The following is a 57,671-nucleotide window of genomic DNA, read 5'->3' as shown; positions in this document are numbered from 1 at the left end:
CCTCGCGGTCTCCGTGGCACTTGGTCTGGGACTTAGCGCCATCCTTCCGGAAAACTGGATTCGCTTTTTCGGGCTTATTCCCTTGGCCATTGGCCTCTGGGCGGCCTGGGAGGCTTTTCGCGGGGAAGACGACGATGACGTTTCTGGAAAGAAGCTCAGTATCGCTGCGGTAGCCGGGGTCACCTTTGCCAATGGCGGCGATAATATCGGTGTGTACTTGCCGGTATTTACCACGTCTTCGCCCGCAGATATCGCGGTGTACTGCGTCGTATTCCTCGTCTTGGTCGCAGGCCTTGTAGCGGCGGCGAAATTTGTGGCCACACGGCCAGCCGTAGCAGAAGCACTAGAGAAGTGGGAGAGCGTTTTATTCCCCACGGTGCTTATACTGCTTGGTCTCGCCATCCTATTTGCGGTGTAGGCGAGGCACACAGAAAATCCCACGGCCGTGAAGTAAATCCATAGCCGTGGGATAATTTGTCGGGCTAACAGGATTTGAACCTGCGACCCCTACACCCCCAGTGTAGTGCGCTACCAAACTGCGCCATAGCCCGGCGTCGCATTATTTGTTGCGACTGCCCTAGATTACATCAGGATAATTCCACAGTGAAATCTAGGCCGTGACCTGCATTAAAGCTCGCCAGTGGAATAGACCCATGCGCCATTAAGGCGCCGGAAAGACGATCGCTCCCGCTGGGAGCCCACTGCCTCGCCCTTGTAGAAGGCCTCAAATTCCACGATGCCTTCATCGTCTACAAGACCACCGCCTTCGGTATCGAGGATATCGAGGCGGTAGAACCGGATGGGGGAGTCAGCCAAGTCCAATGAGCTCGGCCGAGTCACCGGATCCCAGGTGCGCAGGAGGTAGTCCTCATCGCCGCTGACGAAGGCGCTAAAGCGTGACCGCATGAGAGCCTCGGCCGTGGGAGCTTTGGCACCGGCATGGTACTTGCCGCAGCATTCGCCAAAGCTCAGCCCGCTCGTGCAGGGGCAGCGGCGGGAATCGGCGATGGGATTGAGGGCCACCATTAGTTGGAGTCCACGATATCGGTGATGGTGGCGCCGGCGGCCATGCGCTCGACATCGGTATCACGCGCGGCTGCGCGCAGTGCATCGATATCGGAATCGCTCAAGGAGCCTTTTAGTTCGATGCGGCGCTCGAAGGAGGTGGTACCGGTCTGGGTGATGGATACGTGGACATCGTCAAGCGCAAGCTTCTTGCCGGCCTCCTTGATGGCCTGGGTGGAGGCAGCTGCCAAGGCCGACATGAGCAGGCCGGTTGCGGTAAAGCCCTTGCCCTTGCCGCCTTCCTTTTTGGTGCGGTCCGCGGTCACGGAGTGATCATTGTGGCGCACCACGACGCCGAACTTGGTGCCGGTAGCGGGACGGGCAACGGCGGCGTCGGTGCCCACTTCCTCGGGCTCATAGTCGGGAACAATAAATTGCTGGGACCAGGCACCGATCAGATCAGCGGCGCGGGCTGCGGTTCCCTGCTTGGTGAGCAGGTGATCGGCCTTATCCAGCGAAACGAGGGATTTGGGGTAGCGGGTCATGCGGAAGATATTTTGCGCATTGTCGATGCCCACCGTCTGATCGATGGGGGAATGCAGGGACAAGAGGGGCTTGCGCAACCGCGGTAGGTATTCTTCCGGATTGGTTTCTGCCAGATCCTCCAGGAATTTACGCGAAATGGTCAGGGCCCTGCCTCCCAAGACGACCTCGACCTCGCCATTAGCGTCTACCTCGCCGATCTTATCCGCGTAGTGCAGCACGGAGTGCGCGGGATCGAAGGGGGCGCCGATGGTGGCCACGGCGCGAATCTTTTTCATTGCCGTGGCGGCCTTGAGCACCGCTGCGCCGCCCAAGGAGTGACCAATGAGCATCTGTGGTGCGGAATAGTGTTCTTCTAGCCAGTCCGCGGCGGCGCGGATATCGTCGACATTCTGGTTAAAGGTGGTGTCCGCGAACTCGCCTTCTGATTGCCCCAAACCGGGAAAATCAAAGCGCAAGGTGGCGATACCGAATTCCGTTAATTGCTTCGAGGTGCGGGCCGCGCCAGGGGTATGGCGCGAGCCGGCAAAGCAATGCGCGAAGACGGCGAAGGCGAGAGGGGGAGCATCAGGAAAGTCGATGGTTCCTGCCATCTCGGTTCCTCGGCTGGACGGCAGCTTAACATTGACGGATTGCATGGCACCTACAATAACGGCCCCATAAGTTCCAAGCCAGATGAGGTTGACTAGAGTCGTAGGCAGCCAGCCCCTAAAGGAGGAATTGTCGTGGGAGCATTCGATTGGTTCTGGAAAGCGATGGGCTCGCAAAGCGAGCGAAACGATAAGAAATCCAAGGCCATCGTGGATGAAGCTCGCTCCGCCGCGGACAAATTCGCGCAGAGCGACGATGCTGCCGTGGCCCAAGCCGCCCGCGATGCGGTGCGCGGCGGCGAGGTCGCAGACAAGGCCCAATTCCTGGGTGCCCTTGCCGTAGCGTGTGAACGCACCCTGGGCCTGCACCCATTCACCGTGCAATCGCAGGCGGTACTGCGACTGCTTACCGGCGATGTCATTCAAATGGCTACCGGTGAGGGCAAAACTCTCGTTGGCGCGATGGCCGCAACGGGTTTTGCGCTCACTGGAAAGCGCGTCCACGTCGTGACGGTCAATGATTATCTGGCCAGCCGCGATGCCGAATGGATGCGGCCTGTCGTGGAATTTTTTGGGCTGCAGGTAGCCTCCGTGACTGAGGGTATGAGCGCGGATGAGCGCCGCGCGGCCTATGCGCAGAATATTATTTATGCCCCGGTCAATGAATTGGGCTTTGACCTATTGCGCGATAACCAGATCACCGAACGCGCACAGACGGTGCAGGCTCCTGGCGACGTCGCCTTGGTGGACGAGGCCGATTCCGTCCTAGTGGATGAGGCCCTTGTACCGCTGGTGCTGGCCGGAAATCGCCCCGGTGAGGCTCCCACGGGACAAATTACCAATGTGGTCTCCCGCCTCCGAGAGAACCACGAGTACGTCATCTCAGATGACGGGCGCACGGTGCAGCTTACCGATGTAGGCGCAGCCCGCGTAGAGCGAGAGCTCGGCATCGATTCCCTTTATTCCGAGGACAATATCGGCACCGTCCTCGTCAAGGTTAACTTGGCGCTGCACGCAAAGGCGCTGTTGATACGCGATATTCACTACATCGTGGTGGACGGCAAGCTGCAGCTTATCGATGCCTCCCGTGGTCGCGTCGCCGATCTGCAACGCTGGCCCGACGGGCTGCAGGCAGCGGTAGAGGCCAAAGAGGGCTTGGAAGTCTCTGAGGGCGGGCGCATCCTCGATACGATTACACTGCAAGAACTCATGCGACGGTACCCGCTGGTCTGTGGAATGACGGGTACTGCGGTAGAGGCCACCGACCAGCTGCGCCAATTTTATGACCTGCACGTTTCCGTTATCGATCGGAATAAGCCACTGCAGCGCTTCGATGAACAAGATCGCATTTTTGCCACCATAGGGGAGAAGTCAGCGGCCATCGTCGAAGAAATTGCCCACCTGCACGAAGCCGGTCAACCAGTACTTGTGGGAACCCAAGACGTGGCGGAATCAGAAAATTTAGCTGAGGCCTTGCGCGATCGCGATATTGAAGTCAACGTGCTTAACGCCAAAAATGACCGCGAAGAGGCACAGATTGTCGCCGAAGCCGGCGATATTGGGCGGGTAACCGTCTCCACACAAATGGCCGGCCGCGGTACGGACATCAAGCTCGGCGGCGCCGATGAGGCCGACCACGATGAGGTGGCTGAGCGCGGCGGCCTTGCCGTGATCGGAACCTCTCGGCACCGCACCGCGCGGCTCGATAATCAGCTGCGCGGGCGTGCAGGGCGCCAAGGAGACCCAGGCTTGGCGCTATTTTTCGTCTCGCTGGAAGACGACGTGGTGCAACAAGGCGGAGCTGGGGAAAAGGTCAGCGCGCAACCTGGCCCTAGCGGGCTCATCGAATCCAAACGGGTGCAGGACTTTGTAGCCCATTGTCAGCGGGTAACAGAGGGTCAATTGCTAGAAATTCACGCGCAAACCTGGAAGTATAACCAGCTCTTGGCGGACCAGCGCATCATCATCGATAAGCGCCGTGCAGCACTATTGGATACAGACCAAGCGTGGCAGGAACTAGCTGAGCGCGCCCCAGAGCGGGCCAACGAGCTTGCGGAACTCCCGGAGTCGGTGCGAATTCAGGCGGCGCGGGAAATCATGCTGTATCACCTCGACATGGGCTGGGCCGATCACCTCGAGCTGCTCGATGATGTGCGCGAATCCATTCACCTGCGCGCCATCGCGCGCGAGACCCCAATTGACGAATATCACCGCATCGCGGTGCGCGAATTTAAGGACTTGGCGCAGCGGGCGGTGGATCAGGCCGTAGAGACCTTCAGACAGGTGCCTATTGACGCCGAGGGGGCACACCTTGCAGACTCTGGGTTGAACCGTCCAAGCGCAACGTGGACCTATATGGTCTCTGATAACCCCCTTGCGGGGCAGGGAAATTCCGTGTTGAGCGGCATCGGAAATATTTTTCGGTGAAATAATTGCCCACTGAGAGATCAAAGACTCGGTAGAGTCGCTATTATTGGTATAAGTAACTCAAAACTAATCCCCGGAGGTAACAATGAGCGAGAACACCGGAACCCCGGAACCACAGGTGGAGACCACCTCTGTATTCCGCGCTGACCTGCTCAAGGAAATGGAAAATGGCACCAAGGGAACCGAGACCTCTGCGGTAGGTACGGAAAACTTGGAGGACGGCCAGGCGTTGCTTGTGGTCAAGCGCGGCTCCAATGCCGGTGCCCGCTTCCTGCTGGACCAGGACACCACCACGGCAGGGCGCCACCCAGAGGCAGATATCTTCCTGGATGATGTCACCGTCTCCCGCCGCCACGCTGAGTTCCGCAAGAATGATGACGGCCAATTCGAGGTAGTAGACGTGGGATCCCTGAACGGCACCTACGTCAACCGCGAGCCGCGTAACTCGCAGGTGCTCGAGGTTGGAGATGAGATTCAGATCGGTAAATTCCGCCTCGTCTTCATTACCAAGCAGGACTAAAACCGCAGCAGACAAACCGTTTTGCCGTCCTTGGTTAAAGCGGTTTAGTCTCCTTTTTATATCCAACGACTACTGAGACACTTTTAAAGAGATAGACACAGTGAGCGCAGCAGAATCCGCGGCGGCATCAGCTCGCCGCAAGAGCCCGAACACGAAGAAGGCTAAGACCATGTCCATTGGCGTGGTCTTAGAAACGCTGAATCAGCAATTTCCTGATGTCACTGTGTCTAAAATCCGCTTCCTCGAATCAGAGGGGCTGATTTCTCCCCAGCGCACCGCCTCCGGCTACCGCCGGTTCACGCAGGAAGACGTGGATAGGCTGCGCTACATCTTGACCACACAGCGGGATAACTACACCCCGCTCAAGGTCATTCGCGAGCAGCTGGAAGCAATGGATTCCGGCCAGGTCACCGCCATTGTTTCTGCTGGCAATGCGGAGACCTTGCTGTCTCCACAGCAGTTCAAAGCACCCGCGGTAACACGCCTGACCGATGCAGAGGTAGCACAGCAGGCCGGAGCAACCGAGGCGGATATTGCCACCTTTATCAAGGACAAGCTGATTAAGCCGGATGCCGCGGGATTTTTCAATACCGACGACGTGGCCATTGCTTCTGCCGCGGTAGCGTTGCAGGCCTTCGGCTTTAGCGCTAGCCAGCTGAAGTCCCTGCGCAATAGCGCACGCCGCCAAGCAGATTTGATTTCGCAGGTTGCGGCCCCCGTGGCGCACTCGAATTCCGATACCGCGCACCAGCAGGCAGAGGAACTTTCCCAGCAGATGACGGCGCTGGTCGTTTCTTTGCACGCCACCCTGGTAAAGACGGATTTGCGCCACGAATTTAACGCCTAACTCACCATGGCAGCCTCCCTTGTGGGAGAGTGGTAGCTATGAGTGATGTAACCCTTGAATTTCACGGCATTCACCAGCTTGGGCCAGAAGATGATGTCTGCGCGCTGCTGCGGTGGCCCGAAGAGAATCGCCTCATTCCCGTCTGGCTTTCAGCCGTAGACGGAATCCAATTGGCCGCTGTTTTTGCTGACCAGCGCCCGAACCGCCCCACGACCCACGATCTTCTCTGTGAGGTTCTAGAGGCTGCAGGTGGCGTCGACGCCATCGAGATTGTCAACCACCATCAAGGCACCTTCATGGTGGATATTCAGACCGCGCAAGGTGAAGTTTTTGATGCGCGTGTAAGCGATGCCTTGGCGGTAGCCGAGTACTTTAAGGTGCCCATCGTTGCCGAATCTGCGCTCTTGGCGCAGGTATCCGTCTTCGCCAGCGAGGAGGACATTAAGGAATACTTCGACCTTGAGCTTCCTACCCCCACGCAGGACGGGCGAGATAGCGATGACACTTCCGCTGGGGAAAGCACCTCTGCATCTGGAAACGCGCAGGCCGATGCCGATTTCGAAGAGATGATGCGCAGCCTTGGCATGGATGAATCCGATTTCCACACGGGGGAAGAAGACGAAAAAAATTAATGACACGCGTGTGACTAATGGTGACAATGTGGTTTTTAAAGTCTAAAGTTGTACTCGAAGGTTAAGCAGCCACCGCTTGACGGGGGTGTGCGCTTGGCATTTAATTGATCTTTAGAGCTTCCAACAAACCCCATTGGAGTAATTACGTGAGCATCACCGAGGACACTCAGTCCGAGTCCCAGTACGTCCAAGAATCCCTCTTTGATGTGGGACCGGACGAAGAAGTGGGGTACCGCGTGCCCATCGCCTGCCAGGTTGCTGGCATCACCTATCGCCAGTTGGACTACTGGGCACGCACCAACTTGGTCAACCCCTCCATTCGCACCGCCCGCGGCTCGGGTTCACAGCGCCTTTATTCTTTCAAGGACGTCTTGGTCCTCAAGATTGTCAAGCGCCTGCTCGACACCGGCATTTCCCTGCAGAATATCCGTTTGGCCGTGGAATCGTTGCATGACCGCGGCGTTAACGATTTGGCTGAGCTCACCCTCGTCTCTGATGGCACTACCGTGTACGAGTGCCGCTCCAATGATGAGGTCATTGACCTTCTCGCCGGCGGGCAGGGTGTCTTCGGCATCGCAGTGCCGGGAATCTTGAAGGAACTGTCCGGCACGATTACGTCCTTCCCCGCAGAGCGCATCGAGGAATTGCCCGATGACAACGTGGTTGGCTTGGATGAGCTCGCCGCTCGCCGCAACCGCAAGAGTTCCTAAGTCCTCTTAATAAGTTCTCCCTCCAGACCCCAGCTCACGGGGGTGGAGGGAGAACTTTTTTGTTTAAACCCCAGCGGCCTTATCCATCGCGGCGTTGAGGTCCTCCTGCGTACCCGCATCGACGCTAGTGAAGTTGTCAGCGGCGTTCTTTAGCTGTTCATCGATAGCCCCTGGGCCCACGTGGACGACGGATAGCTCTACGTTGTCTGACTTCGCGCCGTCAAGAGCGGCGGCAAACTGGGCATCGTCCATATCGAGCTCGGTGCCCGTTGTCACGAGGAGCACCCGTGCCTTCCGGTTGGTACCGGCGGCCTGATCCGCAGCGGTGTTCAGCGCGGCAATTGTGGCGCTGCGCGATTGCGGCACCCCACCGGTGCCGAATGCCGCGAGTGTCTTCGGCACCGCAGGGCCATTGCCGAATCCGAGGTTATCGCGGTACCCCACCGACGCGGCCTCCGAAATGGGGGACGAATAGTTCCACAAGGCTACCTGGCTATTGTTGTCACTCAATTTTTCCGCGGTGCCAGATAGCGCCTGTTGCGTTGCATCAAACATCGCGGTCATATTCGCAGAAGTATCAACGAGCAGGAGAGTATTGGGGGCCATCTCCACGGTGGAAGAGGAAGCCGAGCCCGAAGCCTCTTCGCCGTCGTCCGGCGTACTCGGAGCGGAGGAGGAGACTCCTGGGCTGCTTTCCACAGGGGATTGGGACGCGGTTTCTGCGGCCGTAGGCTCTCCAGAGTCATCCCCAGCGCGCAACAGGAAAATCAACGGTGCGATGACGGCAAGGATTGCGATGATGATAACCGCGATAACCCAGCCAGCTAGTGCGAATCTGTTTTCCCCGTTTGAGTGCCGTGCCATGTAGTGCCTTTCTCCAAAACTCCCGAGCCAGCGCATGATGCGTTTAATCTAGTGTAACTGGCAATAAGCCCTTTCCATTACTGCGACAAGCCGCTCGCGCAGCGGTTGCGCTCGCTGCGCGAGGCCCCGTTGACGGTTGACATACGTCGCCTTGCCCTCTGGTGTTTCAATAGGAACTACCCCAAGGCCCCAATTACGGCAATCGTACGGGGAGGCCTCCATGTCAAGGATGCGGGCATCGATAGCCAGATCCAGGCAATCGAGGAAGAGATCGCCTGGGACCAAGGGCCCCAGCTTCCACGCCCATTTATAAAGGTCCATGGTCACGTGCACGCAGCCTGCTTGGTCATTGGCAGGTTGATCCTCACGGTGGAGCACCGTCAGATTGAGCGGGCGCGCCGGCAGAGTAAAGAAACGGAACGCATCATAATGCGAGCACTTTAGGGAATGAGTATCAACGACGCGGTTGGTTCCTTCTGCGCCTAAGCGCAGCGGGAGATCATGGCGTGGGGAATCGGTGTGGTAAACCATCGCCCATTCATGCAGACCAAAGCAATCAAAGTGCACCGGGTTGGTGGCAGAGCGCCGCAGCAGATCCAAAATATAGTCAACGGAACTTCCGCGCCGTTGCATATAGGACTCCACGTCCACGGTGATGCCGTCCGCAGTCTCGTGGTAATCGCGCCAGCTAGCCTGCGGCGCGTCACCCTCGAGCGCCGTGTCAATGCCCGGGTGCCAGCGCTTTAGGTGCGACGGGCGGACAGGGTAATACTCAAAGAGGAAATCAAATACGGGATGATAGCTGCCCGGATGGCGAAACCTCTCCAGTCGGTCCGCCGCCCGCCGTTCGTGCTCATCCATGCGGGCGGTCCAGTCAGTGGTAGATAAAACCTGCACGGGCGTCTCCTCCTTTCTATTGCGCTAGCGCTTAGCGACGCCGCCCCTTACCCCTCCTGGCTCCACCAACCTGCCGCTTTTGTTGGCGTGGGGATTGTTTCTTTTGTTGCTGGCCCGCGCCGTTAGACCCGTCTTGGCCCGGCGGTGGAAGGGCCGGTCCGTGCGGCTTGCGGGCGCCGGTGACCGTGCGCAGCTCAGGAGCACCGGCCGGATTTTCGCGGTGGGAAATATCGTGTTCGGTAGCGCTCACACCGGCCTTCTTGATGAGGGCAGCTACCTCTGAGCGCTGTTCATCAGTGACCAAAGTAACCACCGTGCCTGTTGCGCCGCCGCGCGCAGTACGCCCTGCGCGGTGGAGGTAGGCCTTGTGTTCTGCAGGCGGATCCACGTGGACGACGAGTGAAACGTCTGCAATATCGATGCCGCGCGCCGCGATATCGGTGGCAACGAGGACTGGAATGGAGCCATCGGCAAAGCCAGAAATGGCGCGGGTGCGCGCGCCCTGGCCCTTATCCCCGTGCAGTGGATAGGCGTTAATGCCGGCACGCCGAAGCTTTTTCACCTGCCTATCCACGCCGTGCTTGGTACGCATGAACATGATGGTCTTGCCTGCGCGCGCGGCGATGCGCATGACCACCTCGTTGCGGGCGGGGCGATCACCCAGGAAAAACAGGTGGTGCGACATCGAATCCACCGCTGCGGCGACGGGAGCCGTGGAGTGGATCACGGGATCGTGCAGGAATTGCTCGACCAGCTTATTAACATCCCCATCGAGGGTCGCAGAAAAAAGCAGCCGCTGACCGGTGGGTGGGGTGTAGTTTAAAAGCTTGCGCACCTGGGGAAGAAACCCCATATCGGCCATCTGGTCTGCCTCGTCCAAGGTAGTGATCTGTACCTTGTCAAAGGACAACTTGCCTTGTGCGATGAGATCCTGAGCGCGACCAGGTGTGGCGACCAAGAGGTCCACTGGACGCGCCAGAGAGCGAATGTGGTGGTTGATATTGACGCCGCCGACCACCGCGAGAACGCGCAGCCCTAATGCGGCGGCGGGTTCATCGAGGCGTTGCTGGATCTGCGTCGCTAACTCGCGGGTGGGGGCGAGCACGACCGCGCGGGGCTGGCCCGGGGTAGAGGCGCCCGAGCCAACCAATCGGGCCAATGTGGGAAGCCCAAAGGTAAAGGTCTTTCCGGAACCGGTAGGCCCACGGCCAAGTACGTCTTTGCCTGCGAGTACATCCGGGATAGCTGCGGCTTGGATGGGAAATGCTTCCGTGATTCCTTGGTTGTGTAGAACGTGAACCACGCGCTGAGGTAAGCCGAGTTCGGCAAAAGTAGTCATCGTTGGGCAATTCTAACCGGTGGGTGCGTAAAATCCTGCATCGGGCAACGCACGATTGGTGGACCACCGTACAAGTGAGAAATCCCATAGCAAAAATAGGGTCCTGTTTTAGGTATTTCACTGGTTATTACCTAACGTGGAAGGTGGTGCTGGGAAGCACGCAAGATTTATTCCTCCACTCACAGGCCCCTTCCAGGGCCATTACGAACTGTTAAGGAGTCGTCTCCATGGCTCAAGCACAAGCAACCGCAGCCAGTTCTTCTTCCCACTCCTCGCCACAGGAATCAACTGAGCCCACGAAGAAGGAGAGGTATCACCTTGACGCCGTGTGGTTCGCGCTGGCCTTCGTGGCCTTAGCGGCCGTCTTAGTTATCCCGATCCCGGGACTCGACTGGCCTGCCAAAGTGGCTCTGGGCATGCTGGCCTTCGCGGTGATCATGTGGGTGACCGAGGCCGTGAGCTATCCGGTAAGTGCCCTGCTGATCGTCGGCCTTATCTCGCTGCTTTTGGGGCTTGGGCCGGATCCAGAATCCGATGGCATCTACGGCACCTCCAATGCCCTCAAGGTCGCGATGACAGGATTTTCCTCCTCCGCGGTAGCACTTGTGGCCGCGGCACTGATCTTGGCCGGAGCGATGCAGGCTACGGGCTTGCATAAGCGGATTGCCTTGTACGTGTTGAAGATCGCGGGGGAGAAGACCTCCCACATCGTTATCGGCGCCATTGCGATTGCCATCATCTTGGCCTTCTTCGTTCCCTCTGCCACCGCGCGTGCGGGCGCCGTAGTGCCCATCTTGCTCGGTATGGTAGCCGCCTTCGGCTTGTCCTATGAGTCGAAGCTGGGCGCCTTGCTCGTCATTACCGCAGCGCAGGCCGTATCGATCTGGAACGTGGGCATCAAGACCGCCGCCGCACAAAACCTCGTGGCGGTGGGATTTATCGAGGATCAAATGGGGCAGTCGGTCTCGTGGGGCCAATGGTTCATTTGGGCCGCGCCGTGGTCCATCCTGATGTCCATTGCGTTGTATTTCATCATGCGCGCCGTCATCAAACCGGAAACGGAACGCATTGAGGGAGGAAAGGAGCTCATCGCCAAGCAGCTAGAGGACCTCGGGCCCACCTCACCGGAAGAGAAAAGGCTCATCGGATTTTCCCTTCTCCTGCTCTTCTTCTGGGCCACGGAGGGACTGCTGCACCCGATTAGCTCGGCCGTCATTACTGCGGTGGCCGTTGCCCTGATGCTGTTACCGAAGATCGGCGTGTTTACCTGGCCAGAAGCGCAAATATCCGTGAGCTGGGGTACCCTCATCGTCTTTGCCATTGGCATTTCCCTCGGCTCGTTCCTGCTGGATACGGGCGCTGCCACGTGGTTATCAGAAAAGACCTTTGGGCTTATGGGGCTGGATTCGCTGCCGATTCTGGCAACTATTGCATTGGTATCGCTATTTAATATCCTGATCCACTTGGGCTTTGCCTCTGCTACCTCGCTGGCCTCCGCGCTCATCCCGGTCTTTATCGCCTTGGCCGCCACACTGGATGTGCCCAACGGCGGCATCGGCTTCGTGGTCATCCAGCAGTTCGTCATCTGCTTCGGGTTCTTGCTGCCCGTCTCCGCGCCGCAAAATATGCTGGCCTATGGCACCGGCGCCTTTAGCACCAAGCAATTCCTTCGCTCTGGTATCCCGCTGACCATCGTCGGATACCTGCTCATCCTGCTGCTCTCTGCCACCTATTGGGCGTGGCTCGGCTTGGTCTAACACCAGGTACTAAAAAGGGAGGGCCTGCACGGTGCAGGTCCTCCCTTTTTATATGCAGCGCTTAATCCGTCTGCGTCAGGCTGCGATCACCGGACCACTCGACGTGGAAGGTGCCGGGCTTATCGGTGCGCTTGAAGGTGTGCGCACCAAAGAAGTCGCGCTGGCCCTGGATAAGGGCGGCGGGCAGGCGGGTGGCGCGCAGGCTGTCGTAGTATGACAGCGAGGAGGCAAAGACCGGAGCCGGCAGGCCCATCTGGGTTGCAGCGACGACGACGCGGCGCCACGGTTCGATGAGGTCTTCCAGCTCACCCTTGAAGTAGGGATCCAGGATGAGGGCGGGAAGCTCTGGATTGGTATCAAATGCCTCGCGGATGCGGTCCAAGAACTTAGCGCGGATGATGCAGCCGCCGCGCCAGATGGTTGCTAGGTCGCGCGGATCGACATCCCAACCGAATTCGGTGGAACCAGCCTTGATCTCATCGAAGCCCTGGGAGTAGGCGATGAGCTTGGCGGCATACAACGCACGGCGAACGTCTTCGATGAAGGCATCCTTGTCGATGTCGAAGTCCGCGTTCGTGCCTGCTGGAAGCTGTCCCTCCTGCGCGGCGGCGCGCTGCTGGCTCCAAGAAGACAGTGCGCGGGCAAAGACGGACTCGGCGATACCAGTAATTGGCACGCCCAATTCCAAGCCATTGATGGCAGTCCAGCGGCCGGTACCTTTCTGGCCGGCGGCGTCCAAGATGACATCGACAAGCGGGGCGCCCGTGTCCGGATCCTTCTGGGCCAGTACCTCGGCGGTGATCTCAATGAGGTAGGAGTCCAGGTCGCCGGAGTTCCATTCCTTGAAAATCTCCGCAATCTCGGCAGGCTCCATGCCAGCGCCGTAGCGCAGCAGCTGGTAGGCCTCGCCGATGACCTGCATATCGGCGTACTCGATGCCGTTGTGGACCATTTTGACGAAGTGGCCGGCGCCATCCGGGCCGATGTGGGTCACGCACGGGGTGCCATCGACCTCCGCGGCGATGGACTCCAGGATGGGGCCGAGGGTCTCCCAGGACTCAGCCGGACCACCAGGCATGATGGATGGGCCGTTCAAGGCGCCTTCTTCGCCGCCGGAAATGCCAGCGCCCACGAAGTGCTTACCGCGCTCGGCCACTTCCTTTTCGCGGCGAATGGTATCCGTAAACAGCGCATTGCCGCCATCGATGATGATATCGCCGTCATCCATGGCATCGGCAAGCTGGTCAATGACCGCATCGGTGGCCTTGCCCGCCTGCACCATGATGATGGCCTTGCGGGGGCGCTCCAAGGAAGCCACGAAATCCGCGATGGACTCGGAAGGAATAAAGTTTCCTTCGTCGCCGTGGGCCTCAATGAGGGCGTGGGTCTTTTCTGGGCTGCGATTATAGACGGCGACGGTATTGCCATTGCGGGCAAAGTTGCGGGCTAGATTGGAGCCCATTACCGCTAGGCCGACAACACCAATGTGCGCGAGTTCGTTCTTTTCAGTCATGGTGCCTATCCTACGTCACCGCCGCGCTTTCGCCGCGCTGGCGGTTAAGCTTGAAGGCTATGTCAGATACCCAGATACTCAATGACTTGCTTCATACCGCGCATACGCGCCTGCTCAACGAGGAGGAACTGGAGAAACTAAATTCGGTCAACGGCGGGCTTGCCGAGTTCATCGGCCTTACCTTCGACCGCGTTGGCCCAACCGAGGCCCGCGCGCGCCTTACCGTGACTTCTCAGCATCACCAGCCGTGGGGCGTGGCTAATGGCGGGCTATATTGCACCATCGCGGAAACTGTCGCCTCCATTGCCAGCGTCGCGGCTGCCGATGCCCCGGCGATGGGGGTCAATAACTCCACGGACTTCATCAAGGCGACAGGTGAGGGCGAGCTTGAAGCGGTGGCCACCCCCATTCAATTGGGCACGCGCACCCACGTGTGGAGCGTAGAGATGCGCCAAGGAGACACCCTCATTGCACGCACCACGCTGCGCACCATGATTATGGATAAGCGCAGCTAGAGCCAGTGGTTCTTCCGGAACCACGCCCACAGGCCGCCAACGACAGCGACCATGATGATGATTGCCATGGGATAGCCAAAGGCCCAGTGAAGCTCCGGCATGATATCGAAGTTCATGCCGTAAATACCGGCGACGAGGGTCGGCGCGGCCCACATACCTACGACGGCCGAGATCGTGCGCATATCCGAGTTTTGCTGCATGGTGACCTTGGCCACCGAGGCATCAATAAGCGAGGTCAGGCGTTCATCGAAGCTGGCGACCAAGTCATTGACCACGAGCTCGTGGTCATAGACATCGCGCAGGTAGGACCGGATCTGCTTAGAGATGAGATCCTTGTGATCCGAGACCATCGCCTTTAGCGCCGCAGACAGCGGATAAATGGCGTGCTTCATCTCCAAGACTTCGCGCTTGAACATATAAATGCGGTCGACGTCGAATTTGAGGTTCGGGGTAAAGATTTCCTCTTCGAGTTCATCGACTTCATCGCTAATCAGGCGGGCGACCTCGGAGTAGCGGTCCACCATCATGTCCAGGATCTTCCAGGCCATGGCGACGGGGCCGAGCTCCACCAGGTCCTGCTCGTCTTCGACCGTGTAGGCCAGATTGGGCAGCTTCGCACCGTGGCGAACGGTAATGATGAAGTTAGAGCCCATAATCATCTGGATTTCGCCCGTGGAAATAATCTGGCGCTTATCTTTCACCTCATCGTGGTCGCGGTAATTCACCGAGCGGGCCACCACAAAGAGCTGGTCATCGTAGCGCTCCAGCTTCGGGCGCTGGTGGGCCATGACGGCGTCTTCCACGATGAGCTCGTGGATGCCAAATTGCGAAGCGATCTTCGTCATCTGGGATTCATAGGGCTCATGCAGGCCCACCCAGACGAACCCGCGGCCGTATTCCGCCACGGTTTCCAAGGCGGAATGCGCGGAATACTCGCCGGGCAGGGCCTCACCATCGACGAAGACGCGGCAGTGCTCAATGGCGCGCTCCGCGGGAACCGGCGGGAAGGAGGGCTGGCTAGGAGGCGTGGATTTCTTTCGGCCTCTAAAGGGCGTGGGTACGGACGGCATCGTTTCAGCCTCCTTTGCACGGTAGTGCGGATAGTAACGCAATCAAGTAGTAAAACGGGCCACGTTTTACGCAGCGGGTAAAGCTTACACCGACGGTGGGTAATATAATCGAATCTATGCCAACGTGGAAAGAAGTTACCGAAGCCAATCCCGCCCACTCCCATAATTTCGCCCGCAAATGGAAGATGCTTGAGGCGCAGGGCAAAGACATTCATGGGGAGGCCCGGCTTGTCGATGCCATGGTGGAACGCAATTCCACCATCCTCGACGCCGGCTGTGGAACCGGCCGCGTCGGCGGGGAATTGCTGCGCCGCGGACACAGCGTGGTGGGCATTGACGTGGATCCCATTTTGATCGAACACGCCGAACATGACTTCCCCGACGGCGAGTGGTTCGTCGGGGACCTGTGCACGGAAGAGGTTCCTGAAGGCCCCTTTGACTTGGCTGTTTCCGCAGGAAACGTCATGGGCTTTTTGGCCGTGGATGGCCGCGAGGAAGCCCTGCGGAATATTTTTAACTCGCTGACCCCCGGCGGGCGCTTCGTCACCGGCTTTGGGGAAGGCCGCGGATGGGACTTCCAGGACTTCCTCGATATGGCGCAGAAGGTGGGCTACCGCGTTGACTTCACGTTTTCTTCCTGGGACATGAAGCTATTTTCGGAGCATTCCACCTTTTTGGTCGCCGTGCTATCCCGCCCGGGTGCGGACCTCTTGGCCTAAGGCCTTAAAAGCGCCGGTCCGCTTGGTCGAAGAAATCGACCTCGTGGATGCTGGCGCTGATAAAGGCGCGCTCGGCACGGGTCCGAGTGGCCTCATCCGCCTTTTCTAAAGTTTCCTCCACAATCTTGATGCTCTCGCGCACCCCGGCGAGGAAATCTTCCCCGCCGTACACCTCCAACCACGCATGGTAGGGGTGATCGGGCGAATCGAACTCCGCCAAGTGCAGACCCACCTCTGCATACAGCCAGTAGCAGGGAAGTACCGCCGCGATGCCAACCGCATAATCATCCGTGTGCGTGCTGCGGATGAGAAAATCCGTATAGGCACTGGTTACCCGCGACGGCGCCGTAGTAGCCGAATCCTTCAGCCACCCGCGGTGCAGTTCAGCTTCCTCCGCGAGGCACTCGTAAGCGCCCTGCGCCCAGTGCAATTGCTGCGCGGTATCGGGCGCCTGACTGGCGAGGCGGGCCAGGGCCTTCGAGTAGGACGCCAGGTATTGCGAATCCTGATCGAGGTAGAAGCTGAAAGCATCGTTGGCAAGTGCCCCGGACCCCAGCTTCTGAATAAAGGGTAGTGCCTTTACCTGCTCCCAGTGCTCCGCCGCGATATTCCACAGGCGCTGCGTGTACGGGCCAGCGGCCGCTACTCGCGGCTGATCGGCATTTTCTACCTCTTCCAATGGCCCGGACAAGTGAGGAAGCGGTACCGAGGACGCAGCCCGCATCAAGCGCTGCGGGCGGTGCAGGTGGTCTACCGGCCCGCTGCCTTTGCCGACGGCCAGCGCATCCGCATTAGCAATCGCCTCGTGCAGCCAGTCCGTGGACCACTCTAGGGCGGTGGCGACTTCATCGCCTGCGCCAAGCCGCGTTGCTAGGGCAGAGGAGAGGGAGCAGCCCGTGCCGTGGGTATTCTTGGTCTGCACTCGAGCCGATTCCACGCGGTGAACCTTGCCATCGGCAGTGACCACGGCGTTATCGGCAATCGCCGAGTCAAGGTGCCCGCCCTTGACGATGACCGCCGTATCCGCCTCAGCGGCCCACGTCTTAGCCACCTCGATGGCACGGTCCAAGTCCGTAGCTTCCTCCGTCTGCGTCAGGACGGCCAGCTCCTTGAGGTTGGGCGTGATGACATCAGCGCGGGAACACAGCTCGCGCACCGCCTTTTCCGCCGCGGGGTCCAAGAGGCGGTCGCCACTGGTGGCCACCATGACCGGGTCCAAGACCACGGGGACGGACGGGTCGATCTGGTCGAGGAACGTGGATACGAGGTCGGTGATGGGGGCATCGGCAAGCATGCCGATCTTGATGGCATCGATGTTTACGTCTTCGCGGACGGAATCCAGCTGCTCTTGGAGGAAATCCAGCGGCGGGACGTGGACGCTGCGCACGCCCTGGGTATTTTGGGCCACCAGCGCGGTGACCACGCTCATTCCATACCCGCCCGCGGCGGCGATGGACTTCAAATCGGCCTGGATACCGGCTCCGCCTGTGGGATCGGTTCCAGCAATCGAGAGAATACGGGGGTAGGTTCCTTTAGCCACAGTAGGCCTCCTTTAGGTTGTGTGCTGCCGCTGCCGGGTCATCGGCAGCCATAATGTCGCTGACCACGCAGATCCCTGCGAAGTCGCTTGCAGAAAGTTCGTGGGCATTGTGTGCCTTGATGCCGCCGATGGCGACGGACTCGATGCCGCGTTCGCGCGCCGCGGTGGCAAGGCGCCTGGCAGCCTCGGCACCGATTCCCGCTGGCGCATTCTTCTTGGTCGCCGTCGAGTGGACCGGGCCGATGCCAATGACATCGGGGGCATCCTGCGGGTCAATGGCGTCCAACTCTTCCCGCGTGCCCACCGAAAGCCCGATGAGCTTATCGGGGCCAAGCAACTCTCGTGCTTGGTGTAGATCCATATCGTTTTGGCCAATGTGCAGGTGACAGCCCACCTTGGCCGCTACCTCGACACGGTCATTGATAAAAAGCGGTACGTCGCCCAAGACCTCCAGAAGGTCGCGGGCGGTAGCCTCGACCTCCTCGTCGCTGGCTTCTTTATCGCGCAATTGCACGACGGTAGCCCCGCCGCGTACCGCCTCTTGCACGATGGGAACGACCTTGTCCCGCCCGCCGGCGAGCTCAGGATCGGTGATGAGATACAGTGTCCAATCGATGCTCATGACAGCTCCGCAATGTCGGCGACCTCGGAGGCAGAGATGCGCTCCTCGATTGCATCGGTGGACAGCCCATACAGCGCATCGAGCCAGGCAACCGCAAAGGAGCCGGGCGCCGTGGATTTCTCCGCGGCAACGCTGCCTGCGGCCCCCACATGCGCATGCGCTGCGATGATCGCTGTGAATGGATCCTCCCACGCTGCCAGGTAAGCCGCGCAGATGGCGCCCAGCGAACAACCCGTGCCGATGACGTTTTGCAGCATCGGGTGTCCAGACTCGAGGCTTACCGCACGCGGCGTTTCGCCTGCCTGCACGATGAGATCCGTGGGACCAGACACGGCAATTACGGCTCCAGTATCGCGGGACAGTTTGAGCGCTGGTTCCAGAGCCGCCTCCACGCCATCGGTGGACTCCACGCCGCGCCCGCCGGCTCCGGTTCCGACCAAGGCTATGATCTCGGAAGCATTACCGCGAATCGCCGTCGGGCGCTGCGGCAGGACTTCGTGCATGAACTCGGTGCGCTTGTGCAGACCACCCGCGCCAACGGGATCGAGGACCCACGGGTTTCCAGCCGCGGTCGCACCGGCGATTGCCTCTCGCATGCCGCCGTATTGCTCGGAATTCGGGGTTCCACAATTGATAAGCACGCCGCTGGCTATCTTCGCAAAATCTTGCGACTCATCTGGAGTATCTACCATTGCTGGGCTGGCGCCGATGGCCAATAGCGCATTGGCAGAAATATTGCTGACGACCTTATTGGTCAAACACTGAATAAGTGGGGCGGTATCGCGCACCGCATCGTGGGCACGGAGAAATGAACAATCCACAACAATCCCTTCGCTAGTTCTAACTGAGAGCAGGTTCAATGGGTGTATCTCAGCCACTGCGTGGCACCCCATGTTGTAATGCCCAAGCCTAACAAAAATGGGAAAATAGGGACGAAAACCACAAAAGCCGCCGCCCACAGCCCCATAGCGGGGTAGTAGGACAGCGGCTGGTGCCGAGGAGGATTTAGTTCTTTTCTTCTTCCGCCTCATCGATAAGGTTGCGGGCGATGCGCTGCTGGGTAGTAATCTCCAGGTTGCCGCGGTTGCGGGAGAGAATATTAGCCGCCCAGTTGACCAATACAGCCAAGCGGCTGCGTAGACCAACGACGTAGGTCAGGTGCAAGGCCAGCCATGCCAACCAGCCTGGGAAGCCGGAGAATTCGGTCTTGCCCAGCTTCACAACGGCATTGAAGCGGGTCACGATGGCCATCGAGCCCTTGTCGAAGTACTCGAAAGGTTCCTTTTCATCGGCCGTGGACTCCTCGTCCACCTTGGTCTCGATGAGCTTGGCGACGTGCTCGCCACCCTGAATTGCCACCTGTGCCAAGCCCGGCAGGCGGTTCAGGGACATCATGTCACCGATGATGTAGACGTTGTTGAAGTCACCAACGGTCATGTCATCGTTGACGGAAACGCGGCCCGCGCGGTCAGCCTCGACTCCGGCCTGGTCAGCGACCATCTTGCCCAGTGGGGAAGCGGAAACACCAGCGGACCAGATCTTGGTCGCGCCCTCGAGGGTGACCTCTTCCTCGGTCTTCATGTTCTTGTAGGTCACGGAGTCTTCGTTGACGTTGGTCACCATGGCGTTCAGGCGAACGTTGACGCCTTCCTTCTCTAAAGTGCGCTGAGCACGGCGGCCGAGGCGCTTGCCAAACGGCGGGAGCACTTGCGGCGCACCGTCGAGCAGGTAAATCTTTGCGGCGGAGGTGCCGTAGGTGGAGTAGACATCGCTAAGCGTGCGGTTAGCCAACTCAGCGATCTGGCCGGTGAGCTCCACACCGGTCGGGCCGGCACCGACGATGATGAAGGTCAGGAGGCGCTCGCGCTCAGCGGGGTCATCGGTAAGCTCAGCTTTTTCGAAGGCGGAAATGATGCGGGAACGCAGCTCCAGGGCATCATCCAAGGTCTTCATGCCAGGGGCAAACTCCGCGAAGTGGTCATTGCCAAAGTACGACTGGCTGGAGCCAGCAGCGACCACGAGGGAGTCATAGGAGTAGGTGCGCGAAAAGTCATCGAGCTCGGCGGTAACCGTCTGGTCCTCCAGGTTAATGTCGGTCACGTTGCCGTTGACAAAGTCCACATTATCCTGGTTGCGCAGCAGCTGGCGGGTCGAGGGGGCAACCTCACCAGCGGAAATCATGCCGGTAGCCACCTGGTAGAGCATTGGCTGGAACAGGTGGTGGTTCTTCTTATCGATGAGGGTGATCTCAACATCGGCGTTCTTCAACTTCTTCACAGTGTTAAGACCGCCGAATCCACCGCCAACCACGACGACGTGGTGACGGCTTCCGTTTGGACGATAAGGGGTATCAGTCATGGAATTAATGCGACCTTCCTCGAGAAAGCTTATTTAAGTACCCGTATAGTGTAAACGCTCGTTACATAACGTGCATACTTGATACCCATTTACATGCGTTTCAGGTTTCCTTTCATGCGGAGCGCCTTAACCGAAACCGCTCAGAATCTAGCTAAAATAAGCGCAACCGTGACCCTTGCACCCAGGAGCGCTCCCCAAACCATGAGTTTTTCCACCCCCGAGCATCTACGCTCCATCGACGCGGAGGCATGGCCCAATATTGCGACCGTGCCATCGCAGCGCTGGGCGGCGCTAAAATCCCGTCGGGCCGAGGCAGAATTCGCCAAGGCCTGCGATAATGCCGGCTTGGAACTGGAACTCGATGCTGCTGGCGGCCCCGATTTGAAGGTAGGCCACGATGCATTATTCGAGCGAATCGCCGCCACCGGATGGTTAGGCTTCGCCGAAAGCTATATGGCAGGCGAGTGGACCGTCTCATCCTCCACCCAATTAGTGAAAGTTTTAGGCAAACTCCTGCAGGTGGGGTATCTTCCCAAACCGCAAGGGGTAAGCGTGCGCGATTCTGAGCCAGGGGAGCTGCCTCTCGACCTAGTGCGCCTCTATGCTGGCGATGGTCTAAGCCACGTTGGTGGGATCTTCTCCAGCGGCGTGCCGACGACGATCCGGGAAACGGTCGAAAGCTTTAGTCCAAAGGCCGGCGGCAGGGAACCGAAGAGCCACTTTGTCGATGTCACCACGGTGAGCGAACCCACCAACGTAGACCGGGATGACTTGGGCGAGGCGCAGCGTAGGGCGGCGGATTGGCTTCTCGATGCCACCCGCACCGGCGCCGGCACCCACCTTCTGGTCTATCCCGCGGCCGGAATGCAGGCTGCGATCCGCGCTACCAAACGCCGCGCCACTGTCGATGTCCTGACCAGCGATGTTGAACAAATCACCCAGATGCGCGAGGCGCTTGTCTTCGCCGGAACGGAGGACTCTATCCACGTAGAGCGGATTCCGGATTCTGTTCCGAGCCCGAAGCAATGGCGCGGGCACTACGATGCGATCATCAGCGTGGAAAAGTTCGAGCAATTAAGCCCGCGAGAGCGCAAGGCCTATATCCGAGTCCTCGACCGATTCCTTACCGCAAACGGTCGGGCGGCTTTTCAATCGATCGTGGCCACCGAGTCCATGTCGGAGGCTGCCCGAGCATCCTTGCAGGCCATGCGGGCCTATATCTGGCCAGGACTCGACTATCCGCTGACTATGGACGTGCACCGGCTCGTAGATAAGAACTCTCACCTGCGCATCGTGTCCGAAACGCACGTGGGCAGCCACTATATTGAATCCCTGCGCCAGCAGCGATCCTTTTTTGATGGGCACCTTCGCGAGGCCGCCGCTGCCGGCTTTGATCCGGTTTTCCGCAGGTTATGGACCTTCCAATTCGCACTTCGCGAGGCGCTCATGACCCTCGGAATGATCGATTCCGTCCAATTCGGCCTGACCCACCGCAATCGCGGCGGGCGCCGTTAGGCTTTCTAGTGCTTTTAGTGCGGAAGCTCGTCGAATTCGTCTAGCAAATCGACGCTCGGGACGAAAAAGTTCGTTCCAGTCAGGGCGGTGGAGAAGTCCAGGATTCGGTCATAATTGCCTTCGGGATCGCCGATGAACATATTGCGCAAACGCTCGTTGATATCTTCTGGGTCCTTGGCATATCCGATGAAGTAAGTACCCATCTCACCTGCGGCAAAGGAACCAAAGACCATGTTCTCGCGGTAGATATCTTCCTCGAGGTCATTGAGAGCGACGTGGGAATTTGATGGCTGTGCATCCTCATCGAGCTCCACGTCATCGGCCTTGGTGCGCCCGATAACGCGTTCTTGCTCTTCGGTGCTGATGCCGCTCCACTTATCTAGGTCATGCGTGTATTTTTGCACAGTGACGTAGGAGCCGCGGGGATAATCGGCGTCATCGGCAAGCAGCACTGTCTCTAGGGCTTCCTCGGGGAGGGGATTAGCGGTGCCGTCCACAAAGCCCAGGAGATCGCGCTGGTCCAGGTACTTGAAGCCCTGGGTCTCATCGATGACGGTGGCGGCATCGCCCAGCTGACGCAAGACCTGGCGCGCCATCTCGTGGCAGAGGTCATAAGTATTCGCGCGGAAATGCAGCAGGATATCGCCGGGCGTGGAAGGCGCCTTGTACGCGCCCTCGAGCGGCTCGAACTCCTTGAGCTTGTCCGGCCGGGGAGCGCTGGTGAGGCGTGGCCACATGGACGCACCGATGCCAACGACCGTATACAGCTCGCCCTCATTGTGGCGGAAATTGACGGACTTGAAGGTATCGCCAAATCCGGAGAGCATGTCCCGAGTGGCTTGCTCGCCGCCTTCCGCAATGTCCAAGACCAGGAACAGGGCGGCGCGGGAAGGCTTAGTGACAACGCGTTGAATAGTCATGAGTTCCAGCATATGTGTTGGCTTTCGGCGGTGCACGTTTGGTGTCGTGTGCCGGCGTGGCTTGCTGGCATGGCCTGCTGGCGTGATGCGATGGCATGGCGTGATGCGTTTTTGCAAATAGTGAGCCGATTTGGGCGTTTCGAAGGGCACTCTTTGTAAATTTGGAACAAACTGCGCCCGGAGTGGCTTTGCCATTCTTGGATGAAAGGCCTTGGCACGATGGGAGGGGCGTTCATGGATCTAAAATGACATAATGTACATTATCGGACAATAATGGAGATATGGAGGTTAAGTTGAGGGTGGTTTGAGCATAATCCCTTAGGCTCGTGGATTCGGTCCGGGGCTTGGCTAGCCCACCTGTTGGCGCGCGCTAAGACCTTGAGAGACTCGAAGGTTCTGTGGCCAAGTTGGCCCGGCTCCTCAGCGGCCAGAGTTTGAATCACTTGAAGTGAGCCGTGCTTGAGAATTCGTTTCGGCGAGGCTCGTGTGGGGTGCCTGACAAGCGGCACGCCACAACCTCGGACGGATCGGACATCCGATTGGGCGCAGATTCGCTTCAGGCGGGCCTTTCCTGCCATTGGGCCCAGATGGGCTTATACCCCGGCATTTAGTCACAGTGACGTTAAAACAAGAGGAACATTATTGGTTTTTGTAGGCGCTCCACAGCTGCCAGATGGTTAATACGGCTAGCAATGCTGCAAACGCCGTGACTAGCCACATCTGTTGAACCGCGACGAAAATCGAGAAAGCTATGACGACTACGAGGCGGAACCACAGTACGGAAATTAAACGTCGAGAATTCACGGTCTAGTCCTTATTCAAGGAGATGCGCAGGTTGATCTCGCCGTCCTCGGCAACCTTTGCCGCCAGCATGTCTGGCGTCTCCACGTTGTAGTCCAGGCGGTTGATCGGAACGTCTCCGCCAATGACGATATCGTCACCGTCGCGCAGGACATCGAACTCGTGGGTGATTTCCTGCGTTTTATCCTTGATCGTGAGGTCACCAGTGAGCTTAACGGAGCCGATGGTGCCGTCTTCGGGGACATCGGCAAGCGAGGCGGGCTTAGTAAGTGTGAAGGAAGACTCTGGGAAGTCTGAAGTCTTAAAGAGCTTGGACTTCATGTTTTGGTCGCGGACCTTCTTGTCCGTGGTGAGGGCATCCATATTGACCGTAATGGTGGCGGATTCCAGCGTGGAATCGGAAATCTCCGCCTGTCCAGTAACCTCTGTGGTCGATCCAGAGGTGGACGTCCTTTCCGCCGGTAGAACCTCGTCGAAGGTAAAGCCCACCGAAGTGTGGTTATCGGCGCGGCCCTTGGCCACGGACCAGGAACCGTCGAGCGGAGTCGAGGCTGCCTTGGCGCCATCGGCAGTCACGGGCTCCGTCTTGACGCCGCCGCTTTTGAAAAGCGAGTACACAATCGGGCCGATAGCTACGGCGGTAAGCACGAGGATTAAAACCACGAAGATGGAAACGACGAGTTTCCGGTTATAAAAAAGCTTTTTCATCTACTATCGAAGTCCTTCTAAACGCCGAGCCAGCGAAATAAGCTCCTCACACAGACTGGAAAGCTCTTCCGCGCTCGCGCCTTCTTCTGCGGCGGTTTGAATGTCTTCTGCGGAACACCGCAATTCAAAAAGGCCGTCGCGCAAACCTTGCACTTTATCTGGGCTTAAGATTACTGCATCGGCAGGAATATCCGTGCCACTAACATTGTTTCTTTGTTCATAAGCACGCTGTTTGCACGAGGCGCTGCAAAACTTACGTGGTCGTCCCCTACCGCCTTGGTCAATATCCTTTCCACACCATTGGCAGGAACCGACATTGCTTTCACGACTAGCTGTACGGATCACTAGATACACTTTAGTCCATTAAACGGCGGGCTGGGAACAATACCGCGTGGGTGTTCGTTATAATAAATAGCTCTTAGGCGAAACTATCGCCGTCAATCAGGGATCTCTTTGAAAAGGATGATGTTGCATGGCAGATCGCGTACTCCGTGGCAGCCGTATGGGTGCAGTCAGCTACGAAACTGACCGCGACCACGACCTCGCACCGCGCCAGATGGTGAAATACCGCACGGACGATGGTGAAATTTATGAGGTGCCCTTTGCACATGAGGCAGAAATCCCTGAAGAATGGATGTGCAAGAATGGCAAGCTGGGCCACCTCGTAGAGGGCGAAGGCGTGGAAGCTAAGCCCATCAAGCCACCTCGCACCCACTGGGATATGCTGCGGGAGCGCCGTTCCATCGAGGAACTCGATGAGCTTTTGGAAGAGCGCATTAACCACCTGCGCTCCCGCCGTCGGACCGCTGCTCGCCTCCTCAGGGAGCAAGAACAGCAGAAGAAGTCTTAAAAGGCTCAAGCGGAATTAATTTAAGCCCGTACCCTGGCTGCCATATTGGCACGGGGTACGGGCTTTTTAGCTGCCTAGGTTATTTCTTCTTGGTCAGCTGGCCCACCTGGTGCTTGACCAAGTATCCCAGCTCATTGGCCAAATTGGTGGCCCAGCCCACACCGTTGCGCGCCTTCTGGCCAGCATTGTGAACGGAGCCGTGTTTGACCTCGTGGTCCGCCAGCTTGGACATCTCGCCGGCAAAATCTTTCACCTGCTCCGCGCGGTGGGCCACGCCCCACTTGGTTACCTCGAAGAGAGAGTCCTTGACAAAGGAACCATCCAGCTTGGACTCGCCGTACTCGCGCTCGGTGAAGGTGATGGGTACCTCGCGGATATCGTATCCAGCCTTGACTGCGCGGAAGGCCAAGTCCACCTGGAAGATGTAACCGGCCTTAGACAGCTCATCAAAGTCAATGTCTTCCAAGAGTTCGCGGCGGAAGGCGCGGTAGCCGGCGGTCATATCGGACAGGTCGGTACCGAGCGCGAAAGAGATGTAGAGGTTGCCCAAGCGGGACAGGTACTCGCGGGATGCCGGCCAATTGACGGTCTCGCCGCCCGGCACGTAGCGGGAACCGATAACGAGGTCCGCGCCCTTGTCAATCTCTTCCAGCAGCAGGTGCAGCTGTTCTGGGGCGTGGGAGCCATCAGCATCCATTTCACAAAGGACCTGGTAGTCGCGCTCCAGTCCCCATTCAAAGCCTGCGATATAGGCGCCCAAAAGGCCGCCCTTGCCCTCGCGGTGCAGCACGTGAATGTGGTCATCTTCTGCTGCGAAAGCATCGGCCTTCTCGCCGGTGCCGTCGGGGGAATTATCATCCACAACGAGGATGTGAACCTCTGGCAGCGCCTCGCGGACGCGGCCGGTAATCAGGGGAAGGTTTTCAATCTCGTTATACGTTGGGATGATAACCAGCGTCGCAGAATCAAGAGTGCTCACAGTAATTAATGCTCCTACTTTTCTTTAGCGCCGACACCGCGAGGTGTACGACCCAATCGGTTGGTACGCACGGCAACGAGTGCGCAGACGGTACCAATAATAACCATCAGCCACTGCATGAGCGAACCGTAGCGCACCGAAAATGTTTCACCGGTTTTTAGAGGCAGGCTTTCTACCAGTGTCGCGGGCTCAAATAGCTCCGTGGATTGGCTCACGCTACCATCTGGGTGCACGAGTGCGGAGACTCCAGAGGTGGCTGCAACCACGACGGCGCGGTCGGTTTCGAGCGCCCGCAGCCTGCTCATGGCCAGCTGCTGGTACGTCATATCGGAAAAGCCGAACGTGGCGTTATTGGTTGGCGTCGTAAGAATCTGCGCACCGTTTTTGATGGATTCGTGGAAGGCATTATCGAAGGAGACCTCGTAGCAGGTCGCCACACCTACCGCGACGGAATTCATGGAGACCACACCGGGCCCGTCCCCTGCCTTGAAATCACCAGCAAGGTCAACGTAGTCCGAGAAATGCGCGAAGAAGTCCCGCATGGGCATGGTCTCACCGAACGGTTGCAGGTACTTCTTATGGTGGTGATCGCCCACACCGTGGCTGGGGGTAAAGACTTGCATGGTATTGCGCGCGCCCACCTCATCGCGGGTGGCGGTACCGACCAACACGGGAGCGTCGATGGCATCGACGGCACCGCTAATGGCCTGGGCTGCTTCGCCGTCGCGGAAAGGATCGATATCGGAAGAATTTTCCGGCCAGATCACCAGATCAATATCGTCTTCGCGGCGCGCGAGTTTCTCTGTTTCCTGGACGTGGTTATTCAGGACCGCGCGACGCTGCCCAGCGAAGTCCAAACCGCTGCGCGGCACGTTTCCTTGGATGGCCGCCACGTTGGTATCTCCCACTTTGGTGTCTGCGGGATCGATGCCGCGCTCGGCCGCGGGTCCCGCAATGAGTGGGAGAATAAGGGCGGCGCCAGCAGCGATCTTTACCCGCCCACCGCGCAGCAATAAGCCGGCAAGGCCGCAAGCACACAATGCCGTTGCCACCGTAATCAGTGAGGTCCCGCCCCACGGCGCGAGATTGGCTAAGGGCCCTTCAATTTGTCCCCACGCCAGTTTGACCCAAGGGAAGCCGCCGAAGGGAACCGAGGAACGCAGGACCTCTACGGCGAGGTACACGAAGGGAAAGACCAGGAATCCGTATCGCCACCGCGCCACAGCGGCCCCGAATGTCCCTAAAAGGATGGCATAGACCGAAAGCCAGATAGCAAGCGCCGCATAGGGCATGGTCCCCACCAACTCGCCAATCCAGGGCAGGCTCAGTAGGTACAGAATCAGCCCGTGTGTCACCGCCAACAGGGCGCCTAAGGAACCGCGCACCTGCCGGTCACGCCACGGCATCAGGCTCACATACAGCAGGGCGATGCCAATAATCGCGCCCCACCACCAGCCGCGCGGCTCAACAGCGGTAAAGGTCAGCGCACCAGAGATGCCCGCTATGACCAAGCGGGCGAAAAATATGGCCACTTATTTTCCATCCTGCGAATTATCATCGCCGCGGGGACCGAAGTCATCAGGATCTAGGTTCTCGGACCAGTTGCGCAGCTCTTCCTCGTCGATTACCTCGTGGGAGTCGCTCTGACCAGACGATTCCCCAAAGGATCCAAAATTGCCATAGCTATCGTGCTGCTGTGCCATGGGCGATGCCTCGTAGATGCGCACACCCATCTTCTCTACCTTGCGGTAGATGGATACGGCCATAAACTTTCGAAAGAGCGACCGCGTTGGGGCGAAGATGAGCAGGATCCCCATAAAACTAGTCAAAAATCCGGGCAGGGACAGCAGCATGCCACCGGCCAGGGTGAGGCCCACATTCCCGGCGGTTTTGCCCATATCGTTATCGCGGACGTAGTAGGTCCCGTCACCGGCCTGCTCTACTTGTTTACCCATCAACCGGCGCACCTCGATGCCGGCGATGGACATACCAAAGAACATGGTGATGAACAGGGCAATGAGCGCCCAAAAGACGCCAATCCACTCGGCGACGGCCCAAAACGCTAGGGTTTCCGCCAGCATATAGAGGACGAGATATAAAAACGGCATAGCTTCCAGTTTAACGAGCAAAGCTGACGATATGCTGGCAACACTCGATCCCGGCGCAGGGCTTCTCACCGGCTACACTGGCAAGCTATGCATTACCCCAAATTTTTCCAGCATCCCGAGTCCGGCACCTGCCTGCGCCTGCACGTTGTGGGCGGTTTTACCAGCCCTAATGATTGGATCCATTTGGGTTATTGCGCGGCGCACTGGGCCGATGGCAGCGTTTATATTCGCCCCAATTCCGCCATCGAGTTGCGGGGAGTTACAGACAAGGCCCAGCTCGCGGCGGAGCTGGATAAATTAGAGCTGCTAAGCTTCCACATTCCCGTGCTGGCCTCTCCCCTTGCTCCCGCGGCGCAGCAGGCAGCGCGCCAGCTGACCGCGCACCTGAATACCGAACAGCCGGGCTTGGAGTCGCTCGCGATTACCACTGACGCCGACGACCTGCCGGTTTCTGCCGCGCAGGTCAGTATGCAGCTGCTTGACGATGCCACCTTAAACATCACCCATTCCCCCGCCACCAACAGCCCGACCGCGGGCCTCTCGCTTGCCGATGCCGCAGCCCACCTCCGTCGCCTCGGTGCCTTGCGCACCGAGGCGAGGAGCACCGAAGCAAAAGGCACTGAGGCGAAGGGTACTGGGGCGGCTGGTGCGGAACTCGCTGCGGAGCCTGGCCCCATTGGCTGGTTGGATGAGCACCAGGCAGAAGGCGTGGTCGACCTTGGTGCGGGGGTCTACCAAGGCGCCATCCCGGCGCAGTTCGCGCAGCTTATCGGTCAGCTAGAAGTGGACATCACGGTCACCCCGTGGGGAGGCCTAGTCTTTCACGACATCGCAGAGGGCGATGCCGAGGTCGTCCTCCGCGTGCTCGCCCCGCGCGGTTTCATCTTCGATATCAATTCGCCCCTGCTGCGGGACGGCGAGGCCGGCTAACGCGGCATATGCCGCCACACGGGCCGGGGCACCAACCGCATGACCCAGGCCAAGGCTTGCAGGGCCTTCGGGATCCACAGGGTGTGGCTGCGCGCCTGACCGCGGCGGTCGTCGTTGTCTATGCAGGCAACGACGGCATCGGCGACATCGCCTGGCCGCACCGATAGCGGGGCCGGTTTCATCCCCTGGGTCATGGACCCAATGACGAACCCGGGGCGCGCGGTAATCAGCCCGAGCCCACTGCCGTGCAACCTGTCCGCGAGGCCCTGGCAAAAAGCATCCAGTCCGGCCTTGGTGGAACCGTAGACATAATTGGCGCGACGGGCTCGCCACCCAGCGATGGAGGAAAAGGCCACGATATGGCCGCGCGGCATCGACTGCGCCGCTACCGTGAGCACGGAGACTTGGGCGGTGTAGTCGATGGTGGCGATCTGTGCCGCGTGGGACGGGTCGGATTCCGCCTTGTCTTGATCCCCCAGGATGCCGAAGGCGACCACCGTCAGCTCGATGGCGCCGACGCGTTCCTTGGCCTCGGTAAAGATCTGGCGGTGTTGGGAGAAATCCTCCGCGTCAAAGGACAGCTGGTGGACGCTGCGTGCACCTGCGGCCTTAAGCTGGGCGGTAATCTCCTCCAGCCCGTGGGTCCCGCGGGCGGCGAGGACGATGTCGTTACCGCGGGCCACGCGTCGGGCGATTTCGCCGCCGATATCGCTGCGCCCGCCCAGGATCAGTACGCCAGCCACTTAACGCACTTCGCGTTCAACGACGTTGAGGGACTCGTAGCCATCCTTGGTAAGTACCACGATGTCTTCCAGCCGCATGCCCCACTGGCCTTCTAGGTAAATGCCTGGCTCAATGGAAAAGGCCATGCCCTCTTCCAGCGCTAGGTCATTTCCCTCCATGATGAAGGGCTCTTCGTGGGTCGAGAGACCAATTCCGTGGCCGGTGCGGTGGACGAATTTATCGCCCCAGCCGGCATCGGCAATAGCCTTCCTAGCAATCCCGTCGATTTCTTCAGCCGTGCTGCCGGGCTTGGCGGCGGCGCGGGCGGCCGCTTGGGCATCGTAAAGCACGGCATATGCGTCTTGGAAGTCCTGCGGCGCCTGGCTGAGATCGCCGCCTACGACGTAGGTGCGGGTGCAATCGGAGTGATAGCCGGAGGGCAAGGTACCCCCGAGATCCACGACAACGGGCTCGCCCGCAGCCAGCTTCCGGTCAGAGAAGCTGTGGTGCGGATTGGCGCCATTCGGGCCAGAACCTACGATGACAAAGTCAATGATGGAATGCTCTTTGAGGATGAGCTTTTCCAGTTCATGCGCCACCTCGGCCTCGGTGCGGCCGGGCTGCAGGAGCTCAGGAACCCGGGCGTGCACGGCGTCGATAGCCTGGCCGGCCTTGCGCAGCTCCGCGATTTCCGCCTCATCCTTGCGGGTGAAAAGCTCCGCGAGCGCATAGGTGGCAAGGACATAATCCGCCTCGGGCACGCGCGCCTGGAACTGCAGAATATGGTCTGCCGTCAGGGATTGTCCCAGCGCGACCTTCTTGATCGGCGCAGCGCCCTTGAGGGCGAGCTCGTAGGGATTATCGCCGTCATTCCACCCGCGCAGTTCCACATCGAGCTTGCCGACGGGCGCCGATTTAATATCCGTAATATCCGTATTCGGCGAGACTATCCACGGCGTACCGCTTTGGGGAACGGCTAACACCGTCAGGCGTTCGTGGGACGATACCCACGAACCGGTCAGGTAGGCAAAATCAGGGCCGGTGCCAATCAGCAAAAGGTCAATGCCCTGCTGGGCGGCCGCTTCCTGCGCTGCCGAGAGTCGGCGCGAATATACTTCGGGAGAAAAAGCCTGAGTAGTCATGCCCCACAGTCTACTAGTCAGTAGGACGGGCTAGCTTAAGCCCCGATCGCGACAACCCCGCGCTGAATGGCGTCGATTGCGCGGCGCGCATTGCGCTGAATCTGGCCATCGTAGCCAGTCTTGGCGATTTGCTGCAGGAGGTCCACAACTTGGCGGCACCACCGCACGAAATCACCGGGAGTAAGCTCCGCGCCCGCTTCATTGGCCGCCGCCATGCAATAGCCCAAGGGCGCACCCGCCGCCCACTGGTGAATGGCCAGCGCAAATCCGGCTTCAGGCTCGCGCGTTGGGGGCAGGCGGTGGCGGCGTTCATCGGCGCCGAGCTCGGTATAGATGCGCCAGGTCGCATTCATGGCATCGGCCATGCGATCCGTTGCCGCCTCCGGCTGGCCCCCAGTGGCCTTCCTATTTTCAAAGCAGCACAGAGATGCAACGCCGGCCAATTCCGCCGGATCCAGCTCATCCCAAATGCCTCGCTTCAGGCATTGGGCAACGAGCAGATCGGATTCGCTATGAATCTTTGCCAGGCGCTCGCCTTCCTCAGTGATGACCGGCGTGCGATCATTGCCGGCACCAGAGAACTCGACATAGTCCATCTCCGCGAGCAGATCCACGATGCGTTCAAAGGTTCGGCCCAATGTATCGGTCGCCTTATTCACCTTGGCCTGCAGCTTTTCGAGGTCGCGCTCGCGGCGCGCCAACTTCTGCGCCACGCCGGCCAGTTGCTCCCTGTCGGTGGCGGGCCACTCGTGTGCAGGGTGCTCGCGAATGGCATCGCGCAACTCGCCTACCCGCTTATTGGGTCGCAGGCGCGGCTTCGACTTCATCCGCTTTGGGCGGTCAAACTTTTCGCGGTGGAAGACATCTTGGATGTACTTGGTATTGCGCCGCGGATTCTTCCGCACCGGCTTCGGGATCTTAATACGGCCCAGTTGAATCGGCGGATTGCTAATACCAGTGGCATCGATGCGTCCTGACCACCCAGATTCCGTGGTCACCCACGGGCGAGGATCCTCAGTCTGGTTGGCCGGGGTGACCACCGCGGCAAGAGTGGGCCGCTTCTTTCCGGCAAGCGCGATGACATCGCCCAATTGTAGGCGGGCTAGCACCGCGACTACTTCCTGGGTGCGCTGGTGTTCCTTATCGACCTTGGATTGCTTTTCTTCCGCCGTCAGCTCGCGGCGTAGCCGGATATAATCCATGAGCACCTCGGCGGGATCCTCGCCGTCCTTGGCTGGTGGTGCGAGGGCATCCACGGCATCATCAAGCTGCTCACGCAATTCGCGCACGCGATGCTCCGCGCGCTCTAATTCGCGGGTTTCTTCCACCACGGAACCATCGGCCTGGAACTGTGCAAAAGACTTTTCCAGTAGCCGCAGCGAGTCCTCAAAGCCGAGCATGCCCAGCAGGTTGATGGCCATGTTGTAGCCCGGCGCAAACGTAGAAATGAGCGGATACGTGCGCGTTGAAGCTAAACCGGCGACAAAACGCGGATCCATAGCCGGTGCCCACTGCACGACCGCGTTGCCCAGGGTATCGATTCCGCGCCGGCCAGCGCGCCCGGTCAGCTGCGTGTATTGGCCTGGCGTGAGATCCACGTGTGCTTCGCCATTGAACTTGATCAACTTCTCGAGCACCACCGTGCGGGCGGGCATATTAATGCCCAAGGCAAGGGTCTCGGTAGCAAATACGGCGCGTACTAAACCGCGGACGAAGAGATCTTCTACGATGTGGCGAAATGCCGGCAGCATCCCGGCGTGGTGGGCAGCAAAGCCACGGGAGAGCGCTTCGCGCCACCGCCGAAAATCTAGGACCTGGAGGTCTTCTTCCGGAATGCCCTCAACGCCGGCATCGACAATGGCCTTGATCTCTTCTGCTTCTTCTTGCGTCGTCAGCACCATCCTGCTGCGCAGGCACTGATAGAGCGCGCCATCGCAACCGGCGCGGGAAAAGATGAAGGTAATCGCGGGCAGCATATCTTGCGATTGCAGCACCTTCAGCACCTCAGGGCGCCCTAAGGGGCGGTAGCGATCTTGCGGCCGGGAGGAACCGGAACGCCCGCCCGCTTTACCATGAAATTCGCTGCGCCCGCCGCTCTTGTGGTGCGCCCTCGCGCGAAAACCCTTGCCGGATTTATAGTCCGCGCGCCCATCATCGCTATCGCCTGCCTCCAAGCGCTGAATGCGACGCTCTAATTCGGAATTGACCTGGCCGCCGGATTCCGGCTCGAAAAGCGGGTAAATCTTGCGGCCCAGCATCATCCATTGATCAAGTGGGACCGGCCGGTGTTCGGTCACAATGACAGAGGTATCGCCGCGGACCGTGGCGAGCCATTCACCGAATTCCTCGGAATTGGACACGGTGGCAGACAGCCCAATGATGGGTACGTGGTCCGCCAAGTTCAAGATGACTTCTTCCCAGACCGCGCCGCGGGAGGCATCCGCAAGGAAGTGGATTTCATCCATGACCACGTGAGTAAGTCTATCCAGCGCGGGAGAATCCGCGTAGATCATATTGCGCAGCACCTCGGTGGTCATCACCACGATTTCGGCATCGGCGTTAATGGAGACATCGCCAGTAAGCAGACCGACGGCATCCTCACCGTGCTCAGCGACGAGGTCGTGGTATTTCTGGTTGCTCAGCGCCTTAATCGGGGTGGTATAAAAGCACTTCGTGCCGCGGCTTAGTGCCAAAGACACGGCGAACTCGCCAACGACGGTTTTACCTGCACCAGTAGGGGCGCAAACGAGCACCCCTTGGCCATTTTCTACCGCCTCACACCCCTGCACCTGGAACTCATCCAAGGGGTATGGGAGGCCGGCGGCGAAGGTATCCAGGTGAGTTTCAGTCATATCTCACAAGGCTACCCGTGCTTAAAGCACATCGTCGAAAAAGCCACCTTCATCGGTAGGTCGCTGCGGACCCTTGCGATCCTCAGCCCGTTGGGAAGTGCTATCCGAAGCCCGATCTTCCGTGCGGACGGTCTGCGATGACGCCCCAGCTGCCGCAGGCTTAGGCGAGGCATATACGCCCGACGGGGCATCGACAGGCGCGGGCCCGCCCACACCAGTGGGGCTTTCGTCTAGCGCAGACGCGGATTCATCATCAAGATCCAGCCAGTCAGGACGCTGCCGGTTCTGGCGCTTGTCGTGAATGCGGCAGAACTGGAAGGCAATCTCAATAAGCAGCATCAGGCTGGCGGACAATACCACCATCGTGAAGGGATCTTGGCCTGGGGTCACGAAGGCGGCGAAGATCATCACCACGACGATGACGATGCGGCGCTTATCCTTAACGTGGTTATATTCCAAGACGCCGATGAGATTGAGCGAGACGATTAACAGCGGAATCTCGAAGCTGATGCCAAAGATGAGCAACAGCGCCAAGAGGAAGTAGAAGTATCGCTCACCAGTTAATGCTGCGGTTTGATACTCAGCGCCAATGCCGACGAGGAATTCCAAGCCCACGGACAAGATGAAGTAGGCCAAGATGGCACCCGCGAGGAAGAGGGAGACGGCCACAACGACGAAGCTCAAGGTGTAGCGGCGCTCATTCTTATGCAGGCCTGGCACGATAAATGCCCACACCTGGTAGAGCCAGACTGGGGACGAAATAACCGTACCTGCCAACGCACCGACCTTCAGGCGCAAAATGAGCATCTCGAAGGGGCTGGTGGCAAGCAAGCGGCATTCGCCATCGTTATTGAAGTTGGCTCGTTTATCTTCCGGCAATGAGCAATAAGGCTCGCGCAGGATTTCTCCCAGCGGTGGAATCCGGAAGGGCGCCTGCTGGTACCAAATAAAACCGATGATCGCGCCGATAACCAAGGCAAGCAAGGAAATAATGATCCTTCGCCGCAGCTCTTGCAGGTGCTGCACTAAGGTCATCTCGCCCGTTGGGTTCTTGGGCTTGCGTGAAAAACCTCGCCGCTTGCGGCGCACGCGGGATCCGTGTTCACCGGCAGGGTTGGACTGTGAGGACATCAATTTGGCTCTTTCAACGCACAAGAGCGAACACTACCCTGCCCACTCGATTTCTGAGGGCCGGTCTCCGGCACGGCCGACGAGTGCATAGGCAGAGCGTGTTCGCCTTTTTAGCTGGCAGGCGTTAATTCTGGGAGGAAGAGTTTCCCTGCTGGTGGCCAGGCTGCATATCTGGGCGGTTCCAGAACTCCTCATCGGACTGCTGGCGCTTCTGGCTCAGTTGAGCTTGGGTCTCAGAGCGCTTGGTATCCTCCGATTGCATTTCATTGACCTCAGATTTGAAAATGCGCATCGAGCGGCCCATGGAACGAGCAAGATCCGGCAATTTCTTCGCGCCAAATAGCAAGATGATGACGAGAACAATCAGGCCGATTTCCAATGGTCCTAAGGTCATAAGATCCTCTTTCGGTTCTTCTTTGCCTGCGCCAGATGGCCGCCGCGCTCCCTGACTTCGCGGGAAAATTCGCGAGGCAATTTTAAGACGCATGTGCGTGCAGTAACTGAATTTTAAGTATAGCCCTTCAACGCGGCATTTCCGCGTTCCGCAATGAGATTCACAATAGATTGAGGGGCTATAACGCGAAACCTATCGGCCTGCCCGAGGGTGAAACGAACCAGCCAATCAACGGACCCCACCTGCATCGTTGCAGCTATAGCGCCGTTTTCCAGGCGTTTGCCTAGTTGCATATCGTAGTATTCTGCAAGCCAGGTGAATTCTTCATGAATGATTAATTCCACGGAATCCGCCGTACCTAAATTAAAGGGTGCTGCAGCGTCGAAATCCAGCTCTTTAAGGCGCGGATGAGCAGTCTCCTCGGTCAACTCGGCATGCTTGATGCGGTCAATACGAAAGGTCCTGTGCCCCTGCTTTTCTTCTTCCCACGCCGCGAGATAGGGCTCGGCATCCACGATAAAAATCCGGGCCGGATCTACCAGGCGCTCGGTTTCCTTATTAGATGAAGCGCTCCAATAGCGCATCCGGATGCGCCGTTTTTCATTAAGCCCGCGGTTCAAAGTTGCCTGGATGTCGGATTCTTGCGGGTCCACCGTCGATAACGTGTCATAGATGCTCAGCGTGCGTTCATCCATAATGGAGCGCAATTTCGCCGCGGCAGACTTAATCGCCCGCGCATCCAACAGCCCAGGCATAGCCTCGAGGGACTCAAGGGTAAGTAAGAGCGCGCCCGCCTCGGTCGGCGTAAGCCGCAATGCTTGTCCCAGACCTTGGTCATTGTAGATGGTGACCCCATCGCGGTAGCTGAAAGAGAGATCGATGAGCTCTTCGGTATTGCGGCCGGTCCCAGAGCAAAATAGCCGGTCCACGGCATCTTTTAGCTCTCCTGGGTCCATCCCCAAATCCGCGGCCGCCTCCATCGGGGTTTTATCCGGATGGTTTTGGAAGTACGGGATGAGGTTCAGCGACCGGACGAGCGCTTGCAGTTTATGAGATCCATCGGCCATTGGTTTACTCAGCTCCGTTGTGGTTGGCGGCTGCGCGCAAAAGGTTAATGATGTCAGTGCGCACCTCAGGGGGATCGAGCACTTTTACTTCTGGGGCATAGCCCGCTGCGGTGCGCACCAACCAATCTTTTTGGACCCCGGTCAGCACTACGGTGCCTTCGGCGGTGCGCTCCCCCGCGCTTTCTAGCTCTTGGGCTTGACCTTCAGGGATATGCAGGGTCACATCCACCTTTTCGCCGCGCTGTAGCGCCTCTTTGACGAGCTTGTCGATGTCCACCGTCGGCTCGATATGCTCAGCCGGTTGGTGCGACCTTTTGATATCGGAAAGCCTTAAGGCCCGGAAGACGCGCGGGGCGGCGCGGTCCACATCAAAGCCAACGATATAGATGCGGCTTTGATGGTTGACCACTCCCCAGGGATCCATGGTGCGGCGCACTGTCTCTGCTGCCGGGTGGGGGCGGTAGGCAAAGGTAATGCGGACTTTATTTCGCACGGCGGCGAGGACGAAGGTGATGACCTCGGGGGCAAGGCGGGTGATGTCATTGACCGCGGTATAGACGGGCGCGCCCTCCAGGTTGCGAGAAGCGCCCGAGGCGGCGATCTTGGTCCACCCGGACAGGGAGAAATCGCTCAATCCACCCGGGGTTCCCACTCCCCCTGCGATACCTAGCACCATCGCTTCTTCCGGCGAAAATTCCACCGGTGGGAGCTGGTAATTGCTTTGGTCGAGGCGGTATGAGGCGCCGTCTTCCCCACCGGTGTGCACGATGGGGACTCCGGCGCGTTGCAAAGTGGCGATATCGCGCGCCAGGGCCTTGGTAAAAGCCTCGTCGGATTTATCGCTATAGCCTGCGACGTGGCTGCGAATCCACGCCGCGGAGCGGTCCGGTGAACCACCCGAATTCGCCGCTCCTTGCAGCGCAAAGGATAGGTTGGTGAGCCTTTCTACCGCCGCATCCTGCCGGCTCGGCGTGGATCGTGATGCCACCACGTTGTCTACTCTCCCCAGTGCTCAATGTGCACGCCTTAGGCGTGATTATCGTGCATATAGTCTAGCAATGCTTCAATGCGCGGATCGGTGGACGCGAAAGGGTCCAGCAGCTCCTCGGTGCGCGGTTCGGGGCGGTTGACCTTCAGCCGCGTCCAATCCACGGTGACGTGCGCACCGCAGTCTTCGGCGGCAGTCAGGAACGCGCCGCGCAAGGCCGCACGCGTGGTCGGCGGCGCGGTCGATACTGCACGCTCGATGTCTTCATCTTCAATCCAGCGCTCGATCATCCCGCGGCGCAGCAGCACGTCATACAAACCTCTCCCTGGCCGGATATCGTGATAGGTCATATCAACCTGCGTAAGTTTCGGATGCGCCCAGTCACCGCCCAAGCGCGAGCGGTAGCGCTCGAGCAGCTCGAACTTGATGACCCAATCAATCTCGCGGTTTACGCCGGAGAAATCTCCGGTCTCGATGGCGCGCAGGATGCGCTCCCACAGGTCAACGACACGCTCCAATTCCGCCGTGGGCGTGCCGGTATCTTCGCGGTGAGCGAGCCAATCGCGCGCCCGCGCACAGAGCTGCTGCTGGACTTCTAGGGCGGTAATGGTTCCCCCGCTAACAAGCGGCAGCGGTGTAGAGCCTGTCACATCGCGCGCGATGGTGCGAATGTGGTGGATGGGATCCGCGATCTCGAGTTCGGGCAGCTCGAAGCCTGCCTCCAGCATCTCTAACATGAGCAGGGTGGAGCCGACCTTCAATGCGATGGTGGGCTCTGCCATATTGGAATCGCCGACGATGATATGCATCCGGCGGAAGCGCTTGGAATCCCCGTGCGGCTCATCGCGGGTATTGATAATGGGCCGGGAACGGGTGGTCGCAGACGAGACACCCTCCCATACCTGGTCGGCGCGCTGGGATAAGAGGAATTGCGCGGGTTGATCGCCCTTGGCTGGCTGGACCATTCCCGCCCCGCAGATAAGTTGGCGGGTAATCAAAAAGGGTAAGAGCTCTACGCCCAGATCTTTGAGCACCATATGCCGGCTAATGAGGTAATTCTCGTGGCAGCCAAAGGAGTGCCCGGCGGAATCCACGTTGTTCTTAAACAGGTAGACCGGCCGCTCGTTTCCTTCTGCGGCCAACGCATCTTCCGCTTGCAGCGCGAGGCGGTTCATCACGCGGTCACCGGCGCATTCATAGGCGATGAGCTGGCTAAGGCTATCGCACTCGGCGGTAGCTACTTCTGGGTGCGAGCCGACGTCGAGGTAAAGGCGGCTGGCATTGGTCGCGAAGATATTGGACGAGGCGTATTTTTCGACGATCGGCCGGAAGAGCACGCGCGCAACCTCATCCGGGCTTAATGCCCGCTGGCTCTTCGGCGTCGCCGTGGACAGGCCATATTCGGTCTCGATACCCATGATGCGCCGAGCAAAAACGGGACGGGTGGATTCCACGCCTACTGTCCGCCCTTTTGGACGTAGGAGCGGACGAATTCTTCCGCGTTATTTTCTAGCAGGCCATCGATCTCATCTAGCAGGTCATCGGTGCCAGAGGTGTTGATATTGAGCTGGGTTGCGGTAAATTCTTCCTCTGACTCGGGGTCATTTCCCCCGTTATTGCTAGTGACCTGGCGATTCGAATTGGACACGATGTCATCCTTTCGTCGTATTAGGTGATCATTACTTACGATACTCGGGCTGGATACCGATGGCAGCAAGGCCTTCAAGCAACTCTTCTACGCTGTTTGCGCCCTCGATGATGTCTTCGCAGTCCGCGCGGGTGAGTCCGCGGGCATCATCCATGGCCACGGTGGCCCAGACGCCGTTTCGAGATGACCCGCCTGTGTTACCTTGGCGCAGGGTGAGGCTTTGCCAGCTGGCGGCGATGATATCTTCGCCGAATTTCTGCGTTATGCGCCCGCGGAAATATGCCCGCGTATCAGCGGGCGGCTCGGCCGCGGCGCGGTGCAGGTCTTCGGTGCTAAAGAGCTGACGCATCTGGCCCTTGCGCACCAGCGCATGGTGCAGCGACTTTTCCGGATCGATTTCCGCATATTGCAAGTCGATAAGGCGCAGCTTGGGATCATCTGGGGCGATACCACGGTCAAGGTAGCTCTTGATCAACCGGTACTTGGCCACCCAGTCCAGGAGATGGGCGGCCTTGAGGGGGTCATCGGCAAGCAGCTCTACTGCCTCGTCCCAGGCAGCCAGTACCTTGTGATCGGCGTCGGTCTCCGGCTGCAGGCGGCGGCGGTATTCGTTGAGCAGCTCGAGGGCGGTGAGCGTGCGGCCATCGGCAAGCGTGAGCCGGTGGCGCAATTCAAGATCGCGGCTTACCAGGGGAACCTCCGCGACGGCATCGGCCAAGCGCAGATCGCTAAAGTCCGTGCCCGCCTCAATGGCATCGAGCACCAGCGAGGTCATGCCCAATTTCAGCAGCGTCGAGGTCTGCGACATATTCGCATCGCCAATGATGACGTGCAGGCGGCCAAAATCATCATGGATGGCATGGGGCTCGTCGCGGGTATTGATAATGCCGCGATTGAGGGTGGTTTCCAGGGAAATTTCCTGCTCAATATAATCCGCGCGCTGGGAAATCTGGAACCCCGGTTCCTCCCCAAACTCGCCGCGCCCCATGCGCCCAGCACCAATGACGACCTGCCGGGCCACGAAGAAGGGGATCAGCGCCTGGGCCATGACCGAAAAATCGGTGCTGCGGGCATACTGATAATTTTCATGCGAACCGTAGCTGGCACCCTTGCCATCGACGTTGTTTTTATACAACCGTAGCGGCGGGCACGGCAGCCGGTCCGCCAAGACGGACTTTCCCTGTGCTGTTAGCTCCGCGACGGCATCCCGGGCCTGCAGCAGTGTGAAATCGCCGGCGGCATCATAGAGCGTTGTGTCCCAAGCATTCGTGCACTCCGGAGCCGAATACTCGGGGTGGGCGTGGTCCACATAAAACCGCGCCCCGCTCGGGGTGACAACATTGGCTACCCCCACCGCATTGGGGTCTACCACGGGAACCGTATCGTAGCGCTTGAGATCGAAACCGCGCGAGTCCCGCAAGGGGTGTTCCTCCGCAAAATCCCAGCGCGAACGCGCCCCCGTATACAGCGCGGCATAGGCCACAACCGCATGGGTCGAGGTAATGATTGGGGATTCCTCCGGCGAATCCGGCGTAGAAATACCGTATTCCGTTTCCGTTCCTAGCACGCGGGCCACGTACAGCTCCTTCCGCTTAAAAGTTCCACACTGGTCACGCGCGAACCGCTGTGATCCGTGGAGACAATCTTGCTCCATTCCTCGGGGTTGGTTGAGGTGGGCATGTATTCCGATTCCTCCTGCTCAGCGGCGATGGCTGCGCGCAGGTGCTGCTTGCCGATGCCCCCTTCAACGCCCCCAGTGCCTTCCTCCACGGCGCGCTCCGCCCCGTGGTGCGATAAAGCTTCCTTGATGGCCAGCTTTTTAGCCCGGGCCAAAATATTGGCAATCATCGCGCCAGAGACGAAATCCCGGTAGTGCAGGACCTGGCGCTGCCCATTGCTAAAGTGCAGCTGCGCAAACGGCCTATCGCTATACAGCTCATCCACGGCATCGCCAATGAGCTCGTCAATATCACCCACATGTGGAATGGACGGATCGAAGTGGCGGGCGAAAATCTCCCGCGCACCGCGCTTGGTGGGGCGGTTGATGCGCACCTTCATATCCAGCCGACCCGGGCGCATGATGGCGGGGTCAATGAGCTCTTCCCTATTGGTGGCGCCGATGATGACCACATTGCTGAGGCCCTCCACGCCGTCGAGCTCCGTTAGCAGCTGTGGAACGACGGTGGTTTCCATATCGGACGAGACCCCGGATCCGCGGGTGCGGAAAATGGATTCCATCTCATCAAAGAAGATGACCACCGGGCGATCCGCGCTGGCCTGGGCGAGCTCGCGGGCGCGCTCAAAGATCAGCCGGATGCGGCGTTCTGTTTCGCCGACGTACTTATTCAGCAGCTCTGGGCCCTTAACATTGAGGAAGTAGCTGGATCCGTCTCCCCCCATTTGGGTAGACAAAGAGTTCGCCACTGCTTTAGCAATGAGCGTCTTTCCGCAGCCGGGTGGGCCATAAAGCAATACGCCCTTGGGTGGTTGCAGGCCATATTCCCTGTAGAGCTCTGGGTGGATAAAGGGCAGCTCGACGGAATCACGGATCTGCGAAATTTGCTCGTCTAGGCCGCCGATATCCTCGTAGCGCACATCTGGCACTTCCTCCAGCGAGAGCTGGGATACCTCTGCTTGATCCACCTTTTCCACGGCCACGGAGGCTTTGGTGTCTAACAGCACGACCTCGCCCGCGCGCACGCTTTCTTGCAGCGCTTGTGCGAGGAGAACGACGCGGTTATCCCCCGCGGAATTAGCCACGACTGCCCGGCGCTGGTCCAAGCGCTCGACCACGGTGGCAAGCTCGCCGGTGCTCGTGGGGGCGCAGCCTTCAACGACCACGAAGCCATCTCCCAACCGCACCTGTTGGCCCACCTGCAGGCTTCCCGGCTCCACGTTGGGAGAGACCTTGAGCTGCATGACGCGGCCGTTGGTATACACCTCCGCCGTGGTGCCTACCTCGCTTTGGTGCGGCGAGTAGGCCAAAAAGACGCCATAGGTAGAGGCAGGCTCTGCAAGTGCATTGACCTCAGCAAATAACTGCTCAAGCTCGGCGCGCGATTTCTGTAATAGCTCCACCAGCTTTTGATTGCGCGCAGCAAGCTGGCTGAGTTGCCGCTTATTATCCGTGGCTTCATCCATGCACACCACTTTAACGCGCGAAAAGGTATGAGCGAGGCCACTTTAGTAATTAATTACATCCGTGTACTTAAAACTGTGCACCTTATTTGCGGGCGCGGCGCTGGGGGCGCGGCGGGGTGACGCCATCGGCAAGCCGCCTGGTCCAAATAAGGAATGCGGTGTGCGCGTTCATGCGGTGCTCCGGGCGGGTGGCTAGGCCTTCTACTTTCCACTCACGCACCAGGGATTCCCACGCCTTCGGCTCGGTAAAGCATTGCAGCTCGCGGATGCCCTCCATGACCTTCATCAGCTGCGGGACCGTTGCCACATAGGTCATGAACACGCCGCCAGGGATCAACAGATCGCGTACGGTCTCCAAGTTCTCCCAGGGTTCCAGCATGTCCAAGATGATGCGGTCAACGGGGCCACCGAGATCGTCAGCGGTGACATCGCCAAGATCGCCTAGGCGCGGCGACCACCACTCGGGGTGGCTGCCAAAGTATTCCTCGACATTATCGACCGCATACTCCAAGTGATCCTCACGGATTTCGTAGGAATAGACGTGGCCTTCGGGGCCCACGGCGCGCAGGAGGGACATCGACAAGGCACCGGAGCCCGCACCAGCCTCAAGCACGCGGGCGCCCATGAAAATATCGCCCTCGACCAAAATCTGTGCGGCGTCCTTGGGGTAGATGACGGCGGCGCCGCGCGGCATCGAGAGGACGTGATCCACCATGAGGTGGCGGAAGAGCAGGAAGGACGAGCCCAAGGTGGACTCGATGACGGAACCTTCATCCATTCCCACGATGTCATCGTGGTTGATTATGCCTTTATGGGAATGAAACTGGCCTCCTTCTTTCAAAATGACCGTGTAGTGGCGACGCTTGGCGTCCGTCAGCTGCACGCGGTCGCCATAGGAAAAGGGGCCAGAATAAGCCATGCCGCAAAACTCCTCGAGGTTGTGGGAAACTAACCCTTCAAGTATGCCTCAAGTGCCCGCGAGAGCCATACTTGGTCCTGCTCGCCCACCATCTCGCGCGCGGAGTGCATCGATAGCATCGGCACGCCCACATCGACGGTGTCGATGCCCAATCGCGTTGCGGTAATGGGGCCGATGGTCGATCCGCACGGCACATCGTTATTGCCCACGAAACGCTGCACCGGAACCCCAGCCGTGGCACACGCGGTCTCCCACAACGCGATCGTCTGCGCATCGGAGGCATAGCGCTGGTTGCCATTGATCTTGGTCACTGGGCCCTGCCCAATGATCGGCTGGTGGGTGGGATCGTGCTTATCCGTGTAATTGGGGTGCACCGAGTGCGCGGCATCGGCAGACACGCAGCTTGAGCGGGCGAACATCTGGAATCGCTCTTCCTCATTGGCCCCCAGCGCGCGGGCAGTGCGGGTCAACACGTCCTGCAGGATGGGCCCGGCGGCACCATAGCGGGAGCTCGATCCCACTTCCTCGTGGTCAAAGGCCATCATAACCAAAATATCGGAGCCGTCATAGTCCTGCGCAGCGCTCTGCATAGCCTCCAGCGAGGCATGCACCGAAGACAAGTTATCCATGCGGCCAGCCGCGATAAACTTTTCGCCCGCGCCAAAGACCGCGCCTCGGGCGGCATCGGCCGTAATCAGGTTGAAGGACGCGATATCCTGCTTGGCAATGCCCGCCTGCTCCCCCACCACCTGCAGGATCGACGCATCTTCATCGCCCACCGTCAGCACCGGCTGCATGTGCTTTTGCCGGTCCGGTTTGAACTCATCCTTGCGGTACAGGTGGATAGCTAACGAAGGAAGGCGCAGAACTGGGCCCGTATTCACGAGGTGCTGGTGCCCATCCGTGGTCACAACTTGGCCGGCGACGTTAAGTTCGCGGTCAAACCACGTGTGCAGCAAGGCGCCGCCGTAGATTTCTACCGCGACCTGCTGCCAGCCTGCAGCAGAAAAATCGGGCGTGGGCTTAAGCGCCAGCCCCGGCGAATCAGTATGCGAACCGATAACGCGGAAACCGGTATTCTTATCGGCGCCTTCCGGCACGTACCACGCGGCAACTGCACCGCCGCGGACCATCACGTGCCCGCCCGGTGCCGCCGACCAGTCCTCACGCTCATCCTGGACCTGGAAACCAGATTCTTGCAGCTGGCGCGCTACCTCATGCGCGGCGTGGTACGACGACGGCGAAGCCGCCAAGAAATCAAGGAACTTATCGGTATAACTCATACCTTCTAGCTTGCCACGAAACTATCGGCGATAGGCTAGGTACACCATGGCTACTTCATCTACTCCCCGCCCTCTTGCCCTGTCGCCCTCGCGCGCCTCCGACTACCAGCAGTGCCCTCTGCTCTACCGTTTCCGGGCCATCGACAAGATTCCCGAACCCAAGACCATCGCCCAAGTTAAGGGAACCCTGGTCCACGCGGTCCTAGAAGAAACGCATAAACTCCCGCGCGAAGAGCGCACTTACCCAGCCGCAGTAAAGATGATTAAGCCAAGCTGGGCCGCGATGACAGAACAGGACGCTGAATTGCTCGAGCTCGTGCCCGATGACGAGACGTATGATTTCTTCGTCGCCGCCCGCGAGCTGCTCAAAGGCTATTTCCAGATGGAAAACCCGCAGGGCTTCGACTGCCAAGAAACCGAGATGTATGTCAATACGGTTCTTCCCAACGGCGTGCCCGTGCGCGGGTTTATTGACCGCGTGGACCGCGCCCCCACCGGCGAGGTGCGCGTCGTGGATTATAAAACGGGCAAGAAACCAGCACCGCGCTTTTCCCACAGCGCCCAATTCCAGATGCGGTTTTATGCCCTAGTGTATTGGCGCCTGTTGGGAACAATCCCCCACCAGCTACGGCTGATGTATCTAAAGGTGCTGGATTCGATGTTTTTAGCCCCTAACCAGGAGGAACTCGAATACTTCGAGCGCGATCTAGGCCAGCTGTGGGCCAAGATTGAGGCCGATGGGCGCGCCGGGGATTTTCGCCCGAAACGCTCCAAGCTCTGTAATTGGTGCGCGCATCAGGCGATCTGCCCCGAATTTGGCGGCACGCCGCCGGAGTACCCGGGTTGGCCGGGCTCCGCGGCGGATTAACTCCTTTTAGAACAGTCCGGATACCGTGCCATCGGCGGCGACGTCGATATTATTGGCCGCCGGCTTCTTGGGCAGGCCCGGCATGGTCATCACGTTGCCGGTAAGCACCACGATAAACCCCGAACCGGTGCGCGGCAGTAGCTCGCGCACGTGCAGCGTGTGGCCTTCCGGAGCGCCCAATGCGGTTGCTTCATCCGAGAAGGAATACTGCGTCTTGGAAATGACCACGGGTAATTTATCCCAGCCATTGTCCTTGATGTATTGCAAGTCCTTCACAGCCTTTGAGCCGTATTCCACGCGGTCCGCGCGGTAGATCTCGCGGGCGATGGTCTCGATGGAGGCCTCGATGCCTTCTTCAGGATCATAGAGCTGCTGCGCGCCGCCCTCGAGGTTCTCCAGCAAGGTCTCGGCCAGCTTCGTCGCTCCCGCGCCGCCTTCGGCCCAGACGTTGGCCTCTTCCAAGGCCACGCCGAAGTCGTTGGCCCAATCGCGCATGAACTGGCGCTCCGCTTCGGTATCGGACCAGAAGAGGTTTAGCGCGACGACGGGCTTGATCCCAAACTTGCGCAGGTTTTCTACGTGGCGCTCAAGGTTGACGATGCCCTTCTGCAGAGCCTCAACATTTTCCTCGGTGAGCTTATCCTTGGCAACGCCCCCGTTGTACTTCTGCGAGCGGATCGTCGCCACGACCACTGCGCCAGCCACGTCTAGGTCACCAAACCGGGACTTGATATCCATAAACTTCTCGCCGCCGAGATCCGCGCCGAAGCCGGCCTCAGACAGCACGATATCGCCGAACTGCAGGGCAGTCTGCGTCGCCAGCAAGGAGCTGCAGCCGTGCGCGATATTGGCGAAGGGGCCACCGTGCACGAGTGCGGGCACCCCGCCGAGAGTTTGCACGAGGTTCGGGTTCAAGGCATCGCGCATCAGCGCGGTCAGCGCGCCTTCCGCATCGAGCTCGCGCGCGGCCACCGGCCGCTGGTCATAGGTGAACCCGACGGTAATATCGCCGAGCCGCTGCTTGAGGTCTTCGAGGCTCGTAGCCAAACACAAAATCGCCATGATCTCGGAGGCCGCCGTAATGGTAAAGCCCGTTTCTGCCGGCACGCCGTGTGCCGATCCGCCGAGGCCGGTCACCACATTGCGCAATGCGCGGTCGTTCACGTCGACGCAGCGCTGCCACGTCACGCGGCGCGGGTCGATGCCCAGCTGGTTGCCCTGGTGAATGTGATTGTCGATGATGGCCGCAAGCGTATTCGTAGCCGCGGCAATGGCGTGGAAGTCACCGGTGAAGTGCAGGTTGATATCCTCCATCGGCACAATCTGGGCGTAGCCACCGCCCGCGGCACCACCCTTGATACCCATTACCGGGCCTTGGGATGGCTCACGGAGGGCCACGATGGCCTTCTTCCCGATCTGATCCAGCGCATCGGTCAAGCCGATGAGGACCGTAGATTTTCCTTCCCCGGCAGGTGTTGGGGACACTCCTGTCACCAACACGAGCTTGCCGCGCTTATCCTTGGCGTAGTCCACCTTAGTGATATCCACCTTGGCTTTTGTGGAACCAAAAGGAATTACTGCATCTTCTGGGATTCCTGCTTTGTCTGCGATTTCCGCAATCGGCTGTAGGTTATGGGCTTGAGCGATTTCAACATCGGATGGCTGCGTAGTCATGGCACCTACCCTACCGATTTCTGACATTAGCCAAGTCGCATGGGGGTATAAACTGTGAGGCAGAACATTTCTTTTGGTGAAGATTCCACATAAAAGTGGCGCCCTCTCCGCGGAGAAGACGCCACAAGGACCTCGAGTTCGAAGACTCGCTAAATGATTACCGCACCGAGTGCGTAGCCAAGGAGCACGGAACCGACGATGCTGACCACGCCGGGGATAAGGAATGGGTGGTTGAATACGGCCTTGCCGATCTTGGTCGTGCCCGTATCATCCATTTCGACAGCTGCCAGCAACGTTGGGTACGTCGGCAGGATGAACAGAGCAGATACTGCTGGGAATGCGGCCACGGCGGTAACCGGGTTAACACCTAGCGCCAATGCGGCGGGCATGAGCGCCTTAGTGGTAGCAGCCTGCGAGTACAGCAGGGCTGCGGCGAAGAAGAGCACCACTGCCAGCAACCATGGCGAAGCTTCGATGACGTCGCCGGCCAGCGCTTGAATATCGTCCAAGTAGTGGTTGATCAAGGTGGTTCCCAACCACGCAACACCCAGCACACAGATGCAGGCGGACATACCCGATTTAAATACCGGAGTATTGAGCACGTCGCCGGTCGGAATCTTGGTTTTCAAGACGATGATCGTCGCGGCCGAGAGCATGACGGTCATGATTGCCTCATTGCGCGGCAACGTGGGATCCGTAATCAGGCCAACTTGTTCGGAAGAAATGGTAGCCCACGCCATGACGACGACGATGGCGATGAGAAAGATGACTACGGAAGACTTAGCGCCTTCCTTTGGCTCATATTTACTAGCACCAATCGGTTCTTTGACTAGGCCTTGGGCCTTGCGCTCTTGGTACACAGGATCATCTTCTAGTTCCTTGCCAAACTTATTGGCAAGCCAAGCTGCCGGGAAGATGGACAGGAAGGTAGCTGGAATCAACACACCGAGCACCTGGAGGTACCCCACCCCCATGGGCTCAAGTAGACCAGCCAGGATGACAACTGCAGCAGAAATCGGCGAGGCACAGATACCCATCTGCGCAGCGACAACCGCGATAGATAGCGGGCGCGACGGGCGAACCTTGCCTTCCTTGGCTACCTCTACGATGACCGGCAACGTGGAAAAGGACGTGTGCCCGGTACCGGCCAAGACCGTCATCAACCAGGTCACAATGGGTGCGTAAAACGTAATCTTTTTGGGGTTTTTGCGCAGGAACTTCTCGGCCACGTGAACCAAATAGTCCATGCCGCCGGCCTTTTGCATGGCGGCGATGGCCGCAATCACCGTCATAATAATGGCGATGACGTCGAACGGAATGTCTTCCCTGGTTACGGGAACTCCCGTAACGCCCAAAAGGAGAACGCCTAGGCCGCCGGCCATGCCGATGCCTATGGACCCAATTCTCGCACCCAGGATAATGGCCGCGAGAACGATGACAATATGAATAATAACCATGGATACGCTCCACACGTTCTCAACTACACGTGGTGGACCCGCCTTAGCCTGCCGGTCGTGGACCACCCTTACACTTCTATTTTGCCCTGAATATGTTGCTTTATTTACATATTCCGCCCGTTTGTGCTGCTTCCCACATGTGTTCTACCTCGCGTTATAAACCGTTCGGTATATTTCCATGCCACTGCACTATGGAACCGTGAGACACCAGTCAGGCATTCACGTAAGAGACCGCACACACCATGGAATACTTTTCCGCTTTCCACGGAAAAGTAAACACGGTGTGTGCGGAATGGTGGGCGCCTCCATGAGGATGGGCATCGCCCACCTCATGCGGCACTACGGATCGCGAACTTTACTTAGTTGTCATCGAGGAAAAGCTGACCGCGAAATTCTGGGTGCATCAGGTTTTCAACCGACAGGACCTTGTTCAGCGTTGCTTCATCAAGTAAACCCTTCTCCAGCACGAGTTCCTTGACGCCCTTGCCGGTCTTGAGGGATTCCTTTGCAACCTCATCACCGTTGTGGTGGCCAATAAATGGGTTCAAGTAGGTAACGATACCGATGGAGTTCTCCACGTACTGGCGGCACACATCAGCGTTGGCAGTAATACCGGTGACGCACTTCTCACGCAGCGCGTCGACCGCGTTGCCCATGATGCGGATGGACTGGAACAGTGCCTCACCGATGACCGGCTCCATCACGTTGAGCTGCAGCTGGCCTGCCTCTGCAGCCATGGTCACAACGTGGTCATTGCCGAAGATCTTGAAGCAGGTCTGGTTGACAACCTCTGGGATAACCGGGTTGACCTTACCCGGCATGATGGAGGAACCTGCCTGGCGGGCGGGCAGGTTGATCTCGCCTAGGCCAGCGCGCGGGCCAGAGGAAAGCAGGCGCAAGTCATTACAGATCTTGGAGAGCTTCATGGCAGCGCGCTTGATGGCAGAGTGCAAGAAGACGTAGGCACCGCAGTCAGAGGTGGCCTCGATAAGGTCGCTTGCAGTCTTCATCTCCAGACCAGTGACCTCAGACAGGGCGGCGGTTACCTGGTGACGGTAGCCGGCTGGAGTGTTAACACCGGTGCCGATGGCGGTTGCACCGAGGTTGATCTGCAGCAAGCGGCTCTGTGCGTCGCGCAGAACGGCCTGCTCCTCGTTCAGGTTATTAGCAAAGCCCTTGAATTCATCGCCCAAAGTCATGGGGACGGCATCCTGCAGCTGGGTGCGGCCCATCTTCAGGATGTCTTGGAACTCATTGCCCTTGTCCTGGAATGCGGAACGCAGGCTGTCGATGCGCACGATGAGGTCATCGATGGCAGCGTACAGGCCCAGACGGAAGCCAGTTGGGTAAGCGTCGTTGGTGGACTGGGACATGTTGACATCGTCATTGGGGTTGATGATGTCGTAGGAGCCCTTCTCCTCCCCCAAGTGCTCAAGTGCCAGGTTGGCAACGACCTCATTGGTGTTCATGTTCAACGAGGTGCCGGCACCGCCCTGGAATACATCGAGCGGGAATTGGTCCATGCAGCGACCCTCGTCCAAGATCTGGTCACAAGCCCAGATGATGGCCTCTGCCTTCTTCTTTGGCAGCACGTGCAGGCGTCGGTTGGCCATTGCGGCGGCCTTCTTGACCTTCACCATGCCGCGGATGAAGTGCGGAATGGTGTTAATGGTCACGTAGGAAATCTGGAAGTTATCCATCGCGCGGACGGTGTGGACACCAAAGTAGGCGTCAGCAGGAATTTCCAAATCACCGATCAGGTCGGTTTCCGTACGAGTGTTTTTGCTCGACGTCTTTGGTTTCTTCTGCTCAGCTACCTTTTGCTGTGCAGAATGGGTGGTCTTATCCTCCTGCTTATCCTCCGCTTGCTTTGCGGCAGACTTAGTGTCTTTTTCTTCTTTCTTAGACGACTTTGCCATGATGGCGCGGCTCCTTTGCCTGTCGAGAATGATGTCCGAGTGAATAATCTCAAGCGCCAATGGTAGCCACGTTTCGCCCCAGTTGGGACGACCAAGAATTTAATACTCCCCCTAAAAGCGGGCAATACGGAGATCGGAAGCCAAAATTGCCTCCGCACCGAGTTGGGAAAGTCGATCCATAATCTGGTTGGCTTCCTTTTGCGGAACCATCGCACGAACCGCCACCCAGTCCTGTCGCGCCAACGGTGAAACCGTCGGCCCAGTCAGGCCCGGAGTAACACCAGCTGCTTTGTCCAGATTTGCTTCCGCGATGTTGTAATCGATCATGAGGTAGGTGCGGGCGTGCAAAATACCTTGGATGCGGCCCAAGACAACCTGCTCTTCCGGCGTCACCTCTGCATCGTGGCGTTTAATGACGACAGCTTCCGAGCTGACGATGGGCTCACCAAAGGGTGCCAAACCCTGCTGTCGCAGCGTAGTACCAGTTGACACGACATCGGCAATGGCATCGGCCACACCTAAGTGGATGGATATTTCCACCGCGCCATCGAGACGGATCACATCGGCGGAAATCCCCTTCTCCGCCAAGTCCTGTCGGACCAAATTCGGGTACGACGTTGCTACGCGCTTGCCCTCAAGATGAGAGATATCCCACCCTTCTCCTTGGGGTGCGGCGTAGCGGAATGTTGAGTCACCGAAGCCAAGTGAGAGGACTTCTTTAAATTGGGCGTTGGAATCGATCGCCAAATCGCGCCCTGTGATCCCGAGGTCGAGCACGCCGCGGGCGACATAGATTGCGATATCCTTCGGGCGGAGGAAGAAAAATTCCACCCCATTGTCTAGATCCACCACATTTAGGGTTTTGGAGTGACCGCGTCCCTTGTATCCGGCCTCACCAAGGATTTCTAAAGCCGCTTCTGATAGGGAACCTTTATTTGGTACTGCAATTTTGATCATGCTGTTCTCCAGGAAGTCTGCTCCACCGCAGGTGGGCAACAAGTTATAGGTATTTATAAATATCTTCAGGCCGCAGGCCGCGCTTAATCATCATGACCTGCGTCCAATAGATAAGCTGCGACATTTCTTCCGCCAGTTCCTCGTCGGACTGGTATTCGGCGGCGATCCATACTTCGCCTGCCTCTTCGATGATCTTTTTGCCAATATGATGGGCGCCTTCTTCCAACGCCTGGACGGTCCCAGAGCCCTCGGGCTTCTGGTCTGCTTTGTTCAGTAGCTCAGCAAAAAGTGTCTCAAAATCCTTCACAGCTACCTATTGTTCCACAGGTAAGCGGTCAATGCGAAGGGTTTTATTTCATTTCCTGGATAGCCCGGAACCATTCATAGACATCTACATGGCGTGCGCCCGCAAGGTGGCGAGAATCGCGCAGCCGGGAGATCTCCACTACCCCCTCCGGTACTTCCACGCCTTCATCCTCGGGCAAACCGATAACGGTGCACCCCGCGGCAACGGCCGCGCGCATACCGGCCGGAGAGTCTTCGAATACGAGGCACTGAGCCGGATCAAGTTGAAGGCGCCGAGCCGCTTCCAAGTACATGTCCGGAGCGGGCTTGCCGGTGGGGACTTCATCACCGCAAATAGTGTCCACGAAATACTCCCGGCCTATTACCGCGATGGCTGCGTCCGCGACGTCACGATCCGTATTCGTCGTGACCATCATCGGCATGCCGTCTCGGTGCAGCGAGGTTAAAAGCTCCGGGATTCCGGGAAAGATTTCTAGGCGGCCCGCAAAAAGAGTCTTCATATAATCAAACATCTTGCGCCGGTAGGCTTCGACGTCGCCTTCGCCCAAGGAAACTCCCGCATTGGCAGCGCAAATGCGCAGCGTCGTAGGAAAGGTAGCCCCGACCGTATCCATGCGTTGCCTGGGTGTCAGGCGCTTGCCCAGCACTTCCGAAAGATAGTACGTCGCCTCACCCCACAAGGGCTCTGAGTTGGTCAAGGTGCCATCCATATCCCAGAAAATCGCCGCGGGACGGGACAAAGGCTGGGAATCACTTTCTGTGGTCATACACACTCCACCGGCTTTTCCGGCATAGAACTACGGCCCAACGGGGAGGAAATATTCGCGCTGCGCGGTGATCAATCAACGTCACCGTAGAAATTTACCCACAGTAGGCTGCAGCCGTAAAGGTTTTTAGAAGTCCAACTCGGGGATCTGTGAGAGTGCCTCATCATCGGCACCGGTAGCCGCAGAAGCGTTGTACATAAGCTCGGCGATTTCTTCCTTTTCCTCCGGCTCCACCACGGCATCGTGCTGTTTGCGATTAAAGGTAGCGATTTTTTGCACGGTCTTATTCAATACCGCGGCGAGCTGGCCGCCATCAGGATCATCTGGCAAACCGTCCAGCCCATCCAACATCTGCTCGAGATGGCCTTTAAGTTCTGGGAGCACCGCCGCATCAAACGGCGCCTCCCAGAACTCTTTTTCCTCGTCCTTGAGGTAATTGCCGGTAGCAAAGGACTTCAGATCAGCAATGAACTCATCAACGGTGGGTTGGAAATCTGCGCGAATGCTCATGCTGTCGATATTGCCCTAAGTTGGCTAAGCCCGCACGCCGAGCAGCGAATCAAGTGCGGTACGCACCAACTGCGCAGCCCCTTCCTCGTCCTCGCCACGGTCACTGCCTGCCCAATTGTCGATGGCGCGCAGCGCGGCGGGGGTATCGAGGTCATCGGCAAGCGCTTGGCGAAGCCCCGCTACCGCATCCTCCGCAGCCGACAGGGACCCAGGGGCCTCCAGGGCGGTCCGCCAGGTGGCCAGGCGGGTCTTGGCTTGGTCGAGCACCTCATCGGACCAATCCCGCTCGGCGCGGTAGTGGCCGGAGAATACGCCGAGGCGGATGGCGGAGGGGTCCTCGCCCTGTTCCACGAGCTTGTGGACGAAGACCAGGTTGCCCAGGGACTTAGACATTTTCACGCCGTCGAGGCCGATCATTCCGGTGTGGACGTAGAACTGCGCCATGCGGTCTACGCCCAAGGCGGCCTCTGCATGCGCGGCGGAAAATTCGTGGTGCGGGAACTTCAGATCGCTGCCGCCGCCTTGGATATCAAAGGTGCTGCCCAAGTAGTTGGTGGCAATGGCAGAGCACTCGATGTGCCAGCCGGGGCGGCCTGGACCGAAGGGAGACTCCCACGCCGGCTCACCTTCGCGGTGGGCACGCCAAATCAGGGCATCCATGGGGTGCTTCTTGCCTGGACGATCGGGGTCCCCGCCGCGCTCGGCAAAAAATTCCTGCATCTGTTCCATCGAGTAGTTGGATTCATAACCAAATTCCTCGGTGGCATCGATGGAGGCATATACATCCGGGTACTCAGGGTCATCGACCACGTAGGCGGCGCCGTTATCCAATAGTTTTTGCACCATGTCCACTATCTCATCGACTGCTTCCATGGCACCAATGAAGTGCTGCGGCGGAATGACCGATAAAAGCGCCATATCGGAGCGGAAAAGGTCAATCTGGGAGGTGCCGAGTTCGCGCCAATCAACGCCGTCGCGCTCCGCGCGCTCAAAGAGTGGGTCATCGACGTCGGTGATATTTTGCGCGTAATAAACCTTCTTGCCTGCATCCAAGAACTGCCGGTAAATCAGGTCAAAAGTGAGATAGGTGGCTGCGTGACCCAAGTGGGTCGAATCATACGGGGTAATGCCGCACACGTACATGGTGGCGGTATCCCCCTTTACCTGCACGGGGGCCTTGGTTTGATTCGCGGAATCGTAGAGATAGAGCTGTGCCGCATCGCCTGGGACGGGGCTAAAAGAAGGTGTTGGCCAAGAATGCATGGCACCTATACTAACGCTTCTTTATGGGTGGATTTAAATGGGCTGTAGGACTCCCAAGGCCAGCAGAATCATCACGATAATGCCTACTGGGATGCGGTAGGCCGCGAACCACGCAAAGGAGTGGTTGCCTACGAAGTTCAGCAACCACGCGATCGAGGCGTAGCCCAAGGCAAAGGCGATGCCGGTACCGACGAGCAGCTGCATACCGGAAGCGGCTTGGCCGGCCTCGGGTGCGAAGGCATCAGGAAGCGAAAAAAGCCCCGACGCCAGTACTGCCGGAATGGCCAAGAGGAAGCTAAAGCGCGTGGCCACCTCGCGATCGAGCCCCAAGAAAAGACCACCGGAAATGGTGCCGCCCGAACGTGACACGCCAGGAATCAACGCCAAGCACTGGCACAGACCCATGATGATGGCATCTTTCATCGTCAGCTCCTCAAAACCGCGCTTTTTGGAGCCGACGCGCTCTGCGGCGATGAAGACGAAGGAGAAGACGATCAGCATCGTGGCGGTGATCCACAGGTTGCGCAGCGCCCCACGAATGGCGTCTTCAAAGACCAAACCGATGACGCCGATGGGAATGGATCCGACGATGACCATCCAGCCCATGCGCCAGTCCTGCCCGTGCGAGGCGGGATTGGTCCACCCGCGGAACCACCCGGATAGGATTTGCCAGATCATCGGGGCGAAATAGACCAGCACGGCAAGCTCGGTGCCGAGCTGGATAACGGCGGTAAAAGAAGCGCCGGCGTCGTTGCCCCAAAAGAGCTCAGAAACAATGCGCAGGTGCCCCGAGGAGCTTACTGGGAGAAACTCCGTAAGGCCCTGCACAATGGATAAGACGATAACTTGTGCCCAAGAAACTGCTTCGGTCGCGGTATCAGAAATCACCCGCCATACACTACCGTCGCGCACGGCTTCGGGAAATCACAACGCGCGCTGTTAGGATAAGTATCCGTGAAATCACGATCCCGCTCCACACTCGTACTATCCAGCTTGCTAGCACTCTCCACTGCTGCGCTGGCCGCCTGCGATTCCAGCGTGGGCGTAGGCGGTGATCCCGAAACCGCGGTAAAGGGCAACGCCACCCCGGCCGCTTCTCCGAGCGACACCGATCCTGCCGGTACGGTCATCGACTTCGATGAAGACATCACGGATCTGGCCGCGGTCAAAGATACGATTGCCGTTCGCACCGCGGACCAGGTGCGCATTGGCAGCCAGGATGACTTTGCCGCCAAGAAGGCCAAGAGCATCGATGTCGATTCCACCTGCGGCGATTTGAGCTCCTCCGAATCTGGATTCGTCTTGGCTTGCCCGAATAAGGTCCTGCTTATCGATCCTTCTGCGCCGGATTCACCGGAAGAAATCAAGATGGAGGAGGACTTCCAGGTCACCGCCGCGACCCAACTTTCCACCGGCGAAGTCTTTGTCACCGCGAGCGACTCCGCTGTGGTCGGCCGGTACAAGGATGACACGCGGGACGGTGAAATCTCCGTCGAGGCCGGCTCGGACCAGATGCTCGCCGTTCCCAATGCGGATGGCGATGACGGGATTGTGCGCATTCAGCGTTCGGATTCCACGATCCAGAATATCGATTGGCCCAATGACCGCGCCGGCGGCCGGTTGCGCGCTGGCCAGGGTGTCGGCCAAATCGCGGTGGGTAATAACGGCGTCGTGCTCGCCTCCGATACCGAGGGCGGCCGGATCGCAGTCTATACTTCCGATGACGTCGTCCGCCTGCACCAATACGGCGTGGTCGACGGTACCCCGTGGGCGGTGGCCTGGGATGACTCGCGCGAGCTCGCATGGGTCACCACCACCGATAACAACATCGCACACGCCTATTCCATTGACAAGGGCGTTCCCGAATCCCGCGGCGAGATTGCCACGCTTGCCGATGCCCAAAATATTTCCGCTCTTTCCAATGGCACCATCGTGGTTGCCTCCGCATCCGGCCAGGGGCTGCAGTTCGTGGCGGATCCACACCTGACAAAGGCAAAGGAGTCTTAATCCATGGTTTCGACCTTCGATTCGCTGCGCAAAGGCGCCTATCAGCTGGCGCTGCGCGGGATGTTTCGCTTAAGCCCCGAGCGCATCCACGGCATTATCAACTCTGGCCTCCACGGTCTGCACGCGGCAGGGCCTGCCAATCGCGCGCTTGGCCGCATCCTGCCGGTCAACGATCCGGTCTTGACACAGGAAGTATGCGGGATCACCTTCCCACGCCCGCTTGGCCTGGCGGCTGGGTTTGATAAAAACGCCGCTGCCGCCGATGCCTGGTCGCCGCTTGGTTTCGGCTACGCCGAACTGGGCACCGTCACGGCGCAGGCGCAGCCGGGCAACCCGACTCCCCGCCTCTTCCGCCTCAAACAAGATTCCGCCATCTTAAACCGGATGGGTTTTAATAATGAGGGCGCTGCCGCCGTAGCAGAAAACCTGCGCAAGCGCCGGTACAACGACGTCATCGGTATTAATATCGGCAAAACCAAGATCACACCGGCAGAACGCGCCGTGGATGATTACCGCCGCTCCGCTTCCGTTTTAGGCGGTCTGGCGAACTACCTGGTGGTCAATGTCTCCTCCCCCAATACTCCCGGGCTGCGGGACCTGCAGGCGGTCGAATCGCTTCGCCCCATCCTGCGCGCCGTGCAAGAATCCACCGATGTTCCCGTCATGGTCAAAATCGCGCCGGACCTATCGGATGCCGATGTCGATGCCGTCGCCGATCTCGCCGTGGAACTGGGCCTTGCCGGCATCGTCGCCACCAATACCACCATCTCCCGCGAGGGACTGAATACTCCCCGCGCGGAGGTAGAAGCCCTTGGCGCCGGTGGAATTTCCGGCCCACCCGTAGCCGAGCGCTCCTTAGAGGTGCTCCGCCGACTTAACGCGCGCGTGGGCTCGCAGCTTGTTCTGATTTCCGTCGGCGGGATTACCACCCCGGAGCAAGCGTGGGAGCGGATTGCCGCCGGTGCCAGCCTCCTCCAGGGCTATACCGGCCTTATCTACGGTGGTCCGGACTGGATTCGGGATATTCACAGGGGCATCGCCAAGCAAATTCGCGCCCATGGCCTGAACAATATTTCTGAGGCCGTAGGCTCCAATCTGCCGTGGAAGGCGATAAACTAGCAGCCCACCAGATAGCACAATGCCACGTGTATAAACACGTGGCATTGCTTGTTTGAAGGGCTGCTTAAGAGGTCGCCATGACGCTGCGCCGCAAAATTAAGGCACAGATGGCGGACATGCCGGCATAAAAGAGCAGCCAATACTGCTGCTGAATCAGAAGTTCGTGCTGCGGCAGAAAGCGGCTAGCAATGATCAAGGCCACCGCCACTGCCAGGGCGATAATCTGCGCGCGACTACCGGCATGCTCCTTGCTCATC

56 protein-coding genes, 1 tRNA gene and 1 riboswitch (2 of these 58 cut by a window edge) are annotated in these 57,671 nt (G+C 58.9%); of the genes, 15 read left to right on the top strand and 42 right to left on the bottom strand.

Annotated features, from left to right (window positions below; genetic code table 11):
* Positions 1-418 carry the 3' portion of a cadmium resistance transporter gene (locus tag QP891_RS02170; protein ID WP_284770697.1) on the top strand. 152 nt of this gene lie to the left of the window's left edge, so 418 of the gene's 570 nt are visible here — the last part of the coding sequence; its start codon lies beyond the left edge, outside the window; its stop codon occupies positions 416-418.
* Positions 419-477: 59 nt separating this feature from the next.
* Here QP891_RS02170 and QP891_RS02165 read toward each other — a convergent pair.
* From QP891_RS02165 to QP891_RS02155, 3 genes are all read right to left on the bottom strand, one after another.
* A tRNA-Pro gene (locus tag QP891_RS02165) sits at positions 478-551 on the bottom strand.
* Between the two features lie 76 nt (positions 552-627).
* Entirely contained in the window at positions 628-1,026 is a 399-nt protein-coding gene (locus QP891_RS02160) for a YchJ family protein (RefSeq protein ID WP_284770696.1), read from the bottom strand.
* On the bottom strand, positions 1,026-2,186 hold the full coding sequence (locus QP891_RS02155; protein WP_284770695.1) for a bifunctional alpha/beta hydrolase/OsmC family protein: 1,161 nt from the start codon (positions 2,184-2,186) through the stop codon (positions 1,026-1,028). Before QP891_RS02155 ends, QP891_RS02160 begins: the two co-directional genes overlap by 1 nt.
* Before the next feature lie 87 nt (positions 2,187-2,273).
* Between QP891_RS02155 and secA2 the strand changes: the two genes are divergently transcribed.
* The 5 genes from secA2 to QP891_RS02130 all read left to right on the top strand — a co-directional run bounded on the left by secA2 (position 2,274) and on the right by QP891_RS02130 (position 7,274).
* Positions 2,274-4,565 (top strand): accessory Sec system translocase SecA2, encoded by a 2,292-nt coding sequence (gene secA2 / locus QP891_RS02150; RefSeq protein ID WP_284770694.1) that lies wholly within the window; start codon positions 2,274-2,276, stop codon positions 4,563-4,565.
* An 85-nt stretch (positions 4,566-4,650) separates the two neighbouring features.
* Entirely contained in the window at positions 4,651-5,085 is a 435-nt protein-coding gene (gene odhI, locus QP891_RS02145; protein ID WP_023022279.1) for an oxoglutarate dehydrogenase inhibitor Odhl, read from the top strand.
* Between the two features lie 100 nt (positions 5,086-5,185).
* Positions 5,186-5,932 carry a transcriptional regulator FtsR gene (ftsR, locus tag QP891_RS02140; protein WP_284770693.1) on the top strand — a complete coding sequence of 249 codons (747 nt, stop codon included), beginning with the start codon at positions 5,186-5,188 and terminating at the stop codon, positions 5,930-5,932.
* A 38-nt stretch (positions 5,933-5,970) separates the two neighbouring features.
* Positions 5,971-6,564, top strand: coding sequence for a bifunctional nuclease family protein (locus QP891_RS02135; RefSeq protein WP_284770692.1), 594 nt, complete (start codon positions 5,971-5,973; stop codon positions 6,562-6,564).
* A gap of 146 nt (positions 6,565-6,710) precedes the next feature.
* Positions 6,711-7,274 carry a MerR family transcriptional regulator gene (locus QP891_RS02130; RefSeq protein WP_005282882.1) on the top strand — a complete coding sequence of 188 codons (564 nt, stop codon included), beginning with the start codon at positions 6,711-6,713 and terminating at the stop codon, positions 7,272-7,274.
* A gap of 63 nt (positions 7,275-7,337) precedes the next feature.
* Here the strand turns inward: QP891_RS02130 and QP891_RS02125 are convergent, their stop codons facing one another.
* The 3 genes from QP891_RS02125 to QP891_RS02115 form a co-directional block, all read right to left on the bottom strand.
* Entirely contained in the window at positions 7,338-8,138 is an 801-nt protein-coding gene (locus QP891_RS02125) for a vWA domain-containing protein (protein WP_284770691.1), read from the bottom strand.
* A 48-nt stretch (positions 8,139-8,186) separates the two neighbouring features.
* Positions 8,187-8,999: a 3-methyladenine DNA glycosylase gene (locus QP891_RS02120; protein ID WP_410757594.1), complete on the bottom strand. Its 813-nt coding sequence runs from the start codon at positions 8,997-8,999 to the stop codon at positions 8,187-8,189.
* Positions 9,000-9,066: 67 nt separating this feature from the next.
* On the bottom strand, positions 9,067-10,374 hold the full coding sequence (locus QP891_RS02115) for a DEAD/DEAH box helicase (RefSeq protein ID WP_284785113.1): 1,308 nt from the start codon (positions 10,372-10,374) through the stop codon (positions 9,067-9,069).
* A 227-nt stretch (positions 10,375-10,601) separates the two neighbouring features.
* Here QP891_RS02115 and QP891_RS02110 point away from each other — a divergent pair, with 227 nt between their 5' ends.
* Complete coding sequence (locus tag QP891_RS02110; RefSeq protein WP_284770688.1) at positions 10,602-12,131, top strand: SLC13 family permease; 1,530 nt, start codon at positions 10,602-10,604, stop codon at positions 12,129-12,131.
* Positions 12,132-12,192: 61 nt separating this feature from the next.
* Here the strand turns inward: QP891_RS02110 and gnd are convergent, their stop codons facing one another.
* On the bottom strand, positions 12,193-13,644 hold the full coding sequence (gene gnd / locus QP891_RS02105; protein ID WP_284770687.1) for an NADP-dependent phosphogluconate dehydrogenase: 1,452 nt from the start codon (positions 13,642-13,644) through the stop codon (positions 12,193-12,195).
* A gap of 59 nt (positions 13,645-13,703) precedes the next feature.
* Between gnd and QP891_RS02100 the strand changes: the two genes are divergently transcribed.
* Positions 13,704-14,159: a PaaI family thioesterase gene (locus QP891_RS02100; protein WP_284770686.1), complete on the top strand. Its 456-nt coding sequence runs from the start codon at positions 13,704-13,706 to the stop codon at positions 14,157-14,159.
* On the opposite strand, the gene corA is transcribed toward QP891_RS02100, so the two are convergent.
* A complete protein-coding gene (gene corA / locus QP891_RS02095) occupies positions 14,156-15,229 on the bottom strand; it encodes a magnesium/cobalt transporter CorA (protein WP_005279244.1) in 1,074 nt (357 codons plus the stop codon). The genes QP891_RS02100 and corA overlap by 4 nt on opposite strands.
* A gap of 116 nt (positions 15,230-15,345) precedes the next feature.
* Here corA and QP891_RS02090 point away from each other — a divergent pair, with 116 nt between their 5' ends.
* Entirely contained in the window at positions 15,346-15,948 is a 603-nt protein-coding gene (locus QP891_RS02090; protein WP_023017516.1) for a class I SAM-dependent methyltransferase, read from the top strand.
* A 4-nt stretch (positions 15,949-15,952) separates the two neighbouring features.
* Here QP891_RS02090 and QP891_RS02085 read toward each other — a convergent pair whose 3' ends face one another.
* The 4 genes from QP891_RS02085 to QP891_RS02070 all read right to left on the bottom strand — a co-directional run bounded on the left by QP891_RS02085 (position 15,953) and on the right by QP891_RS02070 (position 20,468).
* Complete coding sequence (locus tag QP891_RS02085) at positions 15,953-17,488, bottom strand: bifunctional hydroxymethylpyrimidine kinase/phosphomethylpyrimidine kinase (protein WP_284770685.1); 1,536 nt, start codon at positions 17,486-17,488, stop codon at positions 15,953-15,955.
* Positions 17,481-18,110, bottom strand: coding sequence for a thiamine phosphate synthase (gene thiE / locus QP891_RS02080; protein WP_284770684.1), 630 nt, complete (start codon positions 18,108-18,110; stop codon positions 17,481-17,483). Before thiE ends, QP891_RS02085 begins: the two co-directional genes overlap by 8 nt.
* The gene (gene thiM / locus QP891_RS02075) at positions 18,107-18,931 is read right to left on the bottom strand and encodes a hydroxyethylthiazole kinase (protein ID WP_284770683.1); all 825 of its coding nucleotides are present in this window, start codon (positions 18,929-18,931) and stop codon (positions 18,107-18,109) included. Before thiM ends, thiE begins: the two co-directional genes overlap by 4 nt.
* A riboswitch (TPP riboswitch) is annotated at positions 18,919-19,012 on the bottom strand. It overlaps the preceding gene by 13 nt.
* A 103-nt stretch (positions 19,013-19,115) precedes the next feature.
* A complete protein-coding gene (locus tag QP891_RS02070) occupies positions 19,116-20,468 on the bottom strand; it encodes an NAD(P)/FAD-dependent oxidoreductase (protein WP_284770682.1) in 1,353 nt (450 codons plus the stop codon).
* A gap of 201 nt (positions 20,469-20,669) precedes the next feature.
* On the opposite strand from QP891_RS02070, the gene QP891_RS02065 reads away from it, so the two are divergent.
* Entirely contained in the window at positions 20,670-21,983 is a 1,314-nt protein-coding gene (locus QP891_RS02065; RefSeq protein ID WP_284770681.1) for a class I SAM-dependent methyltransferase, read from the top strand.
* A gap of 14 nt (positions 21,984-21,997) precedes the next feature.
* Here the strand turns inward: QP891_RS02065 and QP891_RS02060 are convergent, their stop codons facing one another.
* The 4 genes from QP891_RS02060 to QP891_RS02045 form a co-directional block, all read right to left on the bottom strand.
* On the bottom strand, positions 21,998-22,903 hold the full coding sequence (locus QP891_RS02060) for a Dyp-type peroxidase (protein ID WP_284770680.1): 906 nt from the start codon (positions 22,901-22,903) through the stop codon (positions 21,998-22,000).
* A gap of 639 nt (positions 22,904-23,542) precedes the next feature.
* A complete protein-coding gene (locus QP891_RS02055; protein ID WP_284770679.1) occupies positions 23,543-23,707 on the bottom strand; it encodes a hypothetical protein in 165 nt (54 codons plus the stop codon).
* A 3-nt stretch (positions 23,708-23,710) separates the two neighbouring features.
* Positions 23,711-24,412 (bottom strand): YceI family protein, encoded by a 702-nt coding sequence (locus QP891_RS02050; RefSeq protein WP_239268093.1) that lies wholly within the window; start codon positions 24,410-24,412, stop codon positions 23,711-23,713.
* Positions 24,413-24,415: 3 nt separating this feature from the next.
* On the bottom strand, positions 24,416-24,757 hold the full coding sequence (locus QP891_RS02045; RefSeq protein ID WP_042403724.1) for a hypothetical protein: 342 nt from the start codon (positions 24,755-24,757) through the stop codon (positions 24,416-24,418).
* A gap of 127 nt (positions 24,758-24,884) precedes the next feature.
* Between QP891_RS02045 and QP891_RS02040 the strand changes: the two genes are divergently transcribed.
* On the top strand, positions 24,885-25,262 hold the full coding sequence (locus QP891_RS02040; RefSeq protein ID WP_284770678.1) for an RNA polymerase-binding protein RbpA: 378 nt from the start codon (positions 24,885-24,887) through the stop codon (positions 25,260-25,262).
* A 79-nt stretch (positions 25,263-25,341) separates the two neighbouring features.
* Here QP891_RS02040 and QP891_RS02035 read toward each other — a convergent pair whose 3' ends face one another.
* From QP891_RS02035 to QP891_RS02025, 3 genes are read right to left on the bottom strand one after another with little or no spacing between them, the layout of a single operon-like run.
* A complete protein-coding gene (locus tag QP891_RS02035; RefSeq protein ID WP_284770677.1) occupies positions 25,342-26,241 on the bottom strand; it encodes a polyprenol monophosphomannose synthase in 900 nt (299 codons plus the stop codon).
* Between the two features lie 14 nt (positions 26,242-26,255).
* Complete coding sequence (gene lnt, locus QP891_RS02030) at positions 26,256-27,773, bottom strand: apolipoprotein N-acyltransferase (protein WP_284770676.1); 1,518 nt, start codon at positions 27,771-27,773, stop codon at positions 26,256-26,258.
* On the bottom strand, positions 27,774-28,349 hold the full coding sequence (locus tag QP891_RS02025; protein WP_284770675.1) for an FxsA family protein: 576 nt from the start codon (positions 28,347-28,349) through the stop codon (positions 27,774-27,776).
* An 87-nt stretch (positions 28,350-28,436) separates the two neighbouring features.
* Here QP891_RS02025 and QP891_RS02020 point away from each other — a divergent pair, with 87 nt between their 5' ends.
* Positions 28,437-29,279, top strand: a complete 843-nt coding sequence (locus QP891_RS02020) for a precorrin-3B synthase (RefSeq protein WP_284770674.1) — start codon at positions 28,437-28,439, stop codon at positions 29,277-29,279.
* Here the strand turns inward: QP891_RS02020 and QP891_RS02015 are convergent.
* From QP891_RS02015 to QP891_RS01955, 13 genes are all read right to left on the bottom strand, one after another.
* The gene (locus QP891_RS02015; RefSeq protein ID WP_284770673.1) at positions 29,276-30,022 is read right to left on the bottom strand and encodes an SDR family oxidoreductase; all 747 of its coding nucleotides are present in this window, start codon (positions 30,020-30,022) and stop codon (positions 29,276-29,278) included. The genes QP891_RS02020 and QP891_RS02015 overlap by 4 nt on opposite strands.
* Positions 30,023-31,144 (bottom strand): M24 family metallopeptidase, encoded by a 1,122-nt coding sequence (locus tag QP891_RS02010; protein WP_284770672.1) that lies wholly within the window; start codon positions 31,142-31,144, stop codon positions 30,023-30,025.
* A gap of 35 nt (positions 31,145-31,179) precedes the next feature.
* Positions 31,180-33,996: a DEAD/DEAH box helicase gene (locus tag QP891_RS02005; RefSeq protein WP_284770671.1), complete on the bottom strand. Its 2,817-nt coding sequence runs from the start codon at positions 33,994-33,996 to the stop codon at positions 31,180-31,182.
* Between the two features lie 21 nt (positions 33,997-34,017).
* Positions 34,018-35,127, bottom strand: coding sequence for a twin-arginine translocase subunit TatC (gene tatC, locus QP891_RS02000; RefSeq protein WP_284770670.1), 1,110 nt, complete (start codon positions 35,125-35,127; stop codon positions 34,018-34,020).
* A gap of 124 nt (positions 35,128-35,251) precedes the next feature.
* A complete protein-coding gene (gene tatA / locus QP891_RS01995; RefSeq protein ID WP_284770669.1) occupies positions 35,252-35,521 on the bottom strand; it encodes a Sec-independent protein translocase subunit TatA in 270 nt (89 codons plus the stop codon).
* 113 nt (positions 35,522-35,634) lie between these two features.
* Positions 35,635-36,588, bottom strand: coding sequence for a helix-turn-helix transcriptional regulator (locus tag QP891_RS01990; RefSeq protein WP_284770668.1), 954 nt, complete (start codon positions 36,586-36,588; stop codon positions 35,635-35,637).
* A 4-nt stretch (positions 36,589-36,592) separates the two neighbouring features.
* Entirely contained in the window at positions 36,593-37,579 is a 987-nt protein-coding gene (locus QP891_RS01985) for a helix-turn-helix transcriptional regulator (protein ID WP_284770667.1), read from the bottom strand.
* 35 nt (positions 37,580-37,614) lie between these two features.
* Positions 37,615-38,994, bottom strand: coding sequence for a Pup--protein ligase (gene pafA / locus QP891_RS01980; protein WP_284770719.1), 1,380 nt, complete (start codon positions 38,992-38,994; stop codon positions 37,615-37,617).
* A gap of 38 nt (positions 38,995-39,032) precedes the next feature.
* Positions 39,033-39,224 carry a ubiquitin-like protein Pup gene (locus QP891_RS01975; RefSeq protein WP_284637330.1) on the bottom strand — a complete coding sequence of 64 codons (192 nt, stop codon included), beginning with the start codon at positions 39,222-39,224 and terminating at the stop codon, positions 39,033-39,035.
* A 31-nt stretch (positions 39,225-39,255) separates the two neighbouring features.
* Entirely contained in the window at positions 39,256-40,800 is a 1,545-nt protein-coding gene (gene dop, locus QP891_RS01970; protein WP_284805820.1) for a depupylase/deamidase Dop, read from the bottom strand.
* Positions 40,785-42,365 carry a proteasome ATPase gene (arc, locus tag QP891_RS01965; protein WP_284770665.1) on the bottom strand — a complete coding sequence of 527 codons (1,581 nt, stop codon included), beginning with the start codon at positions 42,363-42,365 and terminating at the stop codon, positions 40,785-40,787. Before arc ends, dop begins: the two co-directional genes overlap by 16 nt.
* Before the next feature lie 82 nt (positions 42,366-42,447).
* Entirely contained in the window at positions 42,448-43,284 is an 837-nt protein-coding gene (locus tag QP891_RS01960; RefSeq protein ID WP_284770664.1) for a tRNA (adenine-N1)-methyltransferase, read from the bottom strand.
* Between the two features lie 29 nt (positions 43,285-43,313).
* On the bottom strand, positions 43,314-44,567 hold the full coding sequence (locus QP891_RS01955) for a M18 family aminopeptidase (protein ID WP_284770663.1): 1,254 nt from the start codon (positions 44,565-44,567) through the stop codon (positions 43,314-43,316).
* A gap of 46 nt (positions 44,568-44,613) precedes the next feature.
* Between QP891_RS01955 and QP891_RS01950 the strand changes: the two genes are divergently transcribed.
* Entirely contained in the window at positions 44,614-45,435 is an 822-nt protein-coding gene (locus QP891_RS01950; RefSeq protein ID WP_284816858.1) for a RecB family exonuclease, read from the top strand.
* Positions 45,436-45,441: 6 nt separating this feature from the next.
* On the opposite strand, the gene QP891_RS01945 is transcribed toward QP891_RS01950, so the two are convergent.
* From QP891_RS01945 to QP891_RS01905, 9 genes are all read right to left on the bottom strand, one after another.
* Positions 45,442-47,109 (bottom strand): formate--tetrahydrofolate ligase, encoded by a 1,668-nt coding sequence (locus tag QP891_RS01945; protein ID WP_284770661.1) that lies wholly within the window; start codon positions 47,107-47,109, stop codon positions 45,442-45,444.
* Positions 47,110-47,258: 149 nt separating this feature from the next.
* Entirely contained in the window at positions 47,259-48,566 is a 1,308-nt protein-coding gene (locus QP891_RS01940) for an anaerobic C4-dicarboxylate transporter (protein WP_284770660.1), read from the bottom strand.
* Positions 48,567-48,925: 359 nt separating this feature from the next.
* Positions 48,926-50,485 (bottom strand): aspartate ammonia-lyase, encoded by a 1,560-nt coding sequence (gene aspA / locus QP891_RS01935; RefSeq protein WP_284770659.1) that lies wholly within the window; start codon positions 50,483-50,485, stop codon positions 48,926-48,928.
* 111 nt (positions 50,486-50,596) lie between these two features.
* A complete protein-coding gene (gene hisG, locus QP891_RS01930) occupies positions 50,597-51,442 on the bottom strand; it encodes an ATP phosphoribosyltransferase (protein ID WP_284770658.1) in 846 nt (281 codons plus the stop codon).
* Between the two features lie 43 nt (positions 51,443-51,485).
* On the bottom strand, positions 51,486-51,749 hold the full coding sequence (locus QP891_RS01925; RefSeq protein ID WP_005279188.1) for a phosphoribosyl-ATP diphosphatase: 264 nt from the start codon (positions 51,747-51,749) through the stop codon (positions 51,486-51,488).
* Positions 51,750-51,792: 43 nt separating this feature from the next.
* Positions 51,793-52,515, bottom strand: coding sequence for an HAD family hydrolase (locus tag QP891_RS01920; protein WP_284770657.1), 723 nt, complete (start codon positions 52,513-52,515; stop codon positions 51,793-51,795).
* A 126-nt stretch (positions 52,516-52,641) separates the two neighbouring features.
* Positions 52,642-53,025: a hypothetical protein gene (locus QP891_RS01915; protein WP_284770656.1), complete on the bottom strand. Its 384-nt coding sequence runs from the start codon at positions 53,023-53,025 to the stop codon at positions 52,642-52,644.
* Between the two features lie 24 nt (positions 53,026-53,049).
* A complete protein-coding gene (gene mshC, locus QP891_RS01910) occupies positions 53,050-54,288 on the bottom strand; it encodes a cysteine--1-D-myo-inosityl 2-amino-2-deoxy-alpha-D-glucopyranoside ligase (protein WP_284770655.1) in 1,239 nt (412 codons plus the stop codon).
* Between the two features lie 33 nt (positions 54,289-54,321).
* A complete protein-coding gene (locus QP891_RS01905; protein WP_284816857.1) occupies positions 54,322-55,176 on the bottom strand; it encodes an undecaprenyl-diphosphate phosphatase in 855 nt (284 codons plus the stop codon).
* Positions 55,177-55,242: 66 nt separating this feature from the next.
* On the opposite strand from QP891_RS01905, the gene QP891_RS01900 reads away from it, so the two are divergent.
* Positions 55,243-56,295: an NHL repeat-containing protein gene (locus QP891_RS01900; protein WP_284770653.1), complete on the top strand. Its 1,053-nt coding sequence runs from the start codon at positions 55,243-55,245 to the stop codon at positions 56,293-56,295.
* Between the two features lie 3 nt (positions 56,296-56,298).
* Positions 56,299-57,414 (top strand): quinone-dependent dihydroorotate dehydrogenase, encoded by a 1,116-nt coding sequence (locus tag QP891_RS01895; RefSeq protein ID WP_284770652.1) that lies wholly within the window; start codon positions 56,299-56,301, stop codon positions 57,412-57,414.
* A 64-nt stretch (positions 57,415-57,478) separates the two neighbouring features.
* On the opposite strand, the gene QP891_RS01890 is transcribed toward QP891_RS01895, so the two are convergent.
* Positions 57,479-57,671 carry the end of a hypothetical protein gene (locus QP891_RS01890; RefSeq protein ID WP_284770651.1) on the bottom strand. 200 nt of this gene lie beyond the right edge of the window, so the window shows 193 of its 393 coding nt (coding positions 201-393); the start codon falls outside the window, past its right edge; its stop codon occupies positions 57,479-57,481.

This window comes from Corynebacterium sp. MSK310, assembly GCF_030227355.1.
Taxonomy (GTDB): domain Bacteria; phylum Actinomycetota; class Actinomycetes; order Mycobacteriales; family Mycobacteriaceae; genus Corynebacterium; species Corynebacterium rhinophilum.
The sequence above is the reverse complement of the archived record's forward strand: the minus strand, read 5'-3'. Positions and strand labels throughout refer to the sequence as shown.

What these genes read in the sequence shown, in the direction of transcription:
- corA (WP_005279244.1), bottom strand. Translation starts at nt 15,229, where the DNA reads ATGCCGTCCGTACCCACGCCCTTTAGAGGCCGAAAGAAATCCACGCCT.
- QP891_RS02160 (WP_284770696.1), bottom strand. Translation starts at nt 1,026, where the DNA reads ATGGTGGCCCTCAATCCCATCGCCGATTCCCGCCGCTGCCCCTGCACG.
- QP891_RS02090 (WP_023017516.1), top strand. Translation starts at nt 15,346, where the DNA reads ATGCCAACGTGGAAAGAAGTTACCGAAGCCAATCCCGCCCACTCCCAT.
- QP891_RS02020 (WP_284770674.1), top strand. Translation starts at nt 28,437, where the DNA reads ATGCATTACCCCAAATTTTTCCAGCATCCCGAGTCCGGCACCTGCCTG.
- QP891_RS01990 (WP_284770668.1), bottom strand. Translation starts at nt 36,588, where the DNA reads ATGGCCGATGGATCTCATAAACTGCAAGCGCTCGTCCGGTCGCTGAAC.
- QP891_RS01895 (WP_284770652.1), top strand. Translation starts at nt 56,299, where the DNA reads ATGGTTTCGACCTTCGATTCGCTGCGCAAAGGCGCCTATCAGCTGGCG.
- QP891_RS02070 (WP_284770682.1), bottom strand. Translation starts at nt 20,468, where the DNA reads ATGACTGATACCCCTTATCGTCCAAACGGAAGCCGTCACCACGTCGTC.
- mshC (WP_284770655.1), bottom strand. Translation starts at nt 54,288, where the DNA reads ATGCATTCTTGGCCAACACCTTCTTTTAGCCCCGTCCCAGGCGATGCG.
- QP891_RS02135 (WP_284770692.1), top strand. Translation starts at nt 5,971, where the DNA reads ATGAGTGATGTAACCCTTGAATTTCACGGCATTCACCAGCTTGGGCCA.
- QP891_RS01955 (WP_284770663.1), bottom strand. Translation starts at nt 44,567, where the DNA reads ATGAGTTATACCGATAAGTTCCTTGATTTCTTGGCGGCTTCGCCGTCG.
- tatC (WP_284770670.1), bottom strand. Translation starts at nt 35,127, where the DNA reads ATGTCCTCACAGTCCAACCCTGCCGGTGAACACGGATCCCGCGTGCGC.
- QP891_RS01940 (WP_284770660.1), bottom strand. Translation starts at nt 48,566, where the DNA reads ATGGTTATTATTCATATTGTCATCGTTCTCGCGGCCATTATCCTGGGT.
- odhI (WP_023022279.1), top strand. Translation starts at nt 4,651, where the DNA reads ATGAGCGAGAACACCGGAACCCCGGAACCACAGGTGGAGACCACCTCT.
- QP891_RS02110 (WP_284770688.1), top strand. Translation starts at nt 10,602, where the DNA reads ATGGCTCAAGCACAAGCAACCGCAGCCAGTTCTTCTTCCCACTCCTCG.
- QP891_RS02010 (WP_284770672.1), bottom strand. Translation starts at nt 31,144, where the DNA reads ATGACTACTCAGGCTTTTTCTCCCGAAGTATATTCGCGCCGACTCTCG.
- QP891_RS02115 (WP_284785113.1), bottom strand. Translation starts at nt 10,374, where the DNA reads ATGACTACTTTTGCCGAACTCGGCTTACCTCAGCGCGTGGTTCACGTT.
- QP891_RS02040 (WP_284770678.1), top strand. Translation starts at nt 24,885, where the DNA reads ATGGCAGATCGCGTACTCCGTGGCAGCCGTATGGGTGCAGTCAGCTAC.
- QP891_RS02120 (WP_410757594.1), bottom strand. Translation starts at nt 8,999, where the DNA reads ATGGATGAGCACGAACGGCGGGCGGCGGACCGACTGGAGAGGTTTCGC.
- QP891_RS02155 (WP_284770695.1), bottom strand. Translation starts at nt 2,186, where the DNA reads ATGCAATCCGTCAATGTTAAGCTGCCGTCCAGCCGAGGAACCGAGATG.
- QP891_RS01960 (WP_284770664.1), bottom strand. Translation starts at nt 43,284, where the DNA reads ATGGCTTATTCTGGCCCCTTTTCCTATGGCGACCGCGTGCAGCTGACG.
- QP891_RS02025 (WP_284770675.1), bottom strand. Translation starts at nt 28,349, where the DNA reads ATGCCGTTTTTATATCTCGTCCTCTATATGCTGGCGGAAACCCTAGCG.
- QP891_RS02005 (WP_284770671.1), bottom strand. Translation starts at nt 33,996, where the DNA reads ATGACTGAAACTCACCTGGATACCTTCGCCGCCGGCCTCCCATACCCC.
- QP891_RS01950 (WP_284816858.1), top strand. Translation starts at nt 44,614, where the DNA reads ATGGCTACTTCATCTACTCCCCGCCCTCTTGCCCTGTCGCCCTCGCGC.
- arc (WP_284770665.1), bottom strand. Translation starts at nt 42,365, where the DNA reads ATGGATGAAGCCACGGATAATAAGCGGCAACTCAGCCAGCTTGCTGCG.
- aspA (WP_284770659.1), bottom strand. Translation starts at nt 50,485, where the DNA reads ATGGCAAAGTCGTCTAAGAAAGAAGAAAAAGACACTAAGTCTGCCGCA.
- thiE (WP_284770684.1), bottom strand. Translation starts at nt 18,110, where the DNA reads ATGAGCATCGATTGGACACTGTATCTCATCACCGATCCTGAGCTCGCC.
- QP891_RS02125 (WP_284770691.1), bottom strand. Translation starts at nt 8,138, where the DNA reads ATGGCACGGCACTCAAACGGGGAAAACAGATTCGCACTAGCTGGCTGG.
- tatA (WP_284770669.1), bottom strand. Translation starts at nt 35,521, where the DNA reads ATGACCTTAGGACCATTGGAAATCGGCCTGATTGTTCTCGTCATCATC.
- hisG (WP_284770658.1), bottom strand. Translation starts at nt 51,442, where the DNA reads ATGATCAAAATTGCAGTACCAAATAAAGGTTCCCTATCAGAAGCGGCT.
- QP891_RS01920 (WP_284770657.1), bottom strand. Translation starts at nt 52,515, where the DNA reads ATGACCACAGAAAGTGATTCCCAGCCTTTGTCCCGTCCCGCGGCGATT.
- gnd (WP_284770687.1), bottom strand. Translation starts at nt 13,644, where the DNA reads ATGACTGAAAAGAACGAACTCGCGCACATTGGTGTTGTCGGCCTAGCG.
- QP891_RS01915 (WP_284770656.1), bottom strand. Translation starts at nt 53,025, where the DNA reads ATGAGCATTCGCGCAGATTTCCAACCCACCGTTGATGAGTTCATTGCT.
- QP891_RS02050 (WP_239268093.1), bottom strand. Translation starts at nt 24,412, where the DNA reads ATGAAAAAGCTTTTTTATAACCGGAAACTCGTCGTTTCCATCTTCGTG.
- QP891_RS02065 (WP_284770681.1), top strand. Translation starts at nt 20,670, where the DNA reads ATGAGTTTTTCCACCCCCGAGCATCTACGCTCCATCGACGCGGAGGCA.
- QP891_RS02060 (WP_284770680.1), bottom strand. Translation starts at nt 22,903, where the DNA reads ATGACTATTCAACGCGTTGTCACTAAGCCTTCCCGCGCCGCCCTGTTC.
- QP891_RS02100 (WP_284770686.1), top strand. Translation starts at nt 13,704, where the DNA reads ATGTCAGATACCCAGATACTCAATGACTTGCTTCATACCGCGCATACG.
- QP891_RS01945 (WP_284770661.1), bottom strand. Translation starts at nt 47,109, where the DNA reads ATGACTACGCAGCCATCCGATGTTGAAATCGCTCAAGCCCATAACCTA.
- pafA (WP_284770719.1), bottom strand. Translation starts at nt 38,994, where the DNA reads ATGGGTATCGAGACCGAATATGGCCTGTCCACGGCGACGCCGAAGAGC.